At 70.6% G+C, this 55,863-nt stretch carries 54 protein-coding genes and 1 pseudogene (1 of these 55 only partly in view); 36 read left to right on the forward strand and 19 right to left on the reverse strand.

Annotation, left to right across the window (positions count from 1 at the left end; all coding sequences use genetic code 11):
- Positions 1–15: 15 nt before the first annotated feature.
- On the reverse strand, positions 16–1,014 hold the full coding sequence (gene mvaD / locus EXE51_RS13045; RefSeq protein ID WP_049929418.1) for a phosphomevalonate decarboxylase MvaD: 999 nt from the start codon (positions 1,012–1,014) through the stop codon (positions 16–18).
- A 105-nt stretch (positions 1,015–1,119) separates the two neighbouring features.
- On the opposite strand from mvaD, the gene EXE51_RS13050 reads away from it, so the two are divergent.
- Together EXE51_RS13050 and EXE51_RS13055 are read left to right on the forward strand one after the other, a co-directional pair.
- Positions 1,120–1,626: a hypothetical protein gene (locus EXE51_RS13050; protein ID WP_089307587.1), complete on the forward strand. Its 507-nt coding sequence runs from the start codon at positions 1,120–1,122 to the stop codon at positions 1,624–1,626.
- An 82-nt stretch (positions 1,627–1,708) separates the two neighbouring features.
- On the forward strand, positions 1,709–2,044 hold the full coding sequence (locus EXE51_RS13055; protein ID WP_049929421.1) for a 2Fe-2S iron-sulfur cluster-binding protein: 336 nt from the start codon (positions 1,709–1,711) through the stop codon (positions 2,042–2,044).
- A 21-nt stretch (positions 2,045–2,065) separates the two neighbouring features.
- Here EXE51_RS13055 and EXE51_RS13060 read toward each other — a convergent pair whose 3' ends face one another.
- A complete protein-coding gene (locus EXE51_RS13060) occupies positions 2,066–2,383 on the reverse strand; it encodes an ASCH domain-containing protein (protein WP_049929422.1) in 318 nt (105 codons plus the stop codon).
- A gap of 210 nt (positions 2,384–2,593) precedes the next feature.
- On the opposite strand from EXE51_RS13060, the gene pyrB reads away from it, so the two are divergent.
- The 3 genes from pyrB (at position 2,594) to EXE51_RS13075 (ending at position 5,227) form a co-directional block, all read left to right on the forward strand.
- Positions 2,594–3,541, forward strand: a complete 948-nt coding sequence (gene pyrB / locus EXE51_RS13065) for an aspartate carbamoyltransferase (RefSeq protein WP_086216721.1) — start codon at positions 2,594–2,596, stop codon at positions 3,539–3,541.
- Complete coding sequence (pyrI, locus tag EXE51_RS13070; RefSeq protein ID WP_049929424.1) at positions 3,538–3,996, forward strand: aspartate carbamoyltransferase regulatory subunit; 459 nt, start codon at positions 3,538–3,540, stop codon at positions 3,994–3,996. Before pyrB ends, pyrI begins: the two co-directional genes overlap by 4 nt.
- Positions 3,997–4,366: 370 nt before the next feature.
- Positions 4,367–5,227: a hypothetical protein gene (locus tag EXE51_RS13075; protein WP_094494224.1), complete on the forward strand. Its 861-nt coding sequence runs from the start codon at positions 4,367–4,369 to the stop codon at positions 5,225–5,227.
- A 195-nt stretch (positions 5,228–5,422) separates the two neighbouring features.
- Here EXE51_RS13075 and EXE51_RS13080 read toward each other — a convergent pair whose 3' ends face one another.
- Positions 5,423–7,075, reverse strand: coding sequence for an NADH-quinone oxidoreductase subunit D (locus tag EXE51_RS13080; protein WP_049929426.1), 1,653 nt, complete (start codon positions 7,073–7,075; stop codon positions 5,423–5,425).
- Between the two features lie 84 nt (positions 7,076–7,159).
- On the opposite strand from EXE51_RS13080, the gene EXE51_RS13085 reads away from it, so the two are divergent.
- Positions 7,160–7,828, forward strand: coding sequence for a helix-turn-helix domain-containing protein (locus EXE51_RS13085; RefSeq protein WP_086216718.1), 669 nt, complete (start codon positions 7,160–7,162; stop codon positions 7,826–7,828).
- Positions 7,829–7,947: 119 nt separating this feature from the next.
- Here EXE51_RS13085 and EXE51_RS13090 read toward each other — a convergent pair whose 3' ends face one another.
- The gene (locus tag EXE51_RS13090; protein WP_049929428.1) at positions 7,948–8,691 is read right to left on the reverse strand and encodes a ThuA domain-containing protein; all 744 of its coding nucleotides are present in this window, start codon (positions 8,689–8,691) and stop codon (positions 7,948–7,950) included.
- Positions 8,692–8,801: 110 nt separating this feature from the next.
- Between EXE51_RS13090 and EXE51_RS13095 the strand changes: the two genes are divergently transcribed.
- On the forward strand, positions 8,802–9,017 hold the full coding sequence (locus EXE51_RS13095) for a hypothetical protein (protein WP_049929429.1): 216 nt from the start codon (positions 8,802–8,804) through the stop codon (positions 9,015–9,017).
- 27 nt (positions 9,018–9,044) lie between these two features.
- Here EXE51_RS13095 and EXE51_RS13100 read toward each other — a convergent pair whose 3' ends face one another.
- Positions 9,045–9,431 carry a thioredoxin gene (locus EXE51_RS13100; RefSeq protein WP_049929430.1) on the reverse strand — a complete coding sequence of 129 codons (387 nt, stop codon included), beginning with the start codon at positions 9,429–9,431 and terminating at the stop codon, positions 9,045–9,047.
- Positions 9,432–9,649: 218 nt separating this feature from the next.
- Between EXE51_RS13100 and EXE51_RS13105 the strand changes: the two genes are divergently transcribed.
- The 6 genes from EXE51_RS13105 to EXE51_RS13130 all read left to right on the forward strand — a co-directional run bounded on the left by EXE51_RS13105 (position 9,650) and on the right by EXE51_RS13130 (position 14,742).
- Positions 9,650–10,567 carry a PLP-dependent cysteine synthase family protein gene (locus EXE51_RS13105; protein WP_094553228.1) on the forward strand — a complete coding sequence of 306 codons (918 nt, stop codon included), beginning with the start codon at positions 9,650–9,652 and terminating at the stop codon, positions 10,565–10,567.
- Between the two features lie 55 nt (positions 10,568–10,622).
- Positions 10,623–11,030, forward strand: a complete 408-nt coding sequence (locus EXE51_RS13110; protein ID WP_086216715.1) for a hypothetical protein — start codon at positions 10,623–10,625, stop codon at positions 11,028–11,030.
- Positions 11,030–11,602: an MOSC domain-containing protein gene (locus EXE51_RS13115; protein ID WP_137692818.1), complete on the forward strand. Its 573-nt coding sequence runs from the start codon at positions 11,030–11,032 to the stop codon at positions 11,600–11,602. Before EXE51_RS13110 ends, EXE51_RS13115 begins: the two co-directional genes overlap by 1 nt.
- A 103-nt stretch (positions 11,603–11,705) precedes the next feature.
- Entirely contained in the window at positions 11,706–12,818 is a 1,113-nt protein-coding gene (locus EXE51_RS13120; RefSeq protein WP_086216713.1) for a DUF3179 domain-containing protein, read from the forward strand.
- Positions 12,808–13,443, forward strand: a complete 636-nt coding sequence (locus EXE51_RS13125; RefSeq protein ID WP_137692819.1) for a hypothetical protein — start codon at positions 12,808–12,810, stop codon at positions 13,441–13,443. The genes EXE51_RS13120 and EXE51_RS13125 overlap by 11 nt, the downstream gene beginning before the upstream one ends.
- A gap of 81 nt (positions 13,444–13,524) precedes the next feature.
- Positions 13,525–14,742, forward strand: a complete 1,218-nt coding sequence (locus tag EXE51_RS13130) for an MFS transporter (RefSeq protein WP_049929436.1) — start codon at positions 13,525–13,527, stop codon at positions 14,740–14,742.
- A 48-nt stretch (positions 14,743–14,790) separates the two neighbouring features.
- Here EXE51_RS13130 and EXE51_RS13135 read toward each other — a convergent pair whose 3' ends face one another.
- A complete protein-coding gene (locus EXE51_RS13135; protein WP_137692820.1) occupies positions 14,791–16,902 on the reverse strand; it encodes a peroxidase family protein in 2,112 nt (703 codons plus the stop codon).
- Positions 16,903–17,082: 180 nt separating this feature from the next.
- Here EXE51_RS13135 and EXE51_RS13140 point away from each other — a divergent pair, with 180 nt between their 5' ends.
- Entirely contained in the window at positions 17,083–17,868 is a 786-nt protein-coding gene (locus EXE51_RS13140) for a PHP domain-containing protein (protein ID WP_049929439.1), read from the forward strand.
- 225 nt (positions 17,869–18,093) lie between these two features.
- Here the strand turns inward: EXE51_RS13140 and EXE51_RS13145 are convergent, their stop codons facing one another.
- Positions 18,094–19,332, reverse strand: a complete 1,239-nt coding sequence (locus tag EXE51_RS13145) for a mandelate racemase/muconate lactonizing enzyme family protein (RefSeq protein WP_137692821.1) — start codon at positions 19,330–19,332, stop codon at positions 18,094–18,096.
- A gap of 96 nt (positions 19,333–19,428) precedes the next feature.
- On the opposite strand from EXE51_RS13145, the gene EXE51_RS13150 reads away from it, so the two are divergent.
- Positions 19,429–19,908, forward strand: coding sequence for a TRAM domain-containing protein (locus EXE51_RS13150; RefSeq protein WP_049929441.1), 480 nt, complete (start codon positions 19,429–19,431; stop codon positions 19,906–19,908).
- 39 nt (positions 19,909–19,947) lie between these two features.
- Here the strand turns inward: EXE51_RS13150 and EXE51_RS13155 are convergent, their stop codons facing one another.
- Together EXE51_RS13155 and EXE51_RS13160 are read right to left on the reverse strand one after the other, a co-directional pair.
- A complete protein-coding gene (locus tag EXE51_RS13155; protein ID WP_049929442.1) occupies positions 19,948–21,072 on the reverse strand; it encodes a geranylgeranyl reductase family protein in 1,125 nt (374 codons plus the stop codon).
- 58 nt (positions 21,073–21,130) lie between these two features.
- Positions 21,131–23,377, reverse strand: a complete 2,247-nt coding sequence (locus tag EXE51_RS13160; protein WP_137692822.1) for a thioredoxin domain-containing protein — start codon at positions 23,375–23,377, stop codon at positions 21,131–21,133.
- Between the two features lie 141 nt (positions 23,378–23,518).
- On the opposite strand from EXE51_RS13160, the gene purD reads away from it, so the two are divergent.
- Together purD and EXE51_RS13170 are read left to right on the forward strand one after the other, a co-directional pair.
- Positions 23,519–24,802 carry a phosphoribosylamine--glycine ligase gene (gene purD, locus EXE51_RS13165; RefSeq protein WP_137692823.1) on the forward strand — a complete coding sequence of 428 codons (1,284 nt, stop codon included), beginning with the start codon at positions 23,519–23,521 and terminating at the stop codon, positions 24,800–24,802.
- 75 nt (positions 24,803–24,877) lie between these two features.
- Positions 24,878–25,426 carry an acyltransferase gene (locus EXE51_RS13170; protein ID WP_137692824.1) on the forward strand — a complete coding sequence of 183 codons (549 nt, stop codon included), beginning with the start codon at positions 24,878–24,880 and terminating at the stop codon, positions 25,424–25,426.
- A 23-nt stretch (positions 25,427–25,449) separates the two neighbouring features.
- Here the strand turns inward: EXE51_RS13170 and EXE51_RS13175 are convergent, their stop codons facing one another.
- Entirely contained in the window at positions 25,450–25,749 is a 300-nt protein-coding gene (locus EXE51_RS13175; RefSeq protein WP_049929446.1) for a DUF5798 family protein, read from the reverse strand.
- 127 nt (positions 25,750–25,876) lie between these two features.
- Between EXE51_RS13175 and surE the strand changes: the two genes are divergently transcribed.
- On the forward strand, positions 25,877–26,671 hold the full coding sequence (gene surE / locus EXE51_RS13180) for a 5'/3'-nucleotidase SurE (RefSeq protein WP_049929447.1): 795 nt from the start codon (positions 25,877–25,879) through the stop codon (positions 26,669–26,671).
- Between the two features lie 13 nt (positions 26,672–26,684).
- On the opposite strand, the gene grpE is transcribed toward surE, so the two are convergent.
- Positions 26,685–27,362: a nucleotide exchange factor GrpE gene (gene grpE / locus EXE51_RS13185; protein WP_089307598.1), complete on the reverse strand. Its 678-nt coding sequence runs from the start codon at positions 27,360–27,362 to the stop codon at positions 26,685–26,687.
- A gap of 157 nt (positions 27,363–27,519) precedes the next feature.
- Here grpE and EXE51_RS17980 point away from each other — a divergent pair, with 157 nt between their 5' ends.
- The 4 genes from EXE51_RS17980 (at position 27,520) to EXE51_RS13205 (ending at position 29,720) form a co-directional block, all read left to right on the forward strand.
- Entirely contained in the window at positions 27,520–27,657 is a 138-nt protein-coding gene (locus EXE51_RS17980; RefSeq protein ID WP_255375975.1) for a TrmB family transcriptional regulator sugar-binding domain-containing protein, read from the forward strand.
- A gap of 145 nt (positions 27,658–27,802) precedes the next feature.
- On the forward strand, positions 27,803–28,741 hold the full coding sequence (locus EXE51_RS13195; RefSeq protein WP_049929449.1) for a DUF1028 domain-containing protein: 939 nt from the start codon (positions 27,803–27,805) through the stop codon (positions 28,739–28,741).
- Between the two features lie 80 nt (positions 28,742–28,821).
- Positions 28,822–29,145, forward strand: a complete 324-nt coding sequence (locus tag EXE51_RS13200; protein ID WP_086216724.1) for a BolA family protein — start codon at positions 28,822–28,824, stop codon at positions 29,143–29,145.
- 47 nt (positions 29,146–29,192) lie between these two features.
- A complete protein-coding gene (locus EXE51_RS13205) occupies positions 29,193–29,720 on the forward strand; it encodes a hypothetical protein (RefSeq protein WP_137692825.1) in 528 nt (175 codons plus the stop codon).
- Between the two features lie 24 nt (positions 29,721–29,744).
- Here EXE51_RS13205 and EXE51_RS13210 read toward each other — a convergent pair whose 3' ends face one another.
- Positions 29,745–30,374, reverse strand: coding sequence for a hypothetical protein (locus EXE51_RS13210; protein ID WP_137692826.1), 630 nt, complete (start codon positions 30,372–30,374; stop codon positions 29,745–29,747).
- A gap of 283 nt (positions 30,375–30,657) precedes the next feature.
- On the opposite strand from EXE51_RS13210, the gene EXE51_RS13215 reads away from it, so the two are divergent.
- On the forward strand, positions 30,658–32,067 hold the full coding sequence (locus EXE51_RS13215) for a class II fumarate hydratase (RefSeq protein ID WP_137692827.1): 1,410 nt from the start codon (positions 30,658–30,660) through the stop codon (positions 32,065–32,067).
- An 18-nt stretch (positions 32,068–32,085) separates the two neighbouring features.
- Here the strand turns inward: EXE51_RS13215 and EXE51_RS13220 are convergent, their stop codons facing one another.
- Positions 32,086–32,469: an ACT domain-containing protein gene (locus EXE51_RS13220; RefSeq protein ID WP_137692828.1), complete on the reverse strand. Its 384-nt coding sequence runs from the start codon at positions 32,467–32,469 to the stop codon at positions 32,086–32,088.
- Positions 32,470–32,550: 81 nt separating this feature from the next.
- Between EXE51_RS13220 and sucC the strand changes: the two genes are divergently transcribed.
- The 5 genes from sucC (at position 32,551) to EXE51_RS13245 (ending at position 38,995) form a co-directional block, all read left to right on the forward strand.
- Positions 32,551–33,696 carry an ADP-forming succinate--CoA ligase subunit beta gene (sucC, locus tag EXE51_RS13225; RefSeq protein WP_086220948.1) on the forward strand — a complete coding sequence of 382 codons (1,146 nt, stop codon included), beginning with the start codon at positions 32,551–32,553 and terminating at the stop codon, positions 33,694–33,696.
- Positions 33,693–34,562: a succinate--CoA ligase subunit alpha gene (gene sucD, locus EXE51_RS13230; protein WP_049929456.1), complete on the forward strand. Its 870-nt coding sequence runs from the start codon at positions 33,693–33,695 to the stop codon at positions 34,560–34,562. Before sucC ends, sucD begins: the two co-directional genes overlap by 4 nt.
- Positions 34,563–34,640: 78 nt before the next feature.
- Positions 34,641–37,187, forward strand: a complete 2,547-nt coding sequence (locus EXE51_RS13235; protein WP_094553222.1) for a GAF domain-containing protein — start codon at positions 34,641–34,643, stop codon at positions 37,185–37,187.
- Between the two features lie 80 nt (positions 37,188–37,267).
- Positions 37,268–37,588 (forward strand): hypothetical protein, encoded by a 321-nt coding sequence (locus EXE51_RS13240; protein ID WP_049929458.1) that lies wholly within the window; start codon positions 37,268–37,270, stop codon positions 37,586–37,588.
- A gap of 84 nt (positions 37,589–37,672) precedes the next feature.
- Entirely contained in the window at positions 37,673–38,995 is a 1,323-nt protein-coding gene (locus EXE51_RS13245) for a tRNA (N(6)-L-threonylcarbamoyladenosine(37)-C(2))-methylthiotransferase (RefSeq protein WP_086220498.1), read from the forward strand.
- A 164-nt stretch (positions 38,996–39,159) separates the two neighbouring features.
- Here EXE51_RS13245 and EXE51_RS13250 read toward each other — a convergent pair whose 3' ends face one another.
- The 5 genes from EXE51_RS13250 to EXE51_RS13270 form a co-directional block, all read right to left on the reverse strand.
- Positions 39,160–40,245, reverse strand: a complete 1,086-nt coding sequence (locus EXE51_RS13250) for a sensor histidine kinase KdpD (RefSeq protein WP_137692829.1) — start codon at positions 40,243–40,245, stop codon at positions 39,160–39,162.
- A gap of 60 nt (positions 40,246–40,305) precedes the next feature.
- Positions 40,306–42,378, reverse strand: a complete 2,073-nt coding sequence (locus EXE51_RS13255; RefSeq protein ID WP_137692830.1) for a long-chain fatty acid--CoA ligase — start codon at positions 42,376–42,378, stop codon at positions 40,306–40,308.
- Between the two features lie 77 nt (positions 42,379–42,455).
- A complete protein-coding gene (locus EXE51_RS13260; protein ID WP_137692831.1) occupies positions 42,456–43,445 on the reverse strand; it encodes a hypothetical protein in 990 nt (329 codons plus the stop codon).
- A gap of 90 nt (positions 43,446–43,535) precedes the next feature.
- Positions 43,536–44,378 carry a translation initiation factor eIF-2B gene (locus EXE51_RS13265; protein WP_049929463.1) on the reverse strand — a complete coding sequence of 281 codons (843 nt, stop codon included), beginning with the start codon at positions 44,376–44,378 and terminating at the stop codon, positions 43,536–43,538.
- A gap of 79 nt (positions 44,379–44,457) precedes the next feature.
- Complete coding sequence (locus EXE51_RS13270; protein ID WP_094519386.1) at positions 44,458–45,192, reverse strand: DUF726 domain-containing protein; 735 nt, start codon at positions 45,190–45,192, stop codon at positions 44,458–44,460.
- A gap of 261 nt (positions 45,193–45,453) precedes the next feature.
- Here EXE51_RS13270 and EXE51_RS13275 point away from each other — a divergent pair, with 261 nt between their 5' ends.
- The 5 genes and pseudogenes from EXE51_RS13275 to EXE51_RS17985 all read left to right on the forward strand — a co-directional run.
- Positions 45,454–45,930, forward strand: coding sequence for a hypothetical protein (locus EXE51_RS13275; RefSeq protein WP_049929465.1), 477 nt, complete (start codon positions 45,454–45,456; stop codon positions 45,928–45,930).
- Between the two features lie 400 nt (positions 45,931–46,330).
- Complete coding sequence (gene mch / locus EXE51_RS13280; protein WP_049929466.1) at positions 46,331–47,269, forward strand: methenyltetrahydromethanopterin cyclohydrolase; 939 nt, start codon at positions 46,331–46,333, stop codon at positions 47,267–47,269.
- 21 nt (positions 47,270–47,290) lie between these two features.
- On the forward strand, positions 47,291–47,818 hold the full coding sequence (locus tag EXE51_RS13285; RefSeq protein WP_049929467.1) for a hypothetical protein: 528 nt from the start codon (positions 47,291–47,293) through the stop codon (positions 47,816–47,818).
- 78 nt (positions 47,819–47,896) lie between these two features.
- Positions 47,897–49,090, forward strand: coding sequence for a potassium channel family protein (locus tag EXE51_RS13290; protein ID WP_137692832.1), 1,194 nt, complete (start codon positions 47,897–47,899; stop codon positions 49,088–49,090).
- Between the two features lie 157 nt (positions 49,091–49,247).
- Positions 49,248–49,637 (forward strand): annotated as a pseudogene (locus EXE51_RS17985) (nuclear transport factor 2 family protein); the annotation flags it as partial.
- A 15-nt stretch (positions 49,638–49,652) separates the two neighbouring features.
- Here the strand turns inward: EXE51_RS17985 and EXE51_RS13300 are convergent.
- Positions 49,653–50,864, reverse strand: coding sequence for an iron-containing alcohol dehydrogenase family protein (locus EXE51_RS13300; RefSeq protein ID WP_094593523.1), 1,212 nt, complete (start codon positions 50,862–50,864; stop codon positions 49,653–49,655).
- A gap of 127 nt (positions 50,865–50,991) precedes the next feature.
- Between EXE51_RS13300 and gyrB the strand changes: the two genes are divergently transcribed.
- From gyrB to EXE51_RS13320, 3 genes are all read left to right on the forward strand, one after another.
- Positions 50,992–52,908, forward strand: a complete 1,917-nt coding sequence (gyrB, locus tag EXE51_RS13305; protein WP_137692834.1) for a DNA topoisomerase (ATP-hydrolyzing) subunit B — start codon at positions 50,992–50,994, stop codon at positions 52,906–52,908.
- Positions 52,905–55,400 carry a DNA gyrase subunit A gene (gene gyrA / locus EXE51_RS13310; RefSeq protein WP_089307612.1) on the forward strand — a complete coding sequence of 832 codons (2,496 nt, stop codon included), beginning with the start codon at positions 52,905–52,907 and terminating at the stop codon, positions 55,398–55,400. Before gyrB ends, gyrA begins: the two co-directional genes overlap by 4 nt.
- A 317-nt stretch (positions 55,401–55,717) precedes the next feature.
- On the forward strand, positions 55,718–55,863 hold the 5' end (the start) of the coding sequence (locus EXE51_RS13320; RefSeq protein WP_086216384.1) for an AMP-binding protein. 1,885 nt of this gene lie beyond the right edge of the window; only the first 146 of its 2,031 coding nucleotides appear in the window; it begins with the start codon at positions 55,718–55,720; its stop codon lies off the right edge, out of view.

Genomic DNA, 55,863 nt, shown 5'->3' on the forward strand with positions numbered 1-55,863 from the left:
CGCCCGTCCCGCCCCTCAGAACAGCGCCTCGCTCTCGTCGAGGACGCGCGCCGGACCGCCGACCTCCCAGACGTCGGTGTCGACGCCGATCTCGGCGATCCGGCCCTCGACCTCGTCGACGTGGTCCGCGAGCGTGTTCACGTACACCGAGGCCCCGGTGTCGGTCGAGAAGTAGACGGGGACGCCCGACTCGCGGAGTTCGCGCACCGCGTTGAACACGGCGATCGTCTCGGGCTGCCAGTACACCCATCCCGCGGGGCCGGTCATCGTCGTGGCCGTCAGGGACAGCGAGTCGTGCTCCGCCGTCTCGAAGATCCGGTCGAAGTCGCCCGTGCGGAGCGCGTCGGTCATCTCGACTAGCTGGTCTTGGACGTGCGCGGTCCGCGCCTGCATCATGTGGCTCGCGGCGGCCTCGCGGTGGGCCTCCTCCGTCTCCTTGTACGCGGGGACGTGTGCGGCGACGATTCGGAGGTCCTCCTCGGGGTCGAAGCCGTCCTCGCTCACCCCCACGTCGAGCCGGGAGGAGCGACAGTCCTCGTCGTTGAGCCCGGCGTCGAGCCGCGAGTACGCGCCCGTCACCGAGCGGGCGGCAGAGGAGGAGCCGCGGCGGGCGACCGTCGAGACCTCCGGGAGAGACATGTCGAGGCCCGCGGCCTCCACGAGGGCGAGTGCGGCGGCCGCGAAGCCCGACGAGGAGGAGCCGAACCCGATGTTCGACGGGAAGGAGTTCTCGCTCTCCAGTCGGACGGCGGCGTCGACGCCGGCCAGGTCGCGGACGTGGTCGACGACCATGTCGATGCGCTCGGCCGCGCGGCCGTCGACCGCCTCACCGCCGATGACGTACGCGTCCTCGCTCGCGTCCGGCTGCCACTCGACGGTGGTCGTCGTGGCGGTCGGCGCGGTACAGAGGCTGATGCTGTCGTGGTACGGGAGCCGCAGTTCCTCGTCGCGCATCCCGTGATACTTGACGAGCCCCTGGATCGGGTGGGCTCGCGCGGTGGCCTTGCCGGTCATGTCTCGGGAAGCGTCCGGCGGGGGATTAGTCGTTGCGATAGGTGGGAGGCGGTGCGCGACCGTTGTCGGAACAAGATATTACTGAGATGCGACGCAGGGCCCGACATGGTCCGCCGCGACGCGCTCCTCCGCCGGCCGCGAGCGAAGCCGTACGCCCTCGCCGCCGTCACGGCGGGAGTGGTGTTCCTCGAAGCCGTGACTCGGTCCCGCCAGTACGCGATACGGGAGGGACAGCCGGTGACCGCCCGAACGCCGCTCGACCTCGTGGTCGACGTCGCCGGAACCTACCTCGTGGTGCCGGGGCTTCTGTTCGTCGCGTTCTACGCGCTTATCGCTCCCGGCTCGCGGATTCCACTGACCGGCCGGTCGCTACTCGCGCTCTTCGCGGGCGCGCTCATCGGCGGGCTCGCGGGACAGTACGTCGGAGTCGCTCCCCACTCGCTCAGGACCCTGCTGTGGTCGGGGACCTTCGCGGCCGACCCGCAGATCCTGCGCCTGTGGGTCGACGTGTTCGGATCGATCGGTCGAGACTTCCTCGTCGCCGTCGGCGTGTTAGTCGTGGCGCGGACCGTTCGGGACAGGCGGAACGAGCGCTCGGACGCCGCCGCGTAGCGACCGAGCGCTCGCTTCCGTCCCCGCGCCGGCGACGGGATAGAGGGAACCCTTTTTGACCGGTCGGCGGGTACTCCGCGCCATGACAGAGTACACCGTCGAGTTCGTCGGCACCGACGAGACGATCGAGGTGGCCGACACGGAGACGATCCTCAGCGCCTGCTTCGAGGAGGGGATCGCTCAGGAGTACTCCTGCCGCGTCGGGATGTGTCTCGCCTGCTCCGCCGAGATCGTCGAGGGCGAGGTGACACAGCCCGCGGCTCGCGGCCTCTCCGACGAGGAGGCCGAGCGGTACGCGCTCACCTGTATGGCCCGCCCGCAGTCCGATCTGAAGCTTGACCGCGGGAAGTACCCGCCGAGCATCGAGGACGACGCGGCGACCGCAGCGGGCGACGGCGCGGCCGCGGACGACGACTGAACTACCTCATCATCTCCGGTCCTACTCGGCACGCTCGAACCGGTGTCTGACCACGTCGGCGTCGTCGTCCCACTCGAAGTTCCCGCCGTGGGCGCGGACCATTCGCTCCTTGTACGCCGACAGCGATGGCGACCCCTCGCGCTTCGCGTCCTCGTCGGTCATGTCGCCGAGCGTGCGCTCGGTCACCTCGACCAGTTCGAAGGCGACGCCGTCGATCTCGAAGGTGTCGCCCTCTTCGCCGTATCGGTTCCCGCGGTGGAGCTGCGTCACCTCGCCGTCGAGGGCCGCCTGCTTCACGCGGTCGTTCGGGAGCAGGTCGGCCGGGTCGTTGTCTGCCATGCGATCCGCTTCGGTCCGCGGCGGCTTATGTACGGCGGCGAGGGGCCGGCACGGCGGCGAGTCTTCGACTCTGTCGCGCCGATCCCGGACCGGTTCGGGGCGCGTTGCGGATATCGAAACGGCGACCCGAGCGGGTACGCACGTCCGTGAACACCCGCGCTGCGCCCCGAGCCGAGGGATTCAAGATACTGCCGACACCCATCTCTGACGATGCGACAGGACCACCTCATCACCGCGACCCAGCTCTCGCGGGATGACATCGAGGCCGTACTCGACCGGGCCCGGGCGGTCGCCGACGACCCCGCCGCCTACGCGGACCGGCACGCCGGCCGCGTGCTCGCGCTCTGCTTCTTCGAGCCGAGCACGCGGACCCGGATGAGCTTCGACAGCGCGGCCAAGCGCCTCGGGATGAACACCATCGACATGGGCGACGTCGACTCCTCGTCCGTCTCGAAGGGGGAGTCGCTGTCCGACACCGTCCGCGTCATCGAGGGGTACGCGGACGCCCTCGTCCTCCGCCACCCCAGCGAGGGTGCCGCGACGCTCGCCGGGGAGCGCGTCGACGTGCCGGTCGTCAACGCGGGCGACGGCGCCGGACAACACCCCTCCCAGACGCTCCTCGACCTCCACACGATCCGCGAGGACCACGGGCTCGACGACCTCACGATCGGGGTCATGGGCGACCTGAAGTACGGCCGGACGGTCCACTCGCTTGCGGCCGCGCTGACGGAGTTCGACGCCAACCAGCACTTCATCAGCCCCGAGTCGCTGCGGCTCCCGCGCTCCGTGCGCTTCGACCTCCACGAGACGGGCGCGCAGATCCGCGAACACGACGATCTCGAACCCGTCCTCGACGAGCTCGACGTGCTGTACGTCACCCGGATCCAGAAGGAACGGTTCCCGGACGAGAACGAGTACCACCGCGTCGCGGGTGAGTACCAGATCGATGCCGAGACGCTGGCGGACGCCCCCGACGACCTCACCGTGATGCATCCGCTCCCGCGCGTCGACGAGATCGCGCCCGACGTCGACGAGACCGACCACGCCCGCTACTTCGAGCAGGCGCACAACGGGATCCCGGTGCGGATGGCGCTGCTCGACACCCTGTTGGAGAACGCGAACCCCGACGGCGACGAGGGGACGGAGGTGGGTCGATGAGCGATCACGAGCTGCGCGTCTCGAAGATCCGCGACGGCACCGTTATCGACCACGTCGAGGGGGGCCAGGCGCTGAACGTCCTCGCAATCTTAGGCATCGACGGCTCCGAGGGGTTGGGCGTCTCCGTCGGGATGAACGTCCCCTCCGACCGGCTCGGCCGCAAGGACATCGTGAAGGTCGAGGACCGGGAGCTGTCGCAGTCGGAGGTCGACGTGCTCTCGCTCATCGCGCCCGAGGCGACGATCAACATCGTCCGCGACTTCGAGGTCGTCGAGAAGAACCGGGTCACCCGTCCCGACGGCGTCACCGGCGTGCTCTCCTGTCCGAACCGCAACTGTATCACCAACGCCGGCGAGCCGGTCGAGACGCGGTTCGACGTGGTCGCCGACGGCGTGCGCTGCGACTACTGCGCGACGATCCTGCGGTCCGACATCGCCGATCACATCGACGTCTGAGACGGCCGGCGCCGCGGGTCGCTCCGCTCGGGGCAGCCTGTTTTCGGTCCGTCCTACTCGGGGCGACCTGTCTTGTTCCGACCTATTCGGGGCAACCTGTTCTCGGTCCGGTAGGTTTTAGCGCCCACCGTTCCAACCGGCAGGTATGAGCAAGAAAGCCAAGCTCGTCCTCGTCCTGTCGCTCGTCGCGCTCGCGTACTTCCTGTTCGCCGGCGACAAACAGCCGGTCGAAGTGGAGTAACCGCGAGACGCCGCGCTCGTCACACCACTCGCCGCACGGCACGTCGAATTAGACTCCGCGTCGACTCGCCTCCCCGATCGACCACCCCGATACCGTCCGCTTTTACCGACCAGTCACGTATGTGACTCCATGTACGGGGTCGTCACGCGCAACGCCGACGAGGTCGCGATGGAGCCGTTCGACCTCGGCTTCTACGAGGTGAAAGACGTCACGGGGCGGGCGGCCGAGCCCCTGCCGGACGCCGTGAACATGGTGTCGTGCTTCGGCGACAACGCGGCCGCGAGCGAGGACGACGACCTCGTCCCGGTCGACGAGCGCGGCGAGCCGGCGACCCGCGACCGCGACTACTTCGACTGGGCGTACATCTGCCCGACACACCCGGAGTACCGCGAGGGACTCTTGGAGATCATCGCGGACTGCGCCGCCGAGAACGAGGACGTGCGCCTCGACGACGTGGGGTTCCCCCGCGAGGGGTTCTGTCACTGCGACCGCTGTGAGCGTCTGTTCGCCGAGAGCGATCGCGAGGAGTTCGCCGACTGGCGCGCGGACGTGATAACCGACTTCGTCGCCGAGGCGGCCGATCTGGTCCCCGGCCGGCTCCTGCTGACGCTGTACCCCGACCCGTACCCCGACCACCTCTACGAGCGGGCCGGCCTCGATGTCGACCGCCTCGCCGCCCACGTCGACGAGTTCGTCGTCCCGCTGTACGACACCGAGTACGCGACGACCTACTGGCTGGAGACCATCGCGCGGGGGTTCCGCTCGATGCTCGGCGGCGACTACTCCCTCCACGGCGCGCCGCCGGAGACGCCGTTCTCGCTGGAACTGTACGCGGTCGAGGTCGACGTCGACGACCTGATCCACGCGACTGAGGTCGCCGAGACGTACGCGAAGGACGTGTTCTTCGGCTACGACGCGAACAACGCGGCCGCCGCGGTCCGTCGGAAGGACGCCGACTCGCGCGACGGCGAGGTCCACCGGCCGGAGTGACCGGGCGCGTCGGCCGTCCGCTCGCGACTCCGTGGACGAGGGTTTAAATACGCCCGCGGTCGACTGCTACTCGACCGGCCGCCGGCGTGCGACACAACCGGTCGTCTCGCGTTCGCGCGAGGCGATCGCCTTTCAACGTCCGCGCCGTAGCGGCGGTCGTCCTACACCGATGAGCCGCCGGCTCGCCGCGCCGCCTCAGCGGTCGACTTCTCCCATGATGGTGTCGAGACTGCCGAGCGCGGCGATCAGGTCCGGTATCGACTCCCCCTCGGCCATCTCCGGCAGCGTCTGGAGGTTCGAGAACGAGGGCCCGCGGATCTTGAACCGGGCGGGCTTGTCGGTGCCGTCGGCGCGGATGTAGATGCCGAGTTCGCCCTTGGCGCCCTCGACGGCCCGGTAGATCTCCGTGTCGTCGGCCGGCCGGATCGTCCGCGGGACGTTCGCCTGAACGGTCCGCTCGTCCTCGGGCCAGTCTTCGAGCAGGTCGACGCACTGCTCGATGATCTTCGCGGACTCCTCGACTTCGCCCATCCGGACGAGCAGGCGGCTGTAGTTGTCGCAGCCGTCTTCGGTCACCACATCCCAGTCGAGCTCGTCGTAGTAGCCGTACGGGTCGTCGCGGCGGAGGTCGTAGTCGACCCCCGAGCCGCGGACGACGGGGCCGGTCGCGCCGTAGCTCTTCGCGACCTCCGGCGGGAGGGTTCCCGTGTCCACTGTGCGGAGCTGGAGGATCTCGTTCCGGGTCAGAAGGTCGTGGTACTCCTCGATTCGGCGTGGGAGGCCGTCGAGGTACTCGCGGACGCTCCGCAGGAACTCCTCACGGGGTTCGGGGAGGTCCCACGCGACGCCGCCGAGCCGGAAGTAGTTGAACATCAGCCGCTGGCCCGTCAGGTCCTCGACGATGTCCTGAACGCGCTCGCGCTCCTGTATGGCGTACATGAACGTCGCCGTGAAGTCGCCGATCACGTCGAGCGCGTACGCGCCCATCGCCAGCATGTGCGAGAGGATCCGGCTGAACTCCGCGGCCATGGTGCGGACGACGTGCGCGTACTCTGGCACCTCGATGTCGGCGAGGTCCTCGGCGACCCGGGCGTACGCCCACTCGTTGAGCAGCCCCGCGCCGCCCCAGTCCCAGCGGTCGGGGTACGGCATGATCTGGTGACGGTACGTCCCGGACTGCGCCATCTGCTCCTCGCAGCGGTGGATGTAGCCGATGTCGGGCTCCACGCCGACGACCGTTTCGCCGTCGAGGGTGACCTGGAGGTGTAAGACGCCGTGGGTCGCGGGGTGGTGCGGCCCGATGTTGAGCAGCATGGTGTCGCTGCCGGTCGCGGTCGACGACCCGGGTTCGATCGGCTCGTTCTCGGAGAGGGCGGCGATCTGCGGCTGATCCTTATCGTAGTCCATCGACAGGGGGTGCCCCTGCCACGTCTCGGGGAGCAGGATCCGGCGGAGGTCCGGGTGGTCGTCGTACTCGATCCCGACGAGGTCGTACGCCTCGCGCTCGTGCCAGTCCGCGGTGCGGAACACGGACGCGGCGGACTCCGAGACCGGGTCCTCCTTGTCGGTGGGAACCACGACGCTGAGCTCCCGGGTCGGGTCGTCGTAGGAGCGCAGGTGGTAGATCGACTCGTACCGGTTCTCGTACTCCTGTGCCGTGACGCAGGCGAGGTGGTCGTACCCCGCCTCGTCTCGCAGCGTGGAGAGCGCCTCCTGAACCGCGTCGGGTCGGACCCTCGCCGCGGGGGCGTTCAGGTGGCTCTCACGCCCCGTGATCAGCCCGCGGACGGACGAAAACGCGTCCGCCGTCTCCTCGTCGTCGCGCTCGCGCAGCAGCTCTGTCGACATACCGGAAGAGACGCGAGCGCACGACCCGAGGCTTCTGCCGGCTCAGTACGGATATTTATAAAACCGCCGTCGTCATTGTCCGCCGTGAAGTATCTGCGCCTCGAACTCCGGTACCCGCCGGAACTCATGCATCCGATGCACCGACTGGTCGACGAGTCGGACGCCATCGGTCGGGACGTGCTCCTTCACGGCAGCCTCTTCGACGAGACCGCCGACACCTTCCTGTTCTACGTGGAAGGGGACATCGACGTGTACGTCGACGCGCTGCGGTCAGTCGACCGCATCCGGGAGTTCGAGGTCACCCGGATCGACGGGACGGGCTACTACGTCTTCCTCACGCAACGGCGCGACGCCGTCGACGACGCGATGTTCGGCTCGCTCCGGCGGACCGGCATCGTCGTGGTCCCGCCGATCGACTTCCGTCCGAGCGGCGTCGCGAGGCTGACGATCCTCGGGGATCACGAGCCGCTCCGGGAGGGCCTCGCCGCGCTCCCGGAGCGGATCGAAAGCGAGGTCCTCCGCATCGGCGAGTACGACTGGCGCCAGCACCTCTTCGACCCGGGACTGACCGACCGGCAGTTCGACGCGGTCGCGGCCGCCGTCGAGTGCGGCTACTACGAGTCCCCGCGCGCGGCGTCCGTCTCGGATGTCGCCGAGCGGATCGGCGCCTCGCCGAGCACCGCGTCCGAACACCTCAGGAAAGCCGAATCGGCCATGATGAACGCGTTCATGCGACTGCGCGACGTGGCCTGACAGCGGGTGGCTGACGGCGTTCTCGCCCGACGATGCGCCAGGCCGACGACGCGTCCGTTCGACGACGCGTCCGTTCGACGACGTGCCCGTTCGACGACGCGTCCGTTCGACGATTCTCCTCAGTGAACGGTCCGGTCGTCGCTCGTGTCGATCTCTTCTCTCGGGTCCGCGTTGCCGAACTCGGGCGTCGGCCCGTCGCCAGGCTCCGCCCAGCCGACCGCGTTCCGGAGCACCCGTCGGACGTCCTCGTCGTAGTAGATCGGGTACGTCTCGTGACCGGGCCGGAAGTAGAACACCCGCCCGTTCCCGCGGCGGTAACAGCAGCCGGAGCGGAACGTCTCGCCGCCCTCGAACCAGGAGGTGAAGACGAGCGTGTCCGGCGCCGGCACGTCGAACCGCTCGCCGTACATCTCCGTCTCGTCGAGTTCGATCGCCTCGCCGATCCCGTCCGCGATCGGGTGGCTCGGCTCGATCGCCCAGAGCCGTTCGCGCTCGGCGGCCTCACGCCACTTCAGCGAGCAGCTGGTCCCCATCAGCCGCCTGAATATCTTCGAGTAGTGGGCGGAGTGGAGGACGAGGAGGCCCATCCCGTCGAGGACGCGCTCGTGGACGCGGTCGACGACCGCGTCGCGCACCTCGTCGTGAGCGGCGTGGCCCCACCAGACGAGCACGTCGGTGTCGTCCAAGACCGCTTCAGTGAGCCCGTGCTCCGGTCCCTCATCGAGGGTCGCGGTGCGGACCTCGTGGCCCCCCTCGCGGAGCGCGTCGGCGACGACGGCGTGGATGCCGTCGGGGTACACCTCGGCGACTGCGTCGCTCTCGCGCTCGTGCCGGTACTCGTTCCAGACCGTGACGCGTGCCATGCTCGGGGTCGACGCCGCACCGACTTGAGCGGTCGGCCTCGCCCTGGCGCGCGGACTCGGCGATAGGCGCCCACCCGAAGGTACTTGCTCCGCGCGCGAGACCACGGAATATGGCTGGTCCCCGACAGTTGTACCGCCGGGCCGACGACTGGGCGCGCGGCCTCTCGCGGCTGCGCTACGCCCTCTTCACCGGCGCCGTGGTGACGGCGTCGGTGCTCGCGGTCGGCGTCGCTCTCGGGGCGTCGACGACGGTTCAGGCGGTCACGATGGGCGTCGTGATGGCCGCGCTCTACTACGCCGGCGACGTGAACGCGGAAGACGGTTGAGTCCGTGTCGCGGCCCCGAACGTCGGCTCAGGCCGTCGCTTCGACGTCCGCGAGCCGGTCCGCGAGGTACTCAGCGATGGAGACGGCCTCCTCCTCGACGAACCGCGCGACCTCCTCGCCCTCGGGCGACTCGACGACGACGGTGGGGATAAGCCCGATCTCGTACGCCTCGACGAGTTCGCCCTCCTTCCCGTCCGGGCCCTTCGTCACCGGGAACGACTCGATGCGGTCGTCCGGGACGCCGGCGGCGGCGAGCGCGGCACCGAACTCGGGGAGCTGTCGCTGGCAGTCGATACACCAGTCGCCGCCCCACACTTTGAACACGTAGTCGTCCGCCGCGAGCGCGTCGAGAACCGAGTCGTCGAACGCGTCCGCGTCGAGGTCGTCCGCGGGCGCGAGCGTTTCGAGAGTCATTGGGATCGATAGATCACGGAGGCACGTAAACGGCGCGTCGGTGGCAAGAGCACATTCGCTTCGGGTCCGTCGACGACACCTCGTCGAGTTCGCAGACACACCTGATTTCTGTCCTCGGCTACAGACCGACTGCTGACACCCCCGAAGCCCCAGCCGCGGGCGACATCGATTGCCGGAGTCCGCGGGGCCTTTGGGTCACGACCGCCTCGGTTCGGGTAATGGACGACGACATCCTGTCGACGCTCGGCTCGCCGCTGGTGCGGGTCGACGCGCCCGCGGGGACGACGGTCGCGGCGAAGGTCGAGTCCCGCAACCCGGGCGGCTCGGCGAAGGACCGCCCCGCGCTGTACATGGTCGAGGCCGCCGAGGAGGCGGGCGAGATCGAGCGGGGCGACCGCATCGTCGAGCCCACGTCGGGCAACACCGGCATCGGCCTCGCGATGGTCGGCGCGGCGCGCGACTACGACGTCACCCTCGTGATGCCCGAAGGGAAATCGATCGAGCGCCGCCGACTCATGCGGGCGTACGGCGCCACCGTCGAGCTCGTCGACGGCGACATCTCCGACGCGAAGGACCGCGCCGACGAGCTGGAGGCGGAGCCGAACACCGTCCAGCTCCGCCAGTTCGAGAACTCCGCCAACCCCCGCGCGCACTACGAGACGACCGGCCCGGAGATACTCGATCAGGTGGGCGACCGCACCGTCGACGCCCTGGTCGCCGGGGTCGGCACCGGCGGGACGATCACCGGGATCGGCCGCCGTCTCCGAGAGGCGTTCCCGGACGTCCGGATCGACGCCGTCGAGCCCGCGGACAACGCCGTCCTCTCGGGCGAGGAGCCGAGCGCCGACGACTTCCAGGGGATGGGGCCGGGCTTCGTCTCGCCGAACCTCGAAGTGGACCTGATCGACGAGGTCCACACGGTCGAACTCGGCGACGCCGAGACCGAGTGCCGCAGGCTCGCTCGCGAGGAGGGGATCCTCGTCGGCCAGTCGTCGGGCGCGTCGAACCTCGCGGCGAAGGTCGTCGCGGCCGAACTGCGCGAGAGCGGCGCGTTCGTCGGCGAGGAACCCCTCGTCGTCACCGTCTTCTGGGACAGCGGCGAGCGGTACTTGACGGCGGGGACCTTCGGCGAGTGACCGCGCCGCGGCGGTCGACCCCGGTGTTGATTAGCGTTCGGCGCCCAGATCTGGCGTGAACACGCGCGCCGAATCGGAGACGGAGCCGCCCGACCGCGACCCGGCCGACGGCGGTCCGACGGGGGGCTCGGACCGCCGCTTCGACGGACCGTGGCTCGCCGCGATAGCGGCGACCGTCGGAGCGTGGACGGTCCTGTACGCGGTCGACTGGGCGCTGCTGACGCCTGCGACCCCGGTTGGACCGGCCGTCGCCTTCGCGCACAGCTACCTGCTCGCGCCGCTGGCGACCGCAACGATCCTGCTCGACGCGCTCTCGCTCGCCGAGCGACGCGTCGCCGACCTGGGCGTCTTCAAGTGGATCTACGCGCTGGCCGCGCTCCCCGCGCCTCCGGTCGCCGCGCTCTACTACGCGCACCGCGAATGGCTGAAGCCGGACGACACGACGCTTCTCGGGGAGCCCTGATGCCGGCCGATCGGCGACCCGAATCGAACGATGCGGACGCGGGCCCCGGCGCGGTCACTGCGCTCGTGACGGCCCCCGAGGGCGGCGCCCCGCCGGTCCGTCGCGAGGCGGTCGAGGTCCGTCCCGACGGCGTGGAGGGGGACCGCTACCGCCGCGGCGACGGCCACTTCCAACTCGACGGCTGCGCGGTCACGCTCGTCGCCGGGGAGGCGCTGACCGCGGTCCGTGAGGCGACCGGCATCGACGTGCGCGACGGCCGTCACCGTCGCAACGTGGTCGTCGAGGGGTTCGGCGCGGAGATGGACTCGCTCCTCGGCGCGACCGTCGCGGTCGGCGACGCCCTCCTGCGACCGACCCGACGGAGACCGCCGTGTGCGCACCTCGAGGAGCTCGCCGGCGAGGACGGCCTCGCGTCGGCGCTCCGGAACCGCGGCGGCCTCTGCTGTGACGTGGTCGAACCGGGGTCCGTCGCCGTCGGCGATCCGGTGACGGTGCGGGAGGCCGACCCGCGGACCGCCGGCGCGGCGATCGCCGACCGGTTGCGGGAGCGATCGTCGAGCGGTCACGAGTAGCGACCCCGCCTCGTCGGGCATCGGACTGCCGCCGGAGATCGGCTGTGCGTGTGAATTACACCCGCGCTGCGGATTTTATACGCTCGAAGCCGGAGACGACGACATGTACCGAACCCGTCGCGCGGCGCTGGCCGGGATCGCGGCGGTCGGCGGGGCGTCCCTCACCGGCTGCCTCGGGGGCCGAGCGACGGACTCCGTCACCGGAGGCGCTGAGGACACGGGTGCCGGAGCTCCCCCGCCGACCGTCGACGCCGGCTATCACCTCGCGTACGAGGCCGACACCCTCGTCTCCGAGTCGCTCGACGGCGGCGTCGGCAAGGACGGGATCCCTTCTGTCGACGACCCCGCGTTTCGGCCGATCGCGGAAGCGGATATGGCGGGCAACGAGCCGGTGTTCGGCGTCGTCCGCGGCGGCGAGGCGAAGGCGTATCCACGTCGCATCCTCTCGCACCACGAGATCGTCAACGACGAGGTCGGCGGCGAGTCGGTCGCGATCACCTACTGCCCGCTCACCGGGACGGCACAGGGGTTCCGTCGCGGCGACACGACGTTCGGCGTGTCGGGCCGGCTCGTGAACTCGAACCTGATCATGTACGACCGCGCCACCGACAGCTGGTGGCCGCAGATGCTCGCCACCGGGGTCGACGGGTCGATGGCCGACGAGACCCTCGACGAGTTCCGCGTCGTGTGGACGACCGCCGGCGAGTGGGCGACGCGACATCCCGACGCTTCCCTCATGACCGAGGAGACCGGCTACGTCCGCCGCTACGACAGCGACCCGTACGGGAGCTACGCGCCGCTGAGCGGGTACTACGTGCGGGACGGGACCAGGTTTCCGCCGCTCGCGTCCCCCGAGGACGGCCACGCGAAGTCCGTCGTCATCGGGGCGCGGACCGCGACGGGCGCGGTCGCCTTCGACAAGACCACGCTGCTCTCGGAGCGAGTGCTGACCGGGACCGTCGGCGAGGGCGGCCCCGCCGTCATCGCCGTCGCCGACCCTGCCCTCTCGACGGGGTACGTCTACCGGAACCCTGACGAGGTCGCGGTCGAACCGGACGGCGACGAGTACCGAGTCGACGGTGAGGGCGGGTTCGAGGCTGCGGACCTGCCGCTCGAACGGCTGCTCGCGTTCGACGCGATGTGGTTCGCCTGGTACGGCTTCTACCCGGACACCGCGTTCGTCGGGGAGCACACGCGGGCGGGCTATGGGGGCTGAGACCGCCGCGCCGGCCGCGTCGCCGCGCGCGTGGCTCGCCGGACTCGTCCGCCGGACGGTGTTCGCCGTCCGCGCCGCCCTCGGTCGGCGCGACGGCCGGGCGACCGCGGGTGCCGTCACCGGCGCCTATCTCGTTGCCTACCACCTCGGACTCGGCCACCTCGGTCTGCGCGCCGGCGCGGTCGAGTCGGCCGGGACCCCGCGGTTCGACCTCGTCGTCGCCGCTGACCCGGTCGCGCTCGCGACCCGGCGCGTCGCGCCGTTCCAGTACGAGCCCGTGGCGCTGCTCTCCGCGGGACCGGTCGAGTACCTCTTTGCTCCCGTCAACGCCGCCCTCGGGCTCGCGCTCGCGGTGCTCGTCGGCGTCACGCTCGCCGTCTCGGTCGTTGCGTGGCGCGGCCCCTCGGCCTGTCGGATCGGCGCCGGCGCGTGGGCCGCCGCGGGCCTTCCGGGGATCCTCTCCGGGGTCGCCTGCTGCGGCCCCGCGTTCCTGGCGGTGATCGGCCTTCAGGCCTCGGCGGGACTGCTCGCCGCGTTCCGGTGGTTCATGCCGGCGTCCGTGGCCGGGCTCCTCCTCACGCTCCTGTGGGTCGGGAGCCGGGTCGACCCGGGGGCCGTGGGCTGACCTCGCCCGACCGGCTCACGGCCTGCTGGAACCGAAAGTGTTGACGGCCGACCGCCCCGATGAGTCGCCCGTGACTGTCGGATGAACTGGCGGTACCGCCACACGGTGTTGACGCTGTGTATGCTGGCGTTCTTCGTGACGTACTTCGCGCGGCTGGCGATCAGTCCAGTCGTCCCCCTCATCATCGACGACTTCGGTGTCTCGAACACGGCGGTCGGGGTGGCGCTCTCGGGGATGTGGTTCGCCTACGGCCTCTCGCAGTTCCCGAGCGGGATCCTCGCAGACCGGTTCGGCGAGCGTCGGGTGATCCTCGTCGCCGTCGGCGGCACGACCGCGATGAGCCTCGCGCTCGCCGTCGTACCGGTCTTCCCCGCGTTTGTGCTGGCGGCGGTGCTCCTCGGGCTCGTGGCGGGGCTCCACTACGCGGTGGCGACCACGCTGCTCTCGCGGACGTTCGACGACCTCGGCACCGCGGTCGGGATCCACTCGCTCGGCGGCCCGCTCGCCGGGCTCGTGGCGCCGGTCGCCGCGACGTGGGTCGGCGTCCGCTACGGCTGGCGGCCCGGGGTCGCGCTGGCCGCGGTCGTCGGGGTTCCCATCTTCCTCCTGTTCGCGCGGCGGGTCCGGCCGACCGAGCCGCGGCGCCCCGACCAGCCGATGGCGGAGCGGCTCCAGGTCGGCCCGCTGCTCGAACTGGTCGGGCGCCGTGAGGTGCTCGTCCCGCTCGTCGTCGCCACGCTCGGCACGTACGTCGCGCAGGGCGTCATCTCTTTCCTGCCGACGTTCCTCGTGGAGCTCCGGGGGTACGACCCCGCGTTCGCCGGCGGCGTCTTCTCGGCGTTCTTCGTCGTCCGCGCCGGCGCGCAGGTCGGGCTCGGCCGGCTCTCCGACCGGCTGGGCCGCGACGCGAGCATCGCCGCGGCCCTCCTCAGCGGCGCGCTCGGCCTCGGAGGGCTGGTGGCGCTCCCCGACCTCGTCCGGCTGCCGGTCCCGGTCGGGCTGCCGGCGCTACCGACGGTCGGCGGGCTCGGGATCGTCGTGCTGCTCGCCGGGCTCGGGTCGAGCTTCTTCTCCGCCATCGACCCGCGATTCATGGACGCCCTCGGCGACGCGGAACGAGGCGCCGGGTTCGGCCTGATACGGACCGTCTACACGGTGATCGGCTCGGCCGGCTCGGTCGGCGTCGGGCTCGTCGCGGACCTGTTCGGCTGGGGCGCGTCGTTCGCCGTCATCGCCGGCATGTCGGGGGTCGCGTTCCTCGTCATCTCCGCGAACGCGCTCGTCGGCGAGCGGCGGTGAGGGATGGCGCGTCGCCGAGGTACTGCCCGTTAGCCGACGTACGGCCGCCTAACCGACGTACCGCCGCCTCGTCGTGCGCTCGCCGTCGGGGGCGTACACGGTGACGACCTCGCCCTCGTCGTCGAGCGCGGGCACGTCGCGGCCGAGGTAGTGGTCGGTCGCCGTGTCCGCGCCGGCGCCGACGTGAACCGTCAGGGTCTCGTCGGGCCCGAGCGTCGCGTCCGGGAGGTCGTCGCGCTGGCCGTCGAGGTCGATGACGTACCCGGTCAGGTCGATCGGCTCCGCCGCGGCGTTCCGCAGGGTCACCGACTCGTCGAGCACGTCGCCGGTCACGTCGCCGGCGTCACCGTTAGCTCCCGCATCGCCGCCGCTCCCCGGGCCCGCGTCGACGGCCTCGATCACCAGTCCGTCGGGGTTCGCCTCGGCCGCGAACGCCGTGATGTCCGCTAGCGTGTACCCGTCGGTCGCCGTCGGCTGCGGGAGGCTCGGCTCCCAGCCGTCGGGCGCGGCGTTGGGGTAGGCGGTCTCGTCAGCCTCGATCAGCCCGATCAGTGTCTCGGCGACGATCCGACTGCCGACCGCGCCGAGTCGCTCGCCGTCCTGCTGGTAGTCCGCCTCGGCGAGCACGTAGTACCAGAGCGGCGAGTCGGGGTCTGCGCCGCGACCGTGCGCCCGCAGCGTCTCCATGATCGCCGATTCGTCGCCGAACGCCTCGTTGCGGATCGGATCGTACCCCATCCGCGCGGCGACGTCCTGTCCGGAGGCCAGGCCGAGCGCCTTCCCGCGCCGGAGGTTCCGGACGGCGAGCGAGGAGTCCCCGGCGATCGGGAGGTTGAACAACGTCGGCGCGAGGAGGGGCTCGATCTTCCGCGAGGGCTGGTAGTCGCCGTCGCCGGTGTCGAGCAGCCGCGACCAGTCGACGACGAGGTCGCTCGGGACCGGTCGGCCGCCGCGGAGGTTCCGCCCGTCCCCGGGGCCGGTCGGGAACAGCGGCACCTCGCCGACCTCGTCGTTGACGTCGAACGCGTGTCGGATCATGCTGTGGCCGAAGCGGTACGCGGCGCCTCCGAACTCGACCGGGATCGCCGGCGTGCGCCCCGGCGGCACGAAGTGTTGTCGGCCTCGCTCCTCGATGTCGGCCAGGACGTAGCGGTCGCAGATCCGGGGGAGGAAGTCGCGTCGCACGACCCACTGGTAGTGCCACCTGACGAGTCGCTGCGCGGCTTCAAGGACGGACTCGCCGTCCTCGACGAGCGACGATCCGGGACCGCGGAGGTGGTCGACGACGCGGTTGTGGAAGTTCACGAAGGCGAGCTCGAGCTGCGAGACGACGACGTTCTCGTCGTTCCGCGGGTCGCCGATCAGCGCGATCCCCTGCTCGTTCCGCTGGAGGTCCGTCCCCGGGAGCCCCGAGAGCCCGCCGCCGTCCTCGGCGTCCGGCGCGACCGCGTCGCCGGTGAGAAGCTTTCGCTCGTCCGTCTCGTGGTCGTAGAGGAACGGCGCCGCCTCCGCGTTCGTCCGGTACAGCGAGTCGAGGTCGAGCGCCGGCGTCCGGAAGTTCCGCAGCGCGGCCGGGTCGTTGCGCCGGTCGATGTCGGAGGTCGGGTCGAACGTGAGGTCGTGGTCGACGAACTGACCGAAGATGCCGTAGCCGGCCGGCGTCTCGGCGTCCCCGACCGGGTCGTCGGGCGACTCCATCATCGGCGCCCCCGCCTCGCCGTCGGCGCCGCCGAGCGTCCGGAGTAACTCCTCGTCGCGGTCGTACGGGTCCAGCTCGGGGAACTGCGTGTGGAACCGGTGGCTCCGGACCGGGCCCGCGGCAGTACACGCGGCCTCGTTCATCCCGCGGTGGTCGCTCCCGCCGTGGAGGGCGACGCTGCGCGCGTTCACCGAGAGGTGGAGCGCCGCCTCGCTCCCGTCCGGTCGCCGCCGCCGTCGGACCGGCTCCTCGGTCCCGCCCCGCGCGGGGTTCCGCACGGTGAACGAGACCTTGTCGAGGTCGGCGCCGCCGTCCGCTTCGAGGACGAAGTTCCCGTCGTCCCCGGTCATCCAGTGGCCGATGCGGTCGCCGTCCCCCCGTTCGCCGATGACTATCCGCCCCGCCAGCGGCCGGGAATCGCCGTCGACGACGCGACATGTTATCTTGTCGGTAGCACCCATGGGTTGATGTGACACACATAAGTATCAAAAAATTATCTAAATGAACTTTCAACACGTTTCCCGGATTATATTGCTGGCTTCGCTCCCGTCGGTCGGGCGACGCGCGCTTGACGGGCCTCCGCACGCCAGCCGTTCGCACGCGACCCGAACATTCGAGTCCGCCCGAGACGAACTGCCGTCGTGTACGACTACCACGCCCACACGAACTACTCGGACGGGGCGTTCCTCCGGTGGATGGTCGAGGCCGCCGCGGACGCCGGGCTCGACGGGATCGGGCTCGCAGACCACTGTAACGTCTCGCCGGCGCCGAACGCGCGGGAGCACAAGCGCGCGTTCGGGTTCAACCTCGACCTGACCTACGAGCGGCGCCGCGACGCGATCGAGTCGGTCCGCGACGACGTCGACGTCGACGTGTTCGACGCGGCGGAGATGGACTACGACCCCGAACACGCGGACGCGATCGCCGAGTTCCTCGACGAGGCGGACTTCGATTACGCCGTCGGCAGCGTCCACGACCTCGACGGCGTCAACGTCCACACGCGCTCGCACTTCGCCGACAAGCCCGAGGCGGAGCGCCGCGAACTCGTCGACCGGTACTTCGAGAAGCTGGTCGCCCTGGTCGAGTCGGAGCTGTTCGCGATCGCCGCGCACCCGGACTTGGTCGAGCGCAACCCCCACCTCCGCGGGTTCGCGACCGAGGACCACTACGCCGCGGTCGCCGAGGCGTTCCGCGACTCGCGGACCGTCCCGGAGATCAACGCCGGGCGGCTGCTCGACGGCTACGGCGAGTTCCACCCGGCCCCCGCCTTCCTCGACCGCCTCGTCGACGCCGGCGTCGACGTGAGCGTCGGGACCGACAGCCACGAGCCCGACGTGATCGATCCCCGGGTACAAGAGATCGAGACGGAACTCGACCGTCGCGGGCTGGAGCCGGTCCCCCTCGACCGGATCGTCGCGGACGCCTGACGCGGTCGCTCACGCCCTCGAGAGGGCGACCCTCGAAAACGTAGCTATTTCCTCGTTTGATTTCGGCTTACGCCTCGTCAAACAGCGCAGCGCTTCGCGCTGCTGGCTCGCCCCGGCTTACGCCGGATCGAACGACGGGAATCGGAGATTCGCTCGCCCGACGAAGCTACGCTTCGTCGAACACCGATAGGCTCGCTCCGCTCTCCTATCGAGTTCGACTTCGGCTTACGCTTCGTCGAACAACGTCTCGCCCTCGACCATGTGCTCCTCGACGGCGTCCATGTCGAGCGTGACGCCGAGGCCCGGCTCCTCCGGCACCTCGATGTACCCGTCCTCGATCACACTCTCCTCGACGAGGTCCTCCCACCAGCCGAGCTCGTAGGAGTGGTACTCGATGGCGAGCGAGTTCGGGATGGCGGCGCCGACGTGCGCCGCGGCCATCGTCGCGACCGGCGAGGCGACGTTGTGCATCGCGACCGGCACGTAGTACTGGTTCGCGATGTCGGCGATCTTGCGGGTCTCGCGCATGCCGCCGACCTTCGGCAGGTCGGGCGCGACGATGTCGACCGCCTGGTTCTCGATGAGCCGGCGGAGCTCGGTGACGCGGTAGCGGTTTTCGCCGACCGCGATCGGCGTGACCGTGTTCTTCGTGACCTCCTCCTGGACTTCGAGGTTCTCCGGCGGGACGGGGTCTTCGAGCCACCACACGTCGTGCTCCTCGATGGCGTCCGCGAGGCGTTTCGCGGAGCCGCCCGAGAACGTCCAGTGGCAGTCGAAGGAGACGTCCGCCTTGTCCTTCACGCGCTCGGTGACCTTCTCGACGATCTCCGCCTTGTGGCGGATCTCGCCGGGGCGGAGGTGGCGATTCGCGCGGTCCTTCTCGTGGCCCGAGGGGACGTCGAGGTCGAACTTCAGCGCGTCGTAGCCGAGTTCGTCGACGACGCGCTCGGCCTCGTCGGCGCAGGCCTCGGGGTCCGCCTCGTCCTCGGTGTGACAGTCGCAGTAGACGCGCATCTCGTCGCGGTACTTCCCCCCGAGCAGCTGGTAGGCGGGCACGTCGAGAATCTTGCCGGCGAGGTCGTGGAGCGCGACTTCGATGCCGGAGATGGCCGTGACCGTGACGCCCTCGACGGAGCCCTCGCCGGACATCTTCTGGATCAGGTGCTCGTAGAGGCGGTCGATGTCGAGCGGGTTCTCGCCGATCACGAACGGCTTCATGCGCTCGATCAGCTCCGGGACGCCGGCGCCCCAGTACGCTTCGCCGGTGCCGACCACGCCCGCGTCGGTGTAGACGCGGACGAGCGTCCACGGGAAGTTCCCGTCGACCATCGTCGTCTGGACGTCCGTGATCTCGACGTTGCGATCGCCGCCGCGCGTCCCCGTGGTCCCCATCGTCTCGGCGGAGAGCTCCCGCATCGTGTACTCCGCGTTCGGGTCGTGGAGCGACTCGTAGTTCCGGCTCATACCCCCCGATTTATTCGGAACAGGGTAAACGTTTACCATCGGGCGTGGGACGCCTGAACAGGTGGCTTTTCATCCCCGTGCGCGCAACGGGTGGGCATGGTCGAAATCACGGATTCTCTCGCGTGTCTGTACACGGGTCGGGTCGAGTCCCGCGGCGACGACTACGTCGTCACCGTCCCCGCGTCGGAGATCGAACACGGAAGCGTCAGCGTCGGCGAGACGTACCGGATCGCCGTCCTCGACCGCTCCGACGGCGAGCCGTCGGCGGCGGCCGACGACGGGGCCGCGTCGTCCGTTCCCGACGCCGACGCCGACGCCAGCGGCCCCCCGTCCGACGGGGGCGATCGACCCACCTCTCGCGGGGCCGCCGGGGCCGTCCAACCCGACCCGCCCGTCTCGGAGGGAGAGGTCCGCGAGGTGACGATCGAGACGCTGGGCGACAAGGGCGACGGGATCGCGAAGATCGAACGCGGTTACGTCGTCATCGTCCCCGACGCCGAGCCCGGCGAGGAGCCGACCGTCGAGATCACGAGCGTCCGGGAGAACGTCTCGTTCGCGAACGTCGTCGAGGAGTAGCGCCGCGCTGCGAGGTCGCGAGACCCTTCGAGGCCGCCGTCACGCGTCTCTCTCTACGCGGCCTTCCTCGGGCGGCTCGGCCCGCGAGAACAGCGCCCGGAGGTTCGACGGCGAGAAGAACGAGGACGGCTCGTCCATGTGGACGCCGATCTCGCCCGAGAGCGCCCGCAGCCCGACCCGCTGGACCGGCTCCGGCAGCGAGTAGCACCGCCGTATCGCCTTCCCGAGCCGGATCTCCGTCGACAGCTCCTCGCGCCACTGCGACTCGTAGTCGGCGAGCGTCGCCGGGTCGCGCGGGTCGATCGCCGCCGCGGCGACGTCGGCCGCGCGCATCCCGTATAAGATTCCGCCTCCGGTGAACGGCTTCGTCTGCGCGGCGGCGTCGCCGATCAGGAAGCCGCGGTCGCTCGTCGTCCGCGCCGGCGGTCCCACGGGGATCGCGCCCGAGCAGCGACGGTCCGTCGTCGCGCCGTACGCGTCCGTGAGCCGGTCGAAGCCCGCCGACACGTCCTCGCTCGGCGGCGCCGCGAGCCCGTACTCGACGCCGGCGTCGCCGCGGGGGATCCGCCACGCGAAGAACGTCGGCGCGGTGAGGTGGACGTCGACGTAGTCGCCCGCGTCCGCCGCGTCGTCGAACGCGAGGACGCCGTGGAGCAGTTCGTCCGGCTCCGGGAGGTCGAGCGCGCGGCGCACCCGCGAGGTCGGACCGTCGCACCCGGCGACCATGCGCGCCTCGAAGCGCTCGGTGGCGCCGTCCGCGAGGCTAGCCTCGACGACGACGCGGTCGCCGCGCTCGTCGACCGAGACGACGGTGTGGCCCTCCCGGAGGTCCGCGCCCGCGTCCTCGGCGAGGTCCGCCAAGGTCCGATCGAGGCCGACCCGGTCGATCACGTTCGACACGGGCTCCCGCTTGTAGAACGGATAGGGGGCCGACTCCGGCCCGCCGACGTGGAACCGCGCGCCGAACACTCGGTTCTGCCGGAGCCGGTCTACCGCCCCGTCGTCGACGTACTCCCAGAGGTCCGTCGAGACGTGGCCGGAGCAGGCCAGCGGTTCGCCGACGGTCCCCGACTCCAGCAGGAGGACCTCGCGTCCCGCCTCGGCGGCCCGGCGCGCGAACCGCGACCCGGCCGGCCCCGCTCCGACGACGACGAAGTCGTACACGCCCGTAATCACCGTCCCGAGACGGCTAAACGGTTCCGGCTCCCGATCGGTTCGCGGATCACTCGTCGCCGCCGAGCCACGCGAGCGCCGCGTCGAGGTCGGTCCGGGGCGGCGAGCAGGCGAACCCCTCGCAGACGTAGGCGGTCGGCTCGCCGTCGGTCGCGTCCCGGTCCGCCCAGATCGGCGGGGCCTCGACCATGTCGAGGCGGTCGAGCCACTCGTCAAGCCCCGCGTCCGTGGCCGGGCGCGGCGCGACGAGCGCGCCCGGCAGGTACCGCTCGCCGAGCGTCTCGCGCCACTCGTCCGGCACCTCGTCGGCGGCGACCGTCACCTCGATCCCCCCGGTCTCGACGAGGTCCGCGGCCCGGACGAGCGAGGCGTGTTCGAGCGGACCGCCGCGGATCCGGTCGGCGTGGGTCGTCACGACGCGCTCGGCGATCTCCCGGAACTCCCCGCCGGTCCGGAACCCGTCGAGGAGCGCGAGCGTCTCGCCCGCGACGCCGAGGCTCGACGGCGTCGACCGGTCGGTGAACTCCTGCGGCCGGGCGATGAGCGGGCCCGCGTCGGCGCGCTCTCCCGCCCCGCCGGTCCCGTCCCCGTCGAGGTCGCGCGTGAAGTATATCGTATCGTCGTCCGCGTCGTAGAACTCCGCGACGAGCGCGTCGGCCAGATCTAAGGCGAATCCGAGCGCCTCCGGGTCGCCGGTCGCGGCGTAGGTGTCGAGCGCGCCGCGGGCGAGGAACGCGTAGTCGTCAAGGTACCCCGGCCCGCGCACGTCGCCGTCGAGCCAGCGCCGGGCGAGCGCGCCGGTCTCGGCGTCGGGGTCGTAGAGCCGGTCGCGGCAGAAGTCGAGTGCCTCGCGGGCGCTCTCGGCGTACGGCTCGCCGAGAGTGTCCCCGGCCCGCGCGAACGCCGAGATCGCACGCCCGTTCCACGCCGCTAGCACCTTCTCGTCGCGGGCGGGCCGCGGTCGCGACTCGCGGGCGTCGAACAGCGCCGTGCGCGCCTCGGTCAGCGTCTCGCGGACCGCCTCGGGCGACTGCTCGCGGTCCGCGGCCAGCTCCGCGACCGACGCCGCGACCGTCGGGACCGTCGTGCCGCGCTCGAAGTTCCCGCCGGGCCGGATCCCGTACCGCTCCTTCGCCAGCGACGCCGCCGGCTCGTCGAGGACGGCGTCCACCTCCTCGGGCGTCCAGACGTAGAAGGCGCCCTCCACGTCCTCGCCGTCGCTCGCGCCCTCGCCGTCTCCGCGGCTCGCATCCCCGTCGTCCCGGCGGCTCGCGGGCTGTCGGCTCCGCGCGTCGAGCGTGCTGAAGAAGGCGCCGCCCTCGTGTCGCAGCTCGCGGTCGAGGAACGCTAGCGACTCGCTCGCGACGCGAGCGTACCTCGGGTCGCCGGTGAGCCGGTAGCCGTCGAGGTAGACCATCGGTAGTTCGGCGTTGTCGTACAGCATCTTCTCGAAGTGGGGGACGGTCCACTCGCGGTCGACCGCGTAGCGGTGGAACCCGCCGCCGATCTGATCGTACATCCCCCCGTCAGCCATCCCGTCGAGGGTTCCGGTCGCGGCCGACAGGAGCGCGTCGCGGCCGCGGCCGGCGTACGCCCGCATCAGGAGGTCGATCCGGCCCGGCATCGGGAACTTCGCGCCGCCGCTCCCGAAGCCGCCGTGTTCCTCGTCGTAGCCGCGCAGCGCGGCCGCCGCGGCCGTGTCGAGCAGGTCGTCGCCGGGCGGCGAGGCACCCCCCTCCTCCGAAGCCGGCGGTTCCGGCGTCGGCACCGACTCCAGCTCGTCGCGCGCGCTCACGGCCCACTGGTCGGCGCGCCGCTCCATCTCCTCGCGCTGCTCGGGGTCGCTCCACGAGTCGGCGATGCGCTCGCAGAGCTCGCGGAACCCGGGCTGGTTCCGCCGCGGCTCGGGCGGGAAGTACGTCCCGACGTAGAACGGCTTCCCCTCGGGCGTACACCACGCCGAGAGCGGCCACCCGCCCCCGCCGGTGACGAGCTGGGAGACGGTCATGAACGTGCTGTCGACGTCCGGGCGCTCCTCGCGGTCGACCTTGATCGGGACGAACGAGTCGTTCACGACCGCCGCGACCGACTCGTCCTCGAAGCTCTCCTCGGCCATGACGTGACACCAGTGACACGAGGAGTAGCCGATGGAAACGAACACCGGCGCGTCGTGCTCGCGGGCGCGCTCGAACGCCGCGTCCCCCCACGGCTGCCAGTTGACGGGGTTGTCGGCGTGCTGTCGGAGGTAGGGACTCGCCTCCCCGTCAAGGCGGTTCCGCTCGGTCGGCTGTGACATGGGCCCGGTTCGGCCCGGCGCGACAAAAGGCGTCCGGGGCGCGCCGAGCGCCGCCGCCCGCGACGCGGGTATCCACGAACAAGCACATATCGGGCCGCGGAGAGAGTAAGGTTTACACTACCGTGCGGTCACCCGTCGGGCATGACGGAGACCGTGCTGCTTGTGGGGGGCGGCGGCCGCGAACACGCGATCGCCCGAGCGGTGGCTGACGACTGCGCGCTGTACGCCTGCGCGAGCGTCCGGAACCCGGGGATCCGGCGCCTCGCGGACGGGTTCGAGTCGATCGACGAGACCGACGCCGAGGCCGTCGCCGAGTACGCGACCGCGGTCGGCGCGGACCTTGCGGTCATCGGCCCGGAGTCGGCGCTGGAGGCCGGCGTCGCGGACGCCCTCGACGACGCCGGCGTCTACGCGTTCGGTCCGCGGGCCGCGGAGGCCCGCCTGGAGACGGACAAGGCGTACCAGCGGGAGTTCATGGAGCGGAACGCGATCCCCGGCTGCCCGGACTACGCCGTGTTCGACGACACCGAGGCGGCCTGCCAGCACATCGACGAGTACGACGGCGACCTCGCGGTCAAGCCCGCCGGGCTCACCGGTGGCAAGGGCGTGAAAGTGATCGGCGACCAAGTGACGGCGGCGGAGGCCAAGGCGTACCTCCGCGACTCCGACTACGACTGCGTCGTCCTCGAGGAGCGGCTCGTCGGCGAGGAGTTCACGGTTCAGGCGTTCGTCGCGAACAGAGACGTGCGGACGACCCCCGCGGTCCAGGATCACAAGCGCGCCTACGAGGGCGATGAGGGGCCGAACACCGGCGGGATGGGGTCGTACACCGACACCGGCCGCTCGCTCCCGTTCATGGCCGAGGGCGACTACGAGGCCGCGGTCGACGTGCTGGAGGCCGTCGTCGACGCGCTCCCCGACTACAAGGGCGTCCTCTACGGACAGTTCATGCTCACCGACGAGGGGCCGAAGGTCGTCGAATTCAACGCGCGGTTCGGCGACCCCGAGGCGATGAACACGCTGCCCATCCTCGACACGCCGTTCGTCGACGTGCTCGCCGCCGCTCGCGACGGCGACGCGCTCCCGGAGCTCGACTTCTCCGGCGAGGCGACCGTCTGTAAGTACGCGGTCCCCGACGGCTACCCGACCGACCCTGACGCGGGCGCGGCGATCGCGGTCGACGAGGAGAGCGCGGGGGACGCGCTCCTCTACTACGCCAGCGTCGACGAGCGCGACGACGGGCTGTACACCACCACCTCGCGGGCGTTTGCCGTCGTCGGCCGCGGTGACTCGATCGCGGCCGCCGAGGCGCAAGCGGAGGACGCCCTGGCCGCCGCGGGCGACCGCGTCCGCATCCGCCACGACATCGGGACCGCCGACCTCGTCCAGCGCCGGATCGACCACATGGACGAGCTGCGACCCTGAGCCGGCCCGGCCGCTCGGTCGGCGGGTCGGCGGCCCGGAGCGACCCTTTTATCCTCCCCGTCCGAACGGCGTGACGTGACAGACGACGACCCAGACGCGACGCGCGAGGATTTGTCCCGAAGCGACCGCCTCGACAGGTTCCCGACGTCTGGCGTCCGGAACTCCCTGTGGTCGTGGCCGGACGCGAAGTCGCCGCTCGCGGTCGTCCGCAACTACGTCGTCATCGTCCTCGCGCGGATCTGCCCGAGCCTCCGGCTGAAGAACTGGCTGCTCCGGCGGATCGGCGTCGCGGTCGGGGAGGGCGTCTCGTGGGGGCTGGAGTCGACACCGGACGTGTTCTGGCCGGAGCGGATCCGGGTCGACGACGACGCGATAATCGGGTACGACGCCACGCTGCTGTGTCACGAGTTCCTCCACGAGGAGTACCGGCTCGGCGACGTTGTCGTTGAGGAGCAGGCGATGATCGGCGCCGGGGCGGTCGTACTCCCCGGCGTCACGATCGGTGAGCGCGCGCGCGTCGCCGCGAACTCGCTCGTCGCGGAGGACGTGCCGCCGGGCGCGACCGTCGCGGGGGTCCCGGCCGAGGTCGTCTCGCGGTCGGACCCGGCCGCGAGCGACGACTGACCGGGGGGCTACGCGGCAGCGGTTTACACGGCGTCGTCGTCCGCGTCGCCGCCGTCGCTCGCGGTCCCTTCCTCCTCCGCGTCGGTGATGTGTGCCTCGGTGCTCACCCGTTCGAGGTCGACGCCGACCTCCTCGGCGACGGCGTCGAGGACGGCCCGCTGCTCGGCCATCTCGTTTTCGAGCGTCTTGACGCGCTCAGAGGTGTCTATCACCGTCTCCTGCGTCTCGTCGACCTCGTCGCGGAGCTCGCTGATCTTCTTGTAGGTGCGCTCCGCGCGGTCGGCGAGCGTCTGGATCTTCTTCGCGGTGTCCCCGAATCCCATACCGACGCGTCGGTCCGGCGATACGTGTGCTTTTCCGTTCGGTGCGGCCCTCCCGAACCGTCGGTTCGCCGACCGCCGCGGCCCCGACCGACGGTGGACTTTTGCCCGACTCGCCCCTGATACGGGTATGAGCGTGGACCGGATCCTCCTGACCAACGACGACGGCGTCGACGCCGCGGGACTGCGCGCGCTGTACGACGCGCTTGCCGAGGAGTACGCGGTGACCGTCGTCGCGCCCGCGGCCGACCAGTCGTCCGTCGGCCGTCTGCTCTCCGAGGACGTGGCCGTCGAGGACCACGAACTCGGATACGTCGTCGACGGCACCCCCGTCGACTGCGTCGTCGCGGGGCTCGACGAGCTCGTCCCGGAGGTCGACGCGGTCGTCGCGGGCTGTAACGAGGGCGCGAACCTCGGGGCGTACACGCTCGGGCGGTCGGGGACCGTCTCGGCGGCGGTCGAGGCGGCGTTCTTCGACGTGCCCGCGGTGGCGGCCTCGATGTACGTGCCCGGCGGCGACGATTGGTGGAAACGCGAGTTCGAGGGCGCCGACTTCGCGCACGCGGCCCGGGCGACGCGGTTCCTCGTCGACGAGGCGGTCGAGGCGGGCGTGTTCGACCGCGCGGACTACCTCAACGTCAACGCGCCGATCGCGGACGAGGACCGCGCGCCGCTCCGCGTCACGACCCCCTCGACGTGGTATGGGCTGCGCGCGGAACGGAACGGGGACGGTCGCGTCGGGTTCTCCGATCCGATCTGGGGCCTGATGAACGACGACGACGTCCCGGACCCCGTCGGCACCGACCGGCGCGCCGTCGTCGACGGCGAGGTGTCCGTCTCGCCGCTATCGGTCCCCCACGCCGCCGAGCCGGAGGCGGGCCTCGACGAGCTGGCGGAGGCCTACGAGGCGACGGTGCGGTCGTGAAAAGCGGGCCGCGCTACTCGCCGTCGTCGGTGCTGACGGTCACCTTCGCCTCGCTCAGGACGCGGTCGCCCATCTCGTAGCCGGGCTCGTACACCTCGTGGACGGTCCCCTCCGGGCGCTCGCTATCGACGCGGAGCATCACCTGATGGCGCGCGGGGTCGACCTCCTCGCCCGGCTCGGGGTCGATCGCCTCGACGCCCTCCTCGGCGAGCACGTCGTCGAACTTCTCCAGCGTCGACTCGACGCCGGGGCGGAGGTCGCTCCCCTCGTCTTGGTCGAGCGCGCGCAGCAGGTCGTTCCGGACCGGCGTGAGCCGCTCGACGAGCGCCTCCGAGGCGCGCTCCCGGATGTCCTCCTGCTTCCGCTTCGCGCGCTCCTTGTAGTTGCTGAAGTCGGCCTTCACGCGGGCGAGCTTGCTCGTCAGCTCTTCGACCTCCTCGTCGCGCTCGCGGAGCGCCTCGCGGGTCTCGGCGAGGTCCGCCTCCAGCGCCGCCACCTCGCGGGCGAGCGCCTCGTCGTGCTCGGCGACGGCCGCGGCCAGCGCCTCGCTCTCGGCGCGGGCGCCGCCGTCGTCGCCGGCGGCCGACTCCCCGCTCGCTCCGTCGGCGGTCGCCTCCGCCGTGCCGTTCGCTCTCGCCGCGTCGCCCTCGTCGTCGGCGGACTCGACATCGACGGCGTCGTCGTCGCTCATACCCGATGGAAGTCGGTCGGCGGGGATAAGCGTTCAGAACCGCGGCGAGGTCGACCCAGCGCTCCGCGATCTCGTCGGCGAGGTCGTCGACGCCGAACACCTCTCCGACGCCGCGGTCGGCGCCGACTAGGCCCCGAGCGTCACGGCGCTGACGGGGATCGCCTCCATCGCCGTCGACGACGGCAACGAGCGGTGGACCGTCGGCGGGTGGGGCGCGGCCTACGAGGACGTGGAGGCCGACCGGATCCACGTGACCGGCGCCGCGGCCCCGACCTGGGCCGAGCTAGCGGAGTGACGCGAATCGGGGCGGCGGAGTGACGCGAATCGGGGCGGCGGGGGCGACACCGATCGAAGTGGCGACGTGACGCCGCCCCAAGCGCTCGACTCTGGCTCGCGCGACGGGCGGATTTATGCTCGTCGCCCCCCACGATCGGTTCCGTATGCCACCTCGACCCTCGACGTTCTCGATCGCCGCGCGCGATCCGGAGACGGACGCGGTCGGCGTCGCGGTCCAGTCCAAGTTTGTCGGCGTCGGCGCCGTCGTCCCGTTCGTCAGCGCCGACGCGGGCGCGGTCGCCACACAGAGCTTCGCGAACGTCGCCTACGGCCCCGACGGGCTCGACCTGCTCCGCGAGGGGCACGCCCCCGCGGAGGCGATCGACCGGCTCACGGGCGCCGACGACGAGGCGCCCTCGCGGCAGGTGGGGATCGTCGGCGTCGACCCCGAGGAGCCCCCGGCGGCGTTCACGGGCGACGAGTGTCACGACCACGCGGGCGACCGACAGGGTGACCACTACACGGTCCAGGGGAACATCTTGGAGAACGCCGACACCCTCGACGCGATGGCCGCGGCGTTCGAGGAGACCGACGGGGGGCTCCCGGAACGGTTGATCGCCGCGCTCCACGCGGGCAACGAGGCCGGTGGCGACAAGCGCGGCGAGCAGTCCGCGGCGCTGTACGTCGCGAAGCCCGAGGGCGGCTACGACGGCAGGAACGACCGCTGGGTCGACGTGCGCGTCGATGACCACGAGCGGCCGATCGACGAGTTGGAGCGCGTGTTCAAGATATACGACGTGACCCTCCTCGAACGCGAGGCGCCCGACGAGACGCGGGAACTGGCCGGCGAGACGGCGGTCGCTGTCGGGTCGGCGCTCGCCGACCTCGGCTTCTACGACGGCGAGCCGACCGCGGAGTTCGGCGAGGACGCTCGCGACGCGCTGGAGTCCTTCCGCGGCATGAACAACTTCGAGAACCACTCGCTCGCGGTGTTGGAGGACGCCGTCGCACGCGGGTGGGAGGAGACGGCCCCCGGTGACGACGCCGAGTCGCGGCTCGTCGACGCTATCTGGAACGGGCTCTCGCGGCTCGACCGCGTCTGAGCGCGCTCCCCTTGCCAGAGCGCGTTCGCCCCGCCGGACGTGGCCGGTCGACTTTTGCCCCTCCGCAACCGAGCGGGACCATGCCGATCGAACCCGACGAGGTGGCCGACCTCATAGAGGCGGACCTCCCCGACGCGGTCGCCCGGGTCACCGCGCCCCGGATCCACAACGACGAGGACGAGGACGCCCACTTCGCGGCCGTCGTCGTCTCGCCGGCCTTCGAGGGCGAATCGCTCGTCGACCAGCACCAGCGCGTGTACGACGCGGTCGGCGATCACATGACGCAGTCGGTCCACGCGTTGGAAATCAAGACGTACACGCCCGAAGCGTACGTGGAGCACGGCGACGGTGCGCTCGCCGGTGACCTCCGCGATGCCGGGCTGCTCCCCGTCGACGAGGCCTGAAACCGCGCCGCGTTCCCGCCGACTTCCCGCTTCCACCCTCCATGCCGATGCGATCCGAACTCGTCCGCGCCGTCCGCGGGGTCCTCGCCGCGGTCTCGCTGCTGGCGTTCGTCGCGCTCTTTCTGGCCGTCGAGGCGCGCGTCACCTCTGCGACCGTCCTCGGCGGACTCGCCGCGGTCGTGGTCGCGGCGCTGTTCGCGGCCGCCGGCCGCTCCGGGATCCGGCGGCTGCTCGGCCGGGGGGATTCGGGTCCCCGTGGAACAGCGGAACGGACCGCCGAAGGCGACGCGTGGCTCGACGAGCCGGTCGACGATACGGCGTGGACTGACCGATCCGACCGTGCTGGCGACGACCCCGAGACCGACCGGCCGCTCGCGAGGCTCGAACCCGCGCTCGACGACGCCTGGAACCGGTGGTCGGACGCCGCGCTGACGCTCGGGCTGGCCGCGCTGGGAGTCGGCGCGCTCGTGCTGCTCGCGACCTATCCGGGCGACGATCCGCCGCTCGGGCTGCTGTTGCTGGTCGCGTTCGGGATCAACGGGGCGCTCGTCACGCTCCCGTTCATTTTTAAATAAGGGAGTGCGGCGTCGGCGTTTCGGTCAGCCGTCCTCGCCGGTCTCGCTCGCAGTCGGCTCGTCGAATTCGGCCGCGGAGTCGTCGACCTCGTCGTCGTCGCCGGCACCGTCGTCATTTGCGGCGCCGGCGCCGCCCGCGACGCGGTCGGCGACCAGTTCAGCGAGCGGGTCGACCGTGACGGTCAGGCGGGCGACGAGGAACACCACTGGGACGAGCGCGACGAACAGGAAGGCGGCGTCGTACGCCCACGCGGCGCCGTTCAACACGGGGACCGCGACGCCCGCGAGCCCGCGGTACGCGACGAGCACCGCCCCGAAGACGACGAGCCAGTGGACCACGCCGCCCGCGTTCTCGGCGATCCGGTCCGGGCGAGCGTCCCCCTCCGCGTCGGCCTCGCCGAGCGCCAGGCGCGTCAGCAGCGCGAACTTCGGCGCGGCGTACAGGAGGGTCCCGGCCACCGCGAGCGCGACGACGCCCGTCGCGACCGCGGCGAACGTCACCGGCGCGAACGGGACGAGCCGGTCCACCCCCGGTAGCAGCGTCACGAGCGAGAGCACGCCGACGACCGCCAGCGCGCCGATCAGCAGTCTGCTCGTCGACCGGACCGTGTCGCGGTCGAGCGCCGTTCCGATCGCTGAGTCGTTCGAGCTCATTGGCGCTCGGCCGTTGCCGCCGGACCGGCATATAACGGGAACGCCGTCGCCCCGAGTTGAACCGGTTTTAGTCGAATTAAATTCCCGGCCGAGAGCGGCCGATACATCTCAAGTGTGGCGCCACAGGCGGTTTCGTGGCGGCGCTCGCCCCATCGGGCCAGTCGACGGAACCCTCGTAAAAGTCGTGCTTCTCGGTGGCAATTGTGTTGCTACCGTACCGCACGATTTCACGTGGGTGACGCCTTCCAGTACCTTTTACAGCGTCTCGCGGGAAGGCCGAGGCATGGGAGACGACTACCGCACGGAGGAGGACAGCCTCGGCGAGATGCAGGTGCCGGCGGACGCCTACTGGGGCGCGCAGACCCAGCGCGCCGTCGAGAACTTCCCCGTCTCGGGGATCGGGATGAGCCGGCGGTTCATCCGCGCGCTCGGCGTCGTCAAGAAGGCGGCCGCGCAGGCCAACCGCGACCTCGGGCTCGTCGAGGACGACACCGCGGAGGCGATCGTCGCCGCCGCCGACGAGGTGATCGCGGGCGAGCACGACGACCAGTTCCCGGTCGACGTGTTCCAGACCGGCTCCGGCACCTCCTCGAACATGAACGCTAACGAGGTGATCGCCAACCGCGCCGCCGAGATCGCGGGCGCGGAGATCGGCGACCGGGTCGTCCACCCCAACGACCACGTCAACTACGGCCAGTCCTCGAACGACGTGATCCCCACGGCGATGCACGTCGCCGCGCTGGAGGCCGTCGAGAAGGACCTCGTGCCCGCGCTGGAGACGCTCCACGCCGAGCTGGAGGCCAAGGAGACCGAATTCGACGGTGTCGTCAAGACGGGCCGGACGCACCTCCAGGACGCCACCCCCATCCGACTCGGCCAGGAGTTCGGCGGCTACCGGACGCAGGTCTCGAAGGGGATCGAGCGCGCCGAGGCCGTCCAGTCGAACCTCCGCGAACTCGCCCTCGGCGGCACCGCGGTCGGGACCGGGCTCAACACCCACCCCGAGTTCCCGGAGCTGGCCGCGGAGTACATCTCCGACGAGACCGGGACGGAGTTCCGCGAGGCGGAGAACCACTTCGAGGCGCAGGCCGCCCACGACGCGATGGCGGAGGGCCACGGCGCCCTCCGAACGATCGCGGGTAGCCTCAACAAGATGGCCAACGACCTGCGGCTCCTCGCCTCCGGCCCGCGCAACGGGCTCGGCGAGGTCGAGCAGCCGGAGAACCAGCCCGGCTCCTCGATCATGCCCGGGAAGATCAACCCCGTCGTCGCCGAGTCGGTCAACCAGGTCCACAAGCAGGTCGTCGGCAACGACGCCGCCGTCTCCGCGGGCGCCGCGCGCGGCGAGATCGACCTGAACCTCTACAAGCCGGTCATCGCGCACAACTTCCTCGAATCCGCGAAGCTGATCGCGAACGTCGCCGAGACGTTCGGCGAGCGCTTCGTCGGGAAGCTGGAGGCGAACGAGGAGTTCGCGCGCGAACGCGTCGAGCAGTCGATGGCGCTGGCGACCGCGCTGAACCCCGCGATCGGCTACGATAAGGCCAGCAAGGTCGCGAAGACGGCCCTGAAGGAGGGGAAGAGCGTCCGCGAGGCCGCGGTCGAGGCCGGCTACCTAACCGAGGAGGAGGCCGACGAGGTGCTCGACCCCGAGGCGATGACCCACCGCGTCATCCTCGGCGACGAGGACTGAGCCGCCCGCTCGGCGACCTCAGTCGGCGACTTCGCAGCCCAGTGCTTCCAGCCGCCGGACGGGCGCGGCGCGGTCGTCCCGCTTGACGAACACGTGGTCGGTCGCGTACGACGAGACGACGAACACCGAGGCGTCGACCTCGGCGAGCGCCGTCGCGACCGCCGCGAGGAACCAGACCAGCTCGAAGGGGAGCTCGGGCTCGAAGGTGAGGCGCTTCCACCCGGGCTCGACCGCGTCGGTCGCGACGGCGTCCGCCTCGTCCTGGTCGACCACCACCGTCGTCTCACCGACCTCCCGGACAGTCGCGAACGCGCCGGGGTGTTCGCCGTCGGTCCGGCAGACCGCGTACGTCTCCGCCGGGACGCTGACCGTCCCGTTCCGGAGGAGTTCGGCGGGATCCATGGGGGTAGCAGACGCCCGATGCCAAAGGAGGCGCGTCGAATCGGAACCATTTAAGCCGGTGTCGGTACCGATCCCACACGGATGAAACTTCACGAATATCAAGCGAAGTCTCTCTTCGCCGATGCCGGGATCCCGGTTCCGGACTCCCGGCTCGCGACGAGCGTCGACGAGGCGCTCGACGCTGTCGACGAGATCGGGTACCCGGCCGCGATCAAGGCGCAGGTCCACGTGGGGGGCCGCGGCAAGGCCGGCGGGATCAAGATCGCGACGGACCGCGAGGAGGCCGAGCAGTACGCCGACGAGATCCTCGGGATGGACCTGAAGGGATACACCGTCGATCAGGTCCTCGTCGAGGCCGGCGTCGACTTCGTCGACGAGCTGTACGTCGGCGTCACGATGGACCGCGGCGAGGGGAAGCCGGTCCTGATGGTGTCGACCGAGGGCGGCGTCAACATCGAGGAGGTCGCCGAGGAGAACCCCGACGCGATCGCGCGCGAACACGTCGACCCCGCGTTCGGCCTCCACCCGTACCAAGCCCGGAAGGTCGTCTACGAGGCCGGCGTCGACGCCGACGTGGCGCTCGACGTGGCCTCGATCCTCTCGACACTGTACGACCTCTACGAGGAGAACGACGCCTCCGAGATCGAGGTCAACCCCGTGATGATCACGGGCGACCGCGACGTGATCGCCGCGGACGCCGTGATGAACATCGACGAAGACGCGCTGTTCCGCCAGTCCGACCTGGCCGACATGGCCGAGGCGTCCTACGAGGACGACCTCGAACGCAAGGCCGGCGAGTACGGCTTCGACTACGTCCGCCTCTCCGGGAACGTCGGCATCATCGGCAACGGCGCCGGGCTCGTGATGACGACCCTCGACCTCGTCGACTACTACGGCGGCGCGCCCGCGAACTTCCTCGACATCGGCGGCGGGGCGAAGGCCGAGCGCGTCACGCAGGCGCTCGACATGGTGTTCTCCGACGACAACGTCGACGCCGTCGTCTTCAACATCTTCGGCGGGATCACCCGCGGCGACGAGGTCGCCAAGGGGATCAACGAGGCCCTAGAGCAGTTCGACGAGATCCCCAAGAAGGTGGTCGTCCGGCTCGCCGGCACGAACGCCGAGGAGGGGATGGATATTCTGAACACCGACCTCGTCGAGGTCGAGAAGACGCTGGAGGACGCGGTCCAGCGCGCGGTCGCGAACGCGGAGGAGGTGACCCAATGAGCATTTTCGTCGACGACGACACCAGAGTGGTGGTCCAGGGGATCACCGGCGGGGAGGGGAAGTTCCACGCCGGCCAGATGATCGAGTACGGCACCAACGTCGTCGCCGGCGCGGTGCCCGGCAAGGGCGGACAGGAGGTCGACGGCGTCCCCGTCTACGACACCGTCGACGAGGCCGTCGAGGCCGAGGACGCGGACGCCTCCGTCATCTTCGTGCCGCCGGCGTTCGCCGCCGACGCGATCTTCGAGTCGCTGGACACTGACCTCGACCTCGCGGTCGCGATCACCGAGGGGATCCCGACGCAGGACATGGCGAAGGTGAACAAGCGCCTGAGCGAGACCGACACCCGTCTCATCGGTCCGAACTGCCCCGGGATCATCACGCCCGGCGAGGCGAAACTGGGCATCCTCCCCGGTAACATCTTCTCCGAGGGGAACGTCGGGCTGGTCTCTCGATCCGGCACCCTCACCTACCAGGTCGTCGACAACCTCACCGAGCGCGGGCTCGGCCAGTCGACGGCGATCGGCATCGGGGGCGACCCGATCATCGGCACGTCCTTCGTCGACGCCCTCGAAGCGTTCGAGGCCGACACCGACACCGACGCGGTCGTGATGTGCGGCGAGATCGGCGGCGAGGACGAGGAGCAGGCCGCGAAGTTCATCGGCGAGCACATGGACACGCCGGTCGCCGGCTTCATCGCCGGGCGCACCGCGCCGCCGGGCAAGCGGATGGGCCACGCGGGCGCCATCGTCTCCGGCTCCGGCACCGGCACCGCGCAGTCGAAGATCGACGCGCTCAACGACGCCGGCGTCCCCGTCGGTGACACCCCCGAGGAGGTCGCCGACCACGTCGAGGACTTCCTGTAAGGGCCCCGCGGTCGGCGGGCTTTTCAATTTCGGTATCCGGAGCGAAAGCTAAAACTACCGGTAGGGGAACACACGCACATGAATTCTGAACCCGGCGACGCCTCTGCGGGGACCGGAGCGGCCGCGTCCGACGCGCCGGGATCGAACGCCGACTCGTCCCGATGTGTCCTGTTCGTCGACGACGAGCCGGGGGCGGCTGACCTCGCGGCCACGCACGTCGATCGGCTCGTGGACGGGATCGAGACGCTGACGCGGTTGTCGCCGGACGAGGGGCTGGAGGTGGTCCGCGACGGCCGCGTCGACTGCGTCGTCAGCGACTTCGACATGCCGGGATCAAACGGGCTCGAGTTCCTCGAATCGGTCCGCGATGTCGACCCCGGGCTCCCCTTCGTGCTGTTCACCGGGAAGGGGAGCGAGGAGATCGCGAGCGACGCCATCTCCGCTGGGGTGACGGACTACCTCCAGAAGGGGGCCGGTCGCGACCGCTACGAGATGCTCGCGAACAGCGTCGCGAACGCGCTCGGCCGCCGCCGGGCAGAGCGGGACCTCCGTGAGGTGAACGCGAAGGTCACGGCGATCCACGAGTTCGCGGCGGAGCTGGCATCGGTGACCGACGTTGCGACGGTGTTCGACCGGACGGTCGACGCGGCCGAGGACATCTTGGAGTTCGACCGCTGCGTCACCGCCCGCCGCCGCGGCGATAAGGTCGTCCCGGCCGTCCTCTCCGAGAGCGTCAGCGAGGAGGAGGTCCGGGCGTTCGACATCGGCGAGGGGGTCGTCGGGACCACGGTCGCGGAGCAGGAGACGATGGTGGTCGACAACCTCAGCGTCGACCCAGCGGACCCGGACGAACTGGAGGACCCTTCGTCTCCGGGTCGGTCGTCGGTCGGAGCCGACCGCCGGACCGGGTCGGAGGTGGCGGACCCGGTCGCCGACGACATCAGGTCGGCGATCAGCGTCCCGATCGGTTCCCACGGGGTGTTACAGGCCGTCTCGAACGGGTACGCCGCGTTCGACGAGCGCGACGTCGAGTTCGCGGAGCTGCTGGCGGCCCACGCGGCCAACGCCATCGAGCAGATCGAGACGGAGAACGCGCTCCGCCGGGAGCGAGATCGGCTGACGGCGCTGTTCCACGACCTCCCCCTCCCGGCGGTGCGCACCGTCGCCCTCGACGGGGGCGGCCGTCGCCTCGACGCCGCCAACGAGGCGTTCCGGGAGACGTTCGGCTACGGCGCCGACAGCGGGTACGAGGAGGTCTGCGACGAGGTCATCCCGGACAGCGCCGAGCGGTTCGAGCCGGAGGCGGTCCTCGAACGCGGCGAGCCCTCGCGGCTCGAAGTGCGCCGGCGGACCGTCGACGGGATTCGCGATTTCATCCTCCACGTCATCCCCGTCAAGCAGTCGGACGAGACGGTCCTCTACAGCGTCTACGCCGACATCGACGACCAGAAACGCATCGAGCGGACGCTTCGGCGGCTCCACGCGACGACCCGCGAGATGTTCGGCGGCGACTCGCGGGCGGAGATCGCCGAGGTGGCCACCCGCGCGGCGATCGACACCCTCGGGTTTCCGAGCAGCGGGGTCCGGCTGTACGAGCCGGAGACGAACGTCCTCCGCCCGACGGCGATAAGCGAGGAGGCCACCGCGGCGTTCGGCGACCGCCCCGCGTTCGGTCCGGGCGACGGCCGCGTCTGGGAGGCGTTCGAGTCCGGCCAGCCGATCGTGGTCGACGACCTCGACACGGTCGACACCGCGGTCGGGTACGGCGAACACCGGAGCCTCCTCGTCGTCCCGCTCGGCGAACACGGGGTGATGCCGTTGGGGTCGCGGGAGCCGGAGTTCTTCGACGCGACGGACGTCCAGTTGGCCCGCGTCCTCGCCGCGAACGTCACGGTCGCGCTCAACCACGCCGAGCGGACAGAACAGCTGCGCGAGCGGGACGCGGCGCTCCAGCGGGAGATAGACCGGCTGGAGAAGTTCGCCGGGCTGGTCTCTCACGACCTCCGGAACCCGCTCAACGTCGCGGCCGGCCGGACGGACCTGGCTCGGGCGCTGACCGACGACGCGGCGGTCCTCGATGAACTCGATCGGGTGGAAGACGCCCACGACCGGATGACGCAGCTGATAGACGACCTCCTCGCGCTGGCGCGGCAGGGTCGGACGGTCGACGACATCGAGCCCGTCCCGCTGGACGAGGCGGCCGAACGCGCGTGGCGCACCGTCGACACGGCGGGCGCCACGCTCGACGCGTCGGCTGCGACGGACGCGGTCGACGCCGACCCGGAGCGGCTCCGGACGCTCCTCGAGAACCTGTTTACGAACAGCGTGGAACACGGTTCCACGAGCAGTCGGGCAACGCCCGACGACGGCGTCGAGCACGGCTCGGGCGACGCCGACGACCTCACGGTCTCCGTCGGATCGCTCCCGGACGGCTTCTACGTCGCGGACGACGGACGCGGTTTCGACATCGACCCCGAGGCGGCGACGGAGTACGGGCGATCGAGTACCCCGGACGGGACGGGGTTCGGCCTCGCGATCGTGCGAGAGATCGCGGCCGCTCACGGCTGGGAACTGTCGGTCGACGACAGGGACGGCGCGCGGTTCGAGTTCCGCCCTGAATCATAGTATATAAAAAGACGGTTGGCGTGCGCAGGGTGCGCACAGGCGGGCCACGGTTATGCGCGATTCGCCCCTGTAAGTAACGTATGGACGACGGAACCCGCGAGCTGCTCGAACCGCTCCCGCCGAGCGCCAAACTGGTCTACTACGTGCTCGACGCGGAGGGCCGGTTCGACCAGACCGGCCTCGCCGAGGAGACCCGCCTCTCGACCCGCACCGTCCGGTTCGCGGTCGAGAAGCTCACCGAGGTCGGCCTCGTCGAGGAGGGGTTGTGCCCCCGCGACGCCCGCCGGTCCGTCTACCAAGCGGTTCCGCCGGCCGAGCGCGACCCCGTCGACGAGCCGGAGGCGACCGCCGACTCGGCCTCCGAGGCCGACGCGCCGACTGCCGCGGTCGCGGAAGACTGACGCGGAACGGGGCCGACTCGCCGGGCCGCCGACGCCCCGATCCGTCGCGCTTTTGCCCTCGGGACCGATAGTAAGGACACTCCGATGGCGACGTACCACATCGAAACGTACGGCTGTAGCTCGAACCGGGGAGAGAGCCGGGAGATCGAGCGCGCCCTCCGCGACGGGGGGCACCGCCCGGCCGACGGCCCGGACGACGCGGACGTCGCCATCCTCAACACCTGTACCGTCGTCGAGAAGACGGAGCGGAACATGCTCCGCCGCGCCGAGGAGCTGTCGGAGACGACGGCCGAACTCGTCGTTACTGGCTGTATGGCGCTGGCACAGGGCGAGATGTTCGCCGAAGCCGACGTCGACGCCGAGATCCTCCACTGGGACGAGGTCCCCTCGTACGTGCTCAACGGCGAGTGCCCGACGGTCACGCCCGACGCCGAACCGGTCCTCGACGGCGTCGTCGGTCTCCTCCCGATCGCGCGCGGCTGTATGAGCAACTGCTCGTACTGTATCACCAAGTTCGCCACCGGCCGGGTCGACTCCCCGTCGGTCGAGGAGAACGTCGAGAAGGCCCGGGCCTTGATCCACGCCGGCGCGAAGGAAATCCGCGTCACCGGGCAGGACACGGGCGTCTACGGCTGGGACGACGGCGACCGGAAGCTCCCCGAACTGCTCGACCGCATCTGCGACATCGACGGCGACTTCCGGGTGCGGCTGGGGATGGCTAACCCCGGCGGCATCCACGGCATCCACGAGGAGCTGGCCGACGTGTTCGCCGAGAACGAGGAGCTGTACGACTTCATCCACGCGCCGGTCCAGTCCGGTTCCGACGACGTGCTCGAAGACATGCGCCGCCAGCACCGCGTCGAGAAGTTCCGCGAGGTCGTCGACACTTTCGACGACCGGCTCGACCACTGGACGCTGTCGACCGACTTCATCGTCGGGTTCCCCACAGAGAGCGAGGCCGACCACGAGCGCTCGATGGACCTGCTCGCCGAGGTCCGGCCCGAAAAGATCAACGTCACCCGCTTCTCGAAGCGTCCCGGCACCGACGCGGCCGACATGAAGGGGCTCGGCGGGACCGTTAAGAAGGAGCGGTCGAAGGCGATGTCCGAGCTGAAGATGGAGGTCGTCGGCGAGGCGTACGAGTCGATGGTTGGCGGGACGTTCGAGGTGCTCGTCGTCGAGGAGGGGACGGGCGACTCGGTCAAGTGCCGCGACGGCGCCTACCGACAGATCATCGTCCAGAACGCGACCGATCGCGGCGTCGAGGTCGGCGACTTCCTCACCGTCGAGGTGACCGGCCACAACACGGTGTACGCGTTCGGCGACCCCGTGACGGAGTCGACACCGGCCGACGGCGACTCGGTCGAGCGCGACGAACAGCCGGAGTCCACGCCGTCGTCGGCCTAACGCCACGCGAACGGCGCGCTTCTCCCACGCCTAACGAACTGACCGCGACCTCGGTGTCCAACGAACGGCTCGCGCCGCCACGCGGTCGACGCGGCGCCCGAACCGACCGAGATCGCTCCCGCCCGGGTCGCACGGCCGCTACTCCGAGGCTTCCGACCTCACTCTCACCGCCGATCCTCTCCGGAGTCGACGCCGGCCGAGCCGTCCGAATCCGGCCGATCGGGGAGGCGGATCCGGACCGCCGTTCCCCCCGGCTCGTTCTCCGCGAACTCGACCGTTCCGCCCGCCCGGTTCACGGCCCAGTAGATCAGCCACAGCCCGACGCCTTCGGTGTGTTCGAGCGGGGTCTCCTCGGAGTTTCGGAGCATCCGCCGCTCGATCCGCGGGATGCCGCGTCCGTCGTCCGCGACGACGAGGTGTACCGCATCGTCGCGCCACACGCGCACCGTCACGGTCACGTCGTCGTTATGTTCGACGGCGTTCCGCAGCGCCTCCTCGAACGCGACCCGGACGGACGGATGCGTCCGGACGACGCAGCGCTCCGGCAGCTCCGTGCGGATCGTCGCGTCGGGCGCTTCGGCGGTCAACTGCGCCACCTCCTCCTCGACGACGGTGACCAGGTCCACCGAGCAGCGCGCGTCGGTCTGCCAGATCGACGCGAGCCGTCGCGTCCGCTCGCTCGTGTCGAGGAGCGACTCCAAGTGGTCGCGGATCGTCGCCACCTGCGCTCGGGTCTCCGGGCTGTCGTCCGCCGCCTCGATCTCGGTGAGGTACCCGAGCGCCACCGAGAGCTCGTTCCGGATGTTGTGGCGCAACACCCGGTCGTTGATCGAGAGCAGCGTCGCGAGCTCCTGCGCCTCGGTGAGCTGTTCGTCCGCCTTCACCGCGTAGAGGCTCCCGCGAGACCCGACCGCCGCGCCGAGACTGGCGGCGAACGAGAGCAGAAAGGGGAGCTTGAACGCGTGGTGTCCGATCAGCCAAATGAGCCAGACGACGGCGGCGAGCCCGGTGAACCCGAGCGCGGTCCCCGCGCCGATCCGGACCGCTCGCCACTGGCCGGAGCGAGAGATCCCCCAGCGCGGGAGGTCGCGAACGGTGTAGAAGGCGACGCCCGAGAGGCCGAGTATCAGCACCGATTCGAGTGCGATCCCCACGGTCGGGCCCGCGTGAGTCAGGTGGAGCACACCGAGGCCGAAACAACACCCCCCCAGAGCGGCGAAGCCGTATCGGGGCGGTACGTGGGGACCCATCGCCGAATTTACTCTCTCGCGACGGATATCGGTTTCTAGTTCTGCCCGGTTCCGGCCGCTCTACTCCTCGTAGATGACCTCGACCTCGTCGGCGAATCGGTCTAAGATGTTCCGTCGCTTCTTCTTCATCGTCGGCGTGAGCAGGTCGTTCTCCTCGGTGAACTCCTCCTCGACGAGCCGGAACTGCTTGATCTTCTCGTACGACTCGAACTCCTCGTTCACGCGGTCGACTTCCTCCTGAATCCGCTCGCGGACGCGGTCGTCGCGGCAGACCGCGGCGCGCTCCGCGGGCAAGTCGATCCCGTTGGCCTCGGCCCACGCCTCGACCCTCTCGAAGTTCGGCACGATGAGCGCCGAGACGAACTTCCGGCCGTCGCCGAGGACGACGCACTGCTCGACGAACTCGTTGGCGGCGAACCGGTCCTCGATCGGTCCGGGGGCGACGTTCTTCCCGGTCGAGAGCACGAGCAGCTGCTTCGCGCGCTCGCGGAACGCGACGTAGCCGTCGGGGCGGAGCTGGACGATGTCACCGGTGCGAAACCACGGCTCCGCGGCGGCGGCCTCCGCGTCTCCGGGGCCGTCCCCGTCGACGCCGACGCGGTCGTCGGCCGGGGTCCCGGCGGTGACGGCGTCGGTCGGGAGGTCGTCCGCGTCGACGAACGCGTCTGCGGTCGCGTCCGGCCGGTTCCAGTAGCCGTCCGTCACCTGTGGCCCCCGGACGAGCAGTTCGCCGACGTCGCCGGCCAGGTCCGCGACCTCTTGTCCCACCACGGAGCCGTCGATCGCGATCTCGGTGTCGACCACCGGCGGCCCGATGGTGCCGACCTTCGGCTTCTCGGGCGGGTTGACGCAGATGACGGGCGACGTCTCCGTCAGGCCGTATCCCTCCAGTATCGGCAGGTCCATCGCGTGGTACAGCGCGCACAGCTCCGCCGACAGCGACCCGCCGCCCGAGATGAAGAAGTCGATGTTCCCGCCGATCGCCTCCCGGACCGACGAGAAGACGAGCCGATCGGCCACCGCCCGCTTGGCGTCGAGTAGCGGACCGGGGGCGTCGGCCTCGTGGTGGTCGCGGCCCACGTCGACCGCCCACTCGAAGATGCGCTCCTTCACCGGCGACTCGCTCGCCTGCTCCCGGATCGCGTCGTACAGCTTCTCGTAGACGCGCGGGACGCTGGTGGTCGTCGTCGGGCGGACGAGCCCGAAGTCCTCGCGGAGCGTGTCGGGGCTCTCCGCGTACGCGACCGTCGCCCCCGCCGCGAACATCATGTAGTGGCCGGCCATCCGCTCGAAGACGTGCGCGAGCGGGAGGAACGACAGCGTCGTCGACTCGGCGGAGATGCCGGGCACCTCCGGGTCGCGGTCGGGTCGGTCCGCGAACCGCCGGTAACACTGGGAGACGTTGTCCCGGAAGTTGCCGTGGGTGAGCCTGACCCCCTTCGGCTTCCCGGTGGTCCCGGAGGTGTAGATCAGGCTGGCGAGGTCGTCGACGCCGACCGCGTCGAGCCATCCCTCGTAGGCCGCCTCGTCGAACGCCGCGGCGCCGCGCTCGTGGACCTCGCCGAGGGTGTACACGTCGTCCACGTCAGCGTCGGCATCGTCCCCGAGGTCGTCGGTGTCGACCTCGTCGAGGGTCACGATCGCGTCGAGGTCGTGTTCGAGGTCGCCGCGCACCGCGAGGACCTCGCGGAGCATCTCGCGGTTCTCGGCCACGACCACGGTCGCCTCGGGGTCCTCCAGCAGGTAGCGCAGCTGGCTCGGGGACGACGAGGCGTACACGGTCGTCACGACGGCGCCAGCGGCCAGCGCCGCGAAGTCGGTCTGAGCCCACTCCATGCGGGTCTGCGAGTACATCGCCAGTCGCGTGTCGTCGTCGACGCCCAGCTCGCGCAGCCCGGTCGCGAGGTTCCGGACGATCCCCCGCATCTCCGCGTACGTCACGTCGGCGTACTCGCCCGCGGGGGCCTCCGGAACCACCCCGGACGCGACGAGCGACCGGTCGTGGACTCCCCCCTTGTACCGCTGTGCGATCCGGTCAGCGTGCCGCTCCGCGGTGCGTTCGAACGTCGCGGGGAGCGTCTCTCGGGCGATGGCGTCGTCCGTGAACGCTCGTTCCGCCTCCTGCCAACTCATACCCCCCCAGACCCGCCCTACCTTCATAAACAATCCGGTAGTTTGGAGTTTCCGCCGGTCCGGGGCGCCCGGGAGAGTCAGCGGCCGCGGGCGATTCGTCCCCCGACGCGGTCCTTATCGGCGCGGATCCGGTCTGCGACCTCCGCGATCTGGGCCAACACCGGGTACCGCGGCCCGTCGGTCGGGCCGTAGAGGTAGGCGTAAAACGGCCGTTCGCGGTCAGCGTCGAGCGGCGTGCGCGGCGTCAACGGGGGATCGTCCAACGAGCGCTGTCGGTCGGCGGCGAGGTCGTCGCACTCCCCTTCGAGTTCCGTCAGCCGGCTCCAGACATCGACGGCGGCCTCGGCCTCGCAGCCGGGTCGGACCCCGTCTAAGTGACCGAGCAGCCGGCGGCGACGGCGGTCGATCGCCGACAGCGCTGACTCCCTGTCGCCGATCGCGTCGATCTCTTCGTCGATCGCGTCGGCGAGGCGTTCGCGTGCGTCGACGGCGCGGCGGCTCCGGTCGACGAGCGCCGACTGCGCGGCGCCCGAGAGCCCCCCGTCCGACGCCAGCGCGGTCACGGCGTCCGGACCGAGTTCGGCCGCCAGGCTCTCCGCGGGCGTCTCGTCGTACTCGGCCCGGTAGTGGGGGAGCGACAGCACGGTGTCGTTGTACGCGGCCATCAACCGTCTGAGGCTGACGCTGCTCCCGGGCGATCCGCCGCCGGGGCCGCGCGCCCCGTCGCCGGGAGCGCCCATTCCGCGGAGCGAGCCGGCCGGCACGCCGGACGGCGTCGAGTCCGTCGCGGCCGAGATGGTGTCGATGTCGGCCACGCGGTCGGCGAACGACTCGAACGCGTCCCGCTCGTCGAGGACGCGGCGTCGCTCGCGGTGACAGGCCGCCTCGGCGTCCCGGACGTACGCGAACGCGACCAGCGCGGCGAGACCGACGATCGCGACCGCCGTCAGCACGCCCGGATCGGTCGCGACCGCCCACAGGTCGCACCAGCCGCTCGAACACCCCGCCGCCGTCACCCCCTGATCGGGGATCTGAAACACCGTCGTCGAACCCGTACGAACGCTCATTACGCCTGTTAACACGGTACACACACAAAGCGCTTTTGTCCGCTCGACGGGGTTCGCCGGCAGCGCTCGTCTTCTCGCCTCGTCGGGCCCTCAGTCCCGGACGCCGTCGTCGGTGATCACGGTGTCGATCATCCCGATCGGGGTGGCGTCGTAGCTCGGGTTCTCGATCTCGACGTCCTCGACGGGTTCGCGCATCACCTCGACGGCGTCGCGGAACTCGTTCTCGAACCGGAACTCCTCGATCGTCTTCGCGCCCGAGCCGACCGCGGTGACTGGGACGCCGAGCTCGCGCGCCGTGACGACGAGGGGGAACGTGCCGATCCGGTTGTAGTAGGTTCCCCCGGTAATACAGGTGATACCGAGCAGGACGCGGTCGCAGTCGCGGAGCGCGTACCCCATCGCGCTGTCGACGACCATGCGGACGTCGACGCGGGACACCCCGGCGAGAATCCGCGCGGTCTTGCGGCCGAGCGTCCGCGGGCGCGCCTCGGTGACGTAGACGGTCAGGTGCGCCCCGTCGCGCGCGGCGTTCTCGATCGCCTCCAGCACCGTCGTGGAGTAGTCGTGGACGAGCAGCGTGTCGCCGTCCTCGATGTGCTCGGCCGCGTTGGCGGCCGCCTCGCCCTTCGCCGTCTCGATGTCGTCGACGACGCGGGCGATCACGTCCTCCAACAGCTGCTTCGCGCCCTCGACGCTCGTCGCCTCGCCGACGATGGATCGCTCGACCTCGCGCATCGCGTTGTGGAGCGCGGCGTGGGAGGGGTTCGACCGGCGCAGCACGCCCGCGTTGTGTTCGAGGTCGCGCTCGAACTCGTCGACGGTCACGTACTCCCGGTCTAACAGGTCCGCGAGCGACCGCGTCGCCTTCACGGCCACCGCGGACGTGCTGTGGGTCCGCATCGCCCGGATCTCGGCGACGGTCTCGTCGATCATGCCCGAAGGGTCGACCGCGCCGGTAAAAGGGGTTCCGGGGGCGAGTCGGCGGCGAGGCGCCCCGGAGTGCGCCGTCGCACTACTCGAACCCGATCCGGCCGATCGCGCGCGACAGACAGCCCGCGTCCGGTTCGAGGTACGAGTAGTGGTCCGCCACCAGATCGCTGACGTCGATGTCGGCGTAGCCGTCCGGCGCGGTCGCGGCGCCGGACAGCCCGCCGTGGCCGACCGCCCGGGTCCGGTCGGAGGCGCGGTACACCCACCCGAGGACGCGGTCGTTCCGGCTGTGGAAGTTGTAGAGGGGCGCGTCGAGCGCCCCAATTGCCGCCCCGTACGCCCCGTCGGTCCCGACGCTGTCGTGCGGGATCGCCCCGCCGAACAGCGACACCGACGCGAGGGCGTCCGTCCGCCCCCTGTCCGCGAGTTCGCGCAGCGCCGCTCCGGTCACGCGAGCGCCGAGCGAGTGCGCGAACAGGTGGACCGGACGGCCGTCCTCGTCCGCCCACGCCGTCAGCCAGTCGGCGAGCGGGGCGGCGTTGGCGTCGGCGGTGCGCTTCGCCGGTCCCCAGTCGTCGTTCGACGACCACGAGTAGCCGATCACGGGCGGGACGCTCGCCGCCGCGTCGTCGCCGCCCGCCGAATCCGACGCCGCCGCCAGCCCCAGTCGCGCCGCGTACGCCTGATCGCGGGCCGACTCTGCGTCCGCGCCGAGGCCGTGGACGTACAGGACCACCGCGTCGCTGCCGCCGAACTCCCACGACCCCGAGCGCGTCGTCGGCTCGTCGGCGTCGAGCCGCCGTCGGGTGGAGACCATCGGCTGTGACTCGGGCGCCTCGTACCCGCCGAAGTCGCCGTCGAGCGCGTTGGCGACGTACAGTCCGCCGCCCCCGAGGAGACCGACGCCGCCCGCGACGCCGTAGAGGAGCCGGCGGCGGGTAACGGGGCCGGACGAGTCGTCCGATGCGTCCGAGCTGTCAGGAGTGGTATCGGATGAGATGTCGAATCGTCGGCCCGAGCGATCAAATAGCTGACGCGGCGGCGACGGCTGTTTATAAACGGGTCCCCTACGAGACGTATGAGCTACCCGGTCACGTACTACTGTCCCCACTGCGGGACGCTCGTCGCGCTCGAACGCGAGGGGTACCTCGCGGACAAGTCGGTGACGCCGTACCCGCTAGAGGGGTGGACGTACGTCGCGCCGACCGAGCCGTTCGACGCCGACGAGGCGACCGAAGACGGCGACACCGCCGACGCCGACGGCGTCCGGTTCGTCTGCGGCGAGAGCGACGGCGTCGAGTGGGACCCGCACGACGGCGTGCGCGGCACCGACGTCGGCGGCGACGAGCCGTACCGCGAGCCGGACGCCGAGGGCGTCGGCTGCGGCGAGGCGTTCTACCTCTCGTTCGTCCGCTACGACGAGGGGCGCGAGATCGACCCGCGGGCTGAGTCTGCCCCCGTCGAGATCAACCCCGATCCGAGACCGAGCGGGCCCCGCGGTCCGAGCGGCCCCGGCGAGGCCGGCGGCCCGAGCGACTCCGACGGCTTCTGGTGACGACTCGGAACGCTCGCTTACATCCGGCTCACGAAGCATTTCGGTCGAACGCTCCCGAAATCGCGCTCGCTCAATTCTAAATAGTCGCTGGTGGACCGGCGACGGACACCGGCAAAGCCCCACCGGAAGACGTTCCTGCTCGCTTTGCTGCGCGGGCTGCGACTTCCGTGCTCCCGCTCGCTTCGCTCGCGGGAACGCGCAGCACCGCAGCCTCACACCTCCCCAGCCGCGTCGCTCGCCGCGGGCGAGCGACTCCCTCGCGCGTGTTCCTCACGCCCTGCGGGCGTTCGGAGGCACGCGCCACCGCCTCGGTTGTTTATAAGTAACGTCCACCGGATCTCTTGCGACGCCCCGAGTCGAACAGCCAAACCCCTTAAACGGGGAGCGAGTACGCTCGTTTATGGAAAGCATCAATCGGACTGCGATCGAGCTGGTCGACGAGGCGCTCGACTTCGCCGGCGAGCTGGACGTCGTCGGCTACGAGCTGGACAACGGCGCCACCGTCGTCGACTTCGGCGTCGACGCGGCCGGCGGCGTCGAGGCGGGACTACTGCTCGCGGAGATCCAGACCGCCGGGCTCGCGAACCTCCAGACGCGAATGGGCCGGCTCGCCGGCGCGCCGCGCCAGTACGTCGAGCTGTCGACGGACCACCCCGCGGTCGCGCTGCTCTGCTCGCAGAAGGCCGGCTGGGAGCTGACGACCGAGGGCGGCTTCGAGGGGCTGGGTTCCGGCCCCGCCCGCGCGCTCGTCGGCCGCGAGACCGAGTTCGAGCGCGTCGGCTACTACGACTCCTCCGAGTTCGCCACGCTGGCGGTCGAGTCGACGGCGCTCCCCGACGAGGAGGTCGCCGAACAGGTCGCCGAGCTGGCCGAGGTCGACACCGACGGCGTGTTCCTCCCGACGTTCGCCACCGGCTCGACCGCGGGCTCCGTCACCACCGCGGCCCGCGCCGCTGAACTCGCCGTCTTCCGCCTGTTGGAGGTCGGATACGAGCCCACGGACGTGCTCCACGCCTCCGGCTCCGCGCCGCTCGCGCCCCCGACCCGCGACGAGACCGAGGCGATGGGCCGGACCAACGACGCCTTGGCGTACGGCGGCGAGGTCCACCTCCAGGTCGCGCGCGACGACGACCGCTTCGGCGAGATCGTCTCGACCGCGGGCGAGGAGTACGGCACCCCCTTCGTTGAGGTGTTCGAGGACGCCGACTGGGACTTCTACGACGTGCCCGAGAGCGTGTTCGCCCCGGCGCGGGTCACCGTCGACGTCGTCGACGGCCCCGTCTACACCGTCGGTGAGACCGACGAGGAGCTGCTCGCCGAGTCGTTCGGCTACCGCTGACGCCGCGAGCGTCCCCGACTGATGCGACTCAAACCCGTCCCCGAACCCCCGGCCGACCTCGACGCCCTCCGCGAGTACCAGCGCGCGGTCCCGCTCGTCCCGGGTACCGCCGACGACTGCTGCGCCCGCCTCCGGCGGCGACGCGACCTCCCCGACCGTCAGACCGCGAACGACTGGCTCGCGTTCCTGCGCGCGCTCGACCTCGCCGAGGACACCTCTCGGGGGTTCGTCCGCGCCGACGCCGAGCCGACGCCGGAACGCGTCCGCGAGGGGCTCCGAGAGGAGGTCCTGTTCGGCCCCGAGGCGCTCGCGGCGCTGCGGGAGGCCTCGACCGACGACCCGCTGACCGCCCCCGACCTCTTCGCCGCGACCCGCGACCGAGTTCCGCGGCACGACAGGGCCCGCGATCCCGACTGGGAGGCGACGTGGCGGGGCCGCGCGGCCCGGCTGCTGGGATGGCTCGCGCTCGTCGACCTCGCCGCGCCCGTCGGCGACGGCACGGAATCGCCAGAGGATGCGCCGGGCTACGTCGCCGGCGACGCGCTCTGACGCGGCGGTCGTCTCCTCCGCTCCGACCGTTCGAACTCCCGCAACAAGCCTTTTACTCGGTGCCGGAGAGGGAGTCACATGGGACGATTCGACGAGCGCACGGTCCGCTACGAGCCGACGAGCGTCAAGGACCTGCTCGTCGAGATGAAGGACACCGCGGAGCTGTTGATCGATCTGTCTTATTCGGCGGTTCTCCACGCGAGCCCGACGGTCGCGCACGAGGTCGTCGAGCTGGAACACCGGATGGACGTGCTCCAGATGCGCGCCCGGATGAGCCTGATGCTCGCCGCGCGGAACCCGAACGAGGCGGAGACGCTCGCGCCCGTGCTCGGCGTCATCGCGGCCGCCGACAAGGTCGCCGACGCCGCGGGCGACATCGCCAAGATCGTCACCGAGGAGATCGGGCTCCCCGAGGCGATGCGGGGCGCGCTCTCCGCGGGCGTGGAGACGCTCGTCCGCGGGACCGTGCGGGGCGAGTCCGCGTACGCCGGCCGGACGCTGGACGATATCGATCTTGAATCAGAGACCGGCGTCCGCGTCATCGCGGTCCGGCGCGACGAGGACTGGATCCTCAACCCCGGACCGACCACCCGGTTAGCGCCCGGCGACGTGACTCTGCTTCGGGGGCCCGAAGCGGGCGTCGAGGACGTGTACCCCGCGCTGAGCGGCGACCCGTTCGAGCCCGAGCCCGCGCCCGAGCCGGCGATCGACGACTTGGAGCGCGCGGTCGACTCGATCGTGTTGATGAAGAACCTCTCCGAGCTCGCCGTCGACCTCGCGTACGGGTCGGTCCTCTTCGACAACGAGGAGCTGGCCGAGGAGGTGAGCAACCTCGAGATCGAGGTGGACGCGCTCCAGTCGCGGTTCGAGGCGTGGACGCTCCGCGCCGCGGCCGAGGCCGACGACCCGGTGTCGCTGCGGGGACTCATCCACCTCGGCGTCGCGACCGAGGAGATATCCGACGCCGCGCTGGCGATCACCGAGGGAGTCCTCCGCGACCTCGACGTCCACCCGGTCGTGGAGATGGCGGTCCAGGAGTCCGACGAGATAATCACCCGGACCGTCGTCGTCGAGGGGAGCGAACTCGACGGGACCGCCGTCGCCGACGGCGTGCCCGCGACCGACATCTCGACGAGCGTCCTCGCGATCCGCCGCCCGGACGAGGGGTGGCTGGTCGGCCACGACATCGACACCACGCTGCGAGGCGGCGACGTGATCATCTCGAAGGGAACCCGGACCTCAGCCGAGGAGTTCGATGCCCTCGCGGCGTGAGGCGGACGACGCAGAGCGCGGAGCGAACGCCCCCGACAGCGGAGCGAACGCTGACGCGGACAGCAGAGCGAACGCCGACGCGGACAGCAGAGCGAACGCCGACGCGGACAGCAGAGCGAACGCCGACGCGGACAGCAGAGCGAACGCCGACGCGGACAGCAGAGCGAACGCCGACGCGGACAGCGGAGATCCGGCGGGCGAAAGCGCCGACCCCGCCGCGCTCGCCCGGGCCTACTACGACGCGATCGACGCCGGCGAGTACGAGCGGCTCGCGTCGCTGCTCGACCCCGAATTCGTCCAGCGGCGCGGCGACAGGACGTTCGAGGGACGCGACCGGTTCGTCGCGTTCATGCGAGACGGGCGGCCGAACACCGACACGACCCACGCGGTCGACCGCGTCTATCCGTCGGGTCCCGGCGTCGCGGTCCGCGGCCGCCTCCGTGACGCTGACGGCGACGTGCTGTTCGCGTTCGTCGACGTGTTCGAGACCGAGGCCGGGCGGTTGACCTCGCTTGAGACGTACGGGGCCGAGTCGTCCGACGGATAGGCCGTCTCCCCGGCCTTACCACGCCGCCCGCAACACGCCGAGGATCTCCTCGGGAGTCGCGTCGAGGTCGGCCGGCGCGCGCTCCATCGGCGGGTCCTCGGCGACGAACTCGGCGATCGCCGGGAGGTCGTCCTCGTCGGTCTCGGGGAGATCCCGGAGGCGGCTCGGGACATCGAGCGCGTTCCGGACCTCGGCGACGGCCGCGACAACATCCTCGGCGATCGCTGCGTCGTCGCGGCCGCCGGTCCGGATCCCGAGCCCGGCGGCCAGCGCCCGCCGGCTCGCGTCGACCTCGTCGAAGAGGTACGCCAGCGCGTGCGGCGCGACGACGGCGTGGATCGCGCCCTGCTGAACCTCATATCGCCGCGCGAACCCGTGGCCGAACGCGTGGATCACGCTGATCTTGGAGTCGAGCTGGACGAGCAGCGACCCCACGACCGCGCGGTCCATCGCGTCCTCGCCGCCCGGTCGGTCGCCGGCCACGCGGGGGAGCGCGTCCGAGAGGAGGCGGAGTCCGTGGACCGCGGCCGCGTCGCTCACCGGGGAGGCGTCGCGGGCGTACGGCGTCTCGATCCCCTTGTCGAACCCGTTCATCGCCGACCCGGCCAGCACCGAGGCCGGCGTCGTCTCGAACAGCGCCGGGTCGGCCACGTCGACGATCGGCCACGCGCCGCTCCCGCTGACGGTCACCGGCTGTCCGGTCGGCGACTCGTCGGCCGAGAGGACCTCCAGCGAGCCGCCTGTCGAGACGTCCGCGCCCGCGAATGTCGTCGGCACGACGACAGCCGGGAGGGCGGGGCCGCTCTCAGGCGCCAGGTCGCCGAGCGCGTCTGCGCCGGCCTCCGCGTCGCCGCGGAGGGCGTCGAGATCCCGGCCGTCGGCCGCGAGCAGCGTCGCCTGTCTCGCGACGTCGAGGCTGGCGCCGCCGCCGACCGCGACGAGGACGTCCGCGTCCGCCTCGGCCCGCGCGTCGAGGAGGTCGTAGGCGGTCTCGACCCGCTTGTCTGGCGTTGTCCCGTCGAAGACGCCGACGAGTCGGTCGCCGAGGCCGTCTCGGACCGGATCCATCAGGGCGTCGTTCGCGCCGGTGTTCGAGCCGCAGACGACGAGCGCGCCGTCGAGGCCGCGATCGCCGAGCCAGGCGCCGAGGTCGGCGACTCGTCCCCGCCCGTACCGGATCTCGCAGCCGCGGTGAACGTGGTCGAAGGAGTCCGCGATCGGTAGCATCGGCGACGGGTACGCGAGGGCGCGGTTTGTAGCTGTGGGAGAGCTAGGCACACGTCGCCGTCGGGGGCTCACACGCGCGCGTGCGCCGGGTTTATAACCCGACAGCGACTAGCGAGTGTAAGTTCCTATGTCAGAGCAGAGCGAATACGGAGCCGGCCAAATTCAGGTCCTCGAAGGCCTGCAGGCCGTCCGTAAGCGACCGGCGATGTACATCGGGTCCACGGACGGTCGGGGGCTCCACCATCTCGTCTACGAGGTCGTCGACAACTCCATCGACGAGGCCCTCGCGGGCTACTGCGAGGAGATCGAGGTACGGATCCACGACGACGGCTCCGTCTCCGTCAGCGACGACGGGCGCGGCATCCCCGTCGACACTCATGAGGAGTACGACCGCCCCGCGCTCGAGGTCATCCTGACGGTCCTCCACGCCGGCGGGAAGTTCGACTCCAAGTCGTACCAGGTCTCCGGCGGGCTCCACGGCGTCGGCGTCAGCGTCGTCAACGCCCTCTCCGAGCGGCTCGAGGTCGAGGTCAAACGTGACGGCGGCGTCTTCCGCCACCGGTTCGCGCGCGGCGAACCCGACGAGGACGGCTTCGAGCGCGTCCGCGACATGGACGCCGGCGAGTCGACCGGGACCGAGATCCGGTTCTGGCCCGACGAGAAGATATTCGAGACGACGGAGTTCCAGACCTCCACGCTCGCGAACCGACTCCGCGAGCTCGCCTTCCTCAACTCCGGTGTCGAGATCCGCCTGGCCGACGACCGCGACGACAGCGAGGAGACGTTCCGCTACGACGGCGGCATCCGCGAGTTCGTCGAGTACCTCAACGAGACGCGCTCGCCGATCCACGAGGAGGTCATCTACTTCGAGGGCGAGACCGACGGCGTCCACGTCGAGGTCGCGATGCAGGCGACCGAGGAGCTCCAGGGCTCCGTCCACGCGTTCGCCAACAACATCAACACCCGCGAGGGCGGCACCCACCTCACCGGCTTCAAGACCGCCCTCACGCGGACCGTCAACGACTACGCCAACGAACAGGGACTCGTCAACGACCTCGACGCCAACCTCAAGGGCGAAGACGTCCGTGAGGGGCTCACGGCGGTCGTCTCGGTGAAACACCCGGACCCGCAGTTCGAGGGGCAGACGAAGACGAAACTCGGCAACAGCGAGGTCCGCGGCGTCGTCGAGTCCGCGACCCACGAGAAGCTCGGCACCTTCTTCGAGGAGAACCCCGACACCGCCGAGAAGGTCGTCCACAAGGCCGCGGAGGCGGCGCGCGCGCGGAAGGCCGCGAAGAAGGCCGAGGAGCTCACCCGCCGCAAGTCGGCGCTGGAGTCGACCGCGCTCCCCGGTAAGCTGGCGGACTGCCAGACCCGCGACCCGACCGAGGCGGAGCTGTTCGTCGTCGAGGGCGACTCTGCGGGCGGCTCGGCCAAGCAGGGCCGGAACCGCGAGAACCAGGCGATCCTCCCGCTGAAGGGGAAAATCCTCAACGTCGAGAAACACCGCCTCGACCGCATCCTAGAGAACGACGAGATCCGCGCGCTGATCACCGCGATCGGCGCGGGCATCGGCGAGGAGTTCGACCTCGACGACGTCCGGTACAACAAGATCATCCTGATGACTGACGCCGACGTCGACGGCGCCCACATCCGGACGCTGCTCCTCACGCTCCTCTATCGGCACATGAAGCCACTTCTGGAGGCCGGCTACGTGTACGCGGCCCAGCCCCCGCTGTACCGCGTCCGGTACCGCGGCGAGACGTACGACGCCATGACCGAGGCGGAGCGCGACCGCATCGTCGAGGAGGAGTGCGACGGCAACCCCACGCAGGTCCAGCGGTTCAAGGGGCTCGGCGAGATGAACCCCGACCAGCTGTGGGACACCACGATGGACCCGACGAACCGCCGGCTCAAGCGCATCACCATCGACGACGCGGCCGCCGCGGACCGCATGTTCAACGTGCTGATGGGTGACGCGGTCGAGCCGCGCAAGCAGTTCATCAAGGAGCACGCGACCGAAGCGGAGTGGGTGGACATATGAGCTCGGAGACTCCCGACGCCGACCCCGGCGACGTCCGCGCAGCACAGGTGACGAACGCCCGCATCGAAGACGAGATGGAGCAGTCGTACATCGACTACGCGATGTCCGTCATCGCGGGTCGCGCGCTCCCCGACGTGCGCGACGGGCTCAAACCCGTCCACCGCCGGATCCTCTTCGCGATGAACGAGGCGGGCGTGACGAGCAACTCCGCGCACCGCAAGTCCTCCTCCGTCGTCGGCGAGACGATGGGCGATTACCACCCGCACGGCGACAGCGCCATCTACGACACCCTCGCCCGGATGGCGCAGGACTTCTCGATGCGCTACCCCTTGGTCGACGGGCAGGGGAACTTCGGCTCCGTCGACGGCGACCCGCCGGCCGCGATGCGGTACACGGAGGCCCGGATGGCCCCCATCGCCGAGGAGCTCATGGCGGACATCGAGCGCGACACCGTCGACTTCCAGGCGAACTACGACGACCGCCTCGAGGAGCCGGAGGTGCTGCCCGCGGCGTTCCCGAACCTGCTCGTCAACGGCTCGTCGGGTATCGCCGTCGGAATGTCGACGAACATCCCGCCCCACAACCTCGGCGAGGTGATCGACGCCACCGTCGAGCTGATAGAGACCCCCGACGCGACCGTCGAGGATCTGATGGAACACGTCAAGGGGCCGGACTTCCCGACCGGCGCGAACATCGTCGGGCGGAACGCGGTCCACAAGGCGTACAAGACGGGTCGCGGACGGATCCGCGTCCGCGCGGAGTTCGAGGTCCACGAGGAGGAGGGACGGATCGTCATCAGCGAGCTCCCCTTCCAGCAGAACAAGTCGCGGCTCGTCGAGCGCATCGCCGAGGACGTCAACGAGGGCGCGATCGAAGGGATCCGCGACCTGCGCGACGAGTCGGACCGCGACGGGATCCGGATCGTCGTCGAGCTCAAGCGCGACGCGATGGCGGAAGTCGTCAAGAACCAGCTGCTGGAGAGCCACCTCGAACGCACGTTCGGCGTCATCAACCTCGCTCTGGTCGACGGCTCGCCGCAGGTGCTGGACCTCAAGCAGACGCTCGAACACTACGTCGACCACCGCCGCGAGGTGGTGCGCCGGCGCTCCGAACACGAGCTCGCCGAGCGCGAGGACCGCGCACACATCCTCGAAGGGCGGCTGAAGGCCCTCGACAACGTCGACAGCGTCGTCGAGACGATCCAGGACTCCGACGACCGCGACGCCGCGAAGGCCGCGCTGGAGTCGGCGTTCGACTTCACCGAGGCGCAGGCGGCCCACATCGTCCGGATGCAGCTCGGCTCGCTCACGTCGATGGAGACGGCGGAGATCGAGTCGGAGTACGAGGAGGTGAAGGCGCGTATCGAGCGGCTGGAGACGATCCTCGCCGACCCCGCCGAGCTCGATCAGGTGATCGTCGACGAGCTTCAGGAGATCAAAGCCGAGTACGACGACGAGCGCCGGACGAGCTTCATCGAGGACGCGGGCGACGTGACCCACGAGGACCTCATCCCGGAGGAGGAGTGCGTCGTCGTGATGAGCGAGGACGACTACATCAAGCGGATGTCGCTCGACACGTTCCGCGCGCAGAACCGCGGCGGCAAGGGGATCATCGGCACGGGGCTCAAAGAGGGCGACCGCGTCTCCTCGGTGTTCGCGGCCAACTCCCACGACTACCTCCTCGTGTTCACGAACCACGGTCAGATCTACGAGCTGAAGACCTACGAGATCCCGGAGATGTCCCGCACGGCGCGCGGGAAGTCCGCGGTCAACCTCCTCGACCTCGACGACGGCGAGGAGATCGAGTCGGTCGTCAACACCGAGGACTTGGACGACGACGAGTACCTCACGATGGTCACCCGCGGCGGCTACATCAAGCGGACCGCGGTCGACGAGTTCGGGAACATCCGCTCGACCGGGATCCGGGCGATCCGGCTGGAGGACGGCGACGAACTCGTCGACGTCGAGGTGACCGACGGCGACACGGACATCGTCATCGGCAGCCGGGACGGGATGGCGATCCGGTTCGAGGAGTCCGAGGCGCGCGCCATGGGTCGGACGGCCCGCGGCGTGATCGGCATCGACCTCCGCGAGGGCGACGCCGTCGCGGGCGTCGCCGCCATCGACGACGAGTACCACAACTGGGTGCTCACCGTCACCGAGAACGGCTACGGGAAGCGCTCCGACCTCGACGAGTACCGCCCGCAGTCGCGGAACGGGAAGGGGCTCGTCGACATCAAGACCGGCGACCGGAACGGCGAGGTCGTCGCCATCGAGGCGGTGACCCACGGCGACCACCTGATCGCCATGAGCGCCGACGGTCAGATCATGCGGACCCGCGTCGAGGAGGTATCGACGGTGAGTCGCAACACGAAGGGCGTCATCGTGATGAACCTCGACCCCGACGACGAGGTCGCCTCCGTCGACATCGTCCCCGAGTCGATCCACGCCGCCGCGGACGGCGACGACGAGGCGGAGACGGACGACGAGTAGGCACCGCGCTCGGCGGCGTCCGTTCGCTTTCCAGGCGCCACCGGTCCTCTGTGCGGGCTTGAACTTCCGTCGCGACGAGCGATGCCCACGGAACGACGCAGCGGCCTCGCCGCGGGAATCGGTGCGCTCGCCGGCGCGACTGCCGGCTGCCTCGGACGGAACAGTGCCGAGCCGAGCCGCCTCGACCTGCCGGTCCGCGACGACGGCGACGCACCGGTGGACGTGGCGGGACCGTCGAGGTCGCGGGCGAGTACGCACACCTCCGGCGAGTCCTTCAGGAAAGTTACTTACTGTCGCCGCGAAAATCACCGAGCGAGATGGACGAGTACGAGGGGATAGACGAGGTCGTACACGAACCGAGCGAGGCGTTCGCCGAGTCGACGAACGTCGCCGCGTTCATGCGCGAGTACGGGATCGACGACTACGAGGAGCTCATCGAGCGCACCACCTCGGAGGTCCCGGG

The organism is Halorubrum sp. CGM5_25_10-8B (assembly GCF_005435095.1).
Taxonomy (GTDB): domain Archaea; phylum Halobacteriota; class Halobacteria; order Halobacteriales; family Haloferacaceae; genus Halorubrum; species Halorubrum ezzemoulense.

Coding starts and splice junctions, on each gene's coding strand:
- mvaD (WP_049929418.1), bottom strand. CDS start 1,014: ATGACCGGCAAGGCCACCGCGCGAGCCCACCCGATCCAGGGGCTCGTC.
- sucC (WP_086220948.1), top strand. CDS start 32,551: ATGAAACTTCACGAATATCAAGCGAAGTCTCTCTTCGCCGATGCCGGG.
- pyrI (WP_049929424.1), top strand. CDS start 3,538: ATGAGCGATCACGAGCTGCGCGTCTCGAAGATCCGCGACGGCACCGTT.
- EXE51_RS13095 (WP_049929429.1), top strand. CDS start 8,802: ATGGCTGGTCCCCGACAGTTGTACCGCCGGGCCGACGACTGGGCGCGC.
- EXE51_RS13195 (WP_049929449.1), top strand. CDS start 27,803: ATGCCACCTCGACCCTCGACGTTCTCGATCGCCGCGCGCGATCCGGAG.
- EXE51_RS13080 (WP_049929426.1), bottom strand. CDS start 7,075: ATGTCGACAGAGCTGCTGCGCGAGCGCGACGACGAGGAGACGGCGGAC.
- EXE51_RS13245 (WP_086220498.1), top strand. CDS start 37,673: ATGGCGACGTACCACATCGAAACGTACGGCTGTAGCTCGAACCGGGGA.
- grpE (WP_089307598.1), bottom strand. CDS start 27,362: ATGAGCGACGACGACGCCGTCGATGTCGAGTCCGCCGACGACGAGGGC.
- mch (WP_049929466.1), top strand. CDS start 46,331: ATGGAAAGCATCAATCGGACTGCGATCGAGCTGGTCGACGAGGCGCTC.
- EXE51_RS13105 (WP_094553228.1), top strand. CDS start 9,650: ATGGACGACGACATCCTGTCGACGCTCGGCTCGCCGCTGGTGCGGGTC.
- EXE51_RS13275 (WP_049929465.1), top strand. CDS start 45,454: ATGAGCTACCCGGTCACGTACTACTGTCCCCACTGCGGGACGCTCGTC.
- purD (WP_137692823.1), top strand. CDS start 23,519: ATGACGGAGACCGTGCTGCTTGTGGGGGGCGGCGGCCGCGAACACGCG.
- EXE51_RS13055 (WP_049929421.1), top strand. CDS start 1,709: ATGACAGAGTACACCGTCGAGTTCGTCGGCACCGACGAGACGATCGAG.
- surE (WP_049929447.1), top strand. CDS start 25,877: ATGAGCGTGGACCGGATCCTCCTGACCAACGACGACGGCGTCGACGCC.
- sucD (WP_049929456.1), top strand. CDS start 33,693: ATGAGCATTTTCGTCGACGACGACACCAGAGTGGTGGTCCAGGGGATC.
- EXE51_RS13300 (WP_094593523.1), bottom strand. CDS start 50,864: ATGCTACCGATCGCGGACTCCTTCGACCACGTTCACCGCGGCTGCGAG.
- gyrB (WP_137692834.1), top strand. CDS start 50,992: ATGTCAGAGCAGAGCGAATACGGAGCCGGCCAAATTCAGGTCCTCGAA.
- EXE51_RS13260 (WP_137692831.1), bottom strand. CDS start 43,445: ATGAGCGTTCGTACGGGTTCGACGACGGTGTTTCAGATCCCCGATCAG.
- EXE51_RS13285 (WP_049929467.1), top strand. CDS start 47,291: ATGCGACTCAAACCCGTCCCCGAACCCCCGGCCGACCTCGACGCCCTC.
- EXE51_RS13220 (WP_137692828.1), bottom strand. CDS start 32,469: ATGGATCCCGCCGAACTCCTCCGGAACGGGACGGTCAGCGTCCCGGCG.
- EXE51_RS13290 (WP_137692832.1), top strand. CDS start 47,897: ATGGGACGATTCGACGAGCGCACGGTCCGCTACGAGCCGACGAGCGTC.
- EXE51_RS13215 (WP_137692827.1), top strand. CDS start 30,658: ATGGGAGACGACTACCGCACGGAGGAGGACAGCCTCGGCGAGATGCAG.
- EXE51_RS13175 (WP_049929446.1), bottom strand. CDS start 25,749: ATGGGATTCGGGGACACCGCGAAGAAGATCCAGACGCTCGCCGACCGC.
- EXE51_RS13135 (WP_137692820.1), bottom strand. CDS start 16,902: ATGGGTGCTACCGACAAGATAACATGTCGCGTCGTCGACGGCGATTCC.
- EXE51_RS13270 (WP_094519386.1), bottom strand. CDS start 45,192: ATGGTCTCCACCCGACGGCGGCTCGACGCCGACGAGCCGACGACGCGC.
- EXE51_RS13125 (WP_137692819.1), top strand. CDS start 12,808: ATGGGGGCTGAGACCGCCGCGCCGGCCGCGTCGCCGCGCGCGTGGCTC.
- EXE51_RS13150 (WP_049929441.1), top strand. CDS start 19,429: ATGGTCGAAATCACGGATTCTCTCGCGTGTCTGTACACGGGTCGGGTC.
- EXE51_RS13100 (WP_049929430.1), bottom strand. CDS start 9,431: ATGACTCTCGAAACGCTCGCGCCCGCGGACGACCTCGACGCGGACGCG.
- EXE51_RS13210 (WP_137692826.1), bottom strand. CDS start 30,374: ATGAGCTCGAACGACTCAGCGATCGGAACGGCGCTCGACCGCGACACG.
- EXE51_RS13240 (WP_049929458.1), top strand. CDS start 37,268: ATGGACGACGGAACCCGCGAGCTGCTCGAACCGCTCCCGCCGAGCGCC.
- EXE51_RS13265 (WP_049929463.1), bottom strand. CDS start 44,378: ATGATCGACGAGACCGTCGCCGAGATCCGGGCGATGCGGACCCACAGC.
- EXE51_RS13200 (WP_086216724.1), top strand. CDS start 28,822: ATGCCGATCGAACCCGACGAGGTGGCCGACCTCATAGAGGCGGACCTC.
- EXE51_RS13235 (WP_094553222.1), top strand. CDS start 34,641: ATGAATTCTGAACCCGGCGACGCCTCTGCGGGGACCGGAGCGGCCGCG.
- gyrA (WP_089307612.1), top strand. CDS start 52,905: ATGAGCTCGGAGACTCCCGACGCCGACCCCGGCGACGTCCGCGCAGCA.
- EXE51_RS13115 (WP_137692818.1), top strand. CDS start 11,030: ATGCCGGCCGATCGGCGACCCGAATCGAACGATGCGGACGCGGGCCCC.
- EXE51_RS13050 (WP_089307587.1), top strand. CDS start 1,120: ATGGTCCGCCGCGACGCGCTCCTCCGCCGGCCGCGAGCGAAGCCGTAC.
- EXE51_RS13120 (WP_086216713.1), top strand. CDS start 11,706: ATGTACCGAACCCGTCGCGCGGCGCTGGCCGGGATCGCGGCGGTCGGC.
- pyrB (WP_086216721.1), top strand. CDS start 2,594: ATGCGACAGGACCACCTCATCACCGCGACCCAGCTCTCGCGGGATGAC.
- EXE51_RS13130 (WP_049929436.1), top strand. CDS start 13,525: ATGAACTGGCGGTACCGCCACACGGTGTTGACGCTGTGTATGCTGGCG.
- EXE51_RS13060 (WP_049929422.1), bottom strand. CDS start 2,383: ATGGCAGACAACGACCCGGCCGACCTGCTCCCGAACGACCGCGTGAAG.
- EXE51_RS13205 (WP_137692825.1), top strand. CDS start 29,193: ATGCGATCCGAACTCGTCCGCGCCGTCCGCGGGGTCCTCGCCGCGGTC.
- EXE51_RS13250 (WP_137692829.1), bottom strand. CDS start 40,245: ATGGGTCCCCACGTACCGCCCCGATACGGCTTCGCCGCTCTGGGGGGG.
- EXE51_RS13255 (WP_137692830.1), bottom strand. CDS start 42,378: ATGAGTTGGCAGGAGGCGGAACGAGCGTTCACGGACGACGCCATCGCC.
- EXE51_RS13160 (WP_137692822.1), bottom strand. CDS start 23,377: ATGTCACAGCCGACCGAGCGGAACCGCCTTGACGGGGAGGCGAGTCCC.
- EXE51_RS13090 (WP_049929428.1), bottom strand. CDS start 8,691: ATGGCACGCGTCACGGTCTGGAACGAGTACCGGCACGAGCGCGAGAGC.
- EXE51_RS13145 (WP_137692821.1), bottom strand. CDS start 19,332: ATGAGCCGGAACTACGAGTCGCTCCACGACCCGAACGCGGAGTACACG.
- EXE51_RS13075 (WP_094494224.1), top strand. CDS start 4,367: ATGTACGGGGTCGTCACGCGCAACGCCGACGAGGTCGCGATGGAGCCG.